The organism is Leucobacter muris (assembly GCF_004028235.1).
GTDB classification, from domain to species: Bacteria; Actinomycetota; Actinomycetes; order Actinomycetales; family Microbacteriaceae; genus Leucobacter; species Leucobacter muris.
In genome coordinates this window covers 2,767,003-2,822,987 of sequence record NZ_CP035037.1, presented here as the reverse complement: position 1 = coordinate 2,822,987, position 55,985 = coordinate 2,767,003, and the positions used below count along the sequence as shown (strand labels likewise).

Annotated in this window: 60 protein-coding genes and 1 tRNA gene (1 of these 61 running past the window's edge); 26 read left to right on the top strand and 35 right to left on the bottom strand. The window is 65.2% G+C overall.

Annotated features, from left to right (window positions below):
* Nucleotides 1-11: 11 nt before the first annotated feature.
* The 4 genes from Leucomu_RS13160 to Leucomu_RS13145 form a co-directional block, all read right to left on the bottom strand.
* Complete coding sequence (locus Leucomu_RS13160; RefSeq protein WP_128387216.1) at nt 12-317, bottom strand: hypothetical protein; 306 nt, start codon at nt 315-317, stop codon at nt 12-14.
* Between the two features lie 3 nt (nt 318-320).
* The gene (locus Leucomu_RS13155) at nt 321-1,283 is read right to left on the bottom strand and encodes a phage major capsid protein (RefSeq protein WP_128387215.1); all 963 of its coding nucleotides are present in this window, start codon (nt 1,281-1,283) and stop codon (nt 321-323) included.
* A 65-nt stretch (nt 1,284-1,348) separates the two neighbouring features.
* Complete coding sequence (locus Leucomu_RS13150) at nt 1,349-1,933, bottom strand: hypothetical protein (RefSeq protein WP_128387214.1); 585 nt, start codon at nt 1,931-1,933, stop codon at nt 1,349-1,351.
* 215 nt (nt 1,934-2,148) lie between these two features.
* On the bottom strand, nt 2,149-3,459 hold the full coding sequence (locus Leucomu_RS13145; protein ID WP_128387213.1) for a phage portal protein: 1,311 nt from the start codon (nt 3,457-3,459) through the stop codon (nt 2,149-2,151).
* Nucleotides 3,460-3,536: 77 nt separating this feature from the next.
* Between Leucomu_RS13145 and Leucomu_RS13140 the strand changes: the two genes are divergently transcribed.
* From Leucomu_RS13140 to Leucomu_RS13110, 7 genes are all read left to right on the top strand, one after another.
* Nucleotides 3,537-4,759 (top strand): IS3 family transposase gene (locus Leucomu_RS13140; RefSeq protein ID WP_128387751.1). Its coding sequence is split into 2 segments (ribosomal slippage): nt 3,537-3,822 and nt 3,822-4,759, totalling 1,224 coding nucleotides; the frame shifts between segments, so codons are not numbered across the junction.
* A 127-nt stretch (nt 4,760-4,886) separates the two neighbouring features.
* Nucleotides 4,887-6,398 (top strand): SpaH/EbpB family LPXTG-anchored major pilin, encoded by a 1,512-nt coding sequence (locus Leucomu_RS13135; protein WP_164884538.1) that lies wholly within the window; start codon nt 4,887-4,889, stop codon nt 6,396-6,398.
* Nucleotides 6,399-6,571: 173 nt separating this feature from the next.
* Entirely contained in the window at nt 6,572-10,048 is a 3,477-nt protein-coding gene (locus tag Leucomu_RS13130) for a DUF7507 domain-containing protein (protein WP_128387212.1), read from the top strand.
* Nucleotides 10,049-10,203: 155 nt separating this feature from the next.
* A protein-coding gene (locus Leucomu_RS13125; protein ID WP_128387751.1) for an IS3 family transposase occupies nt 10,204-11,426 on the top strand; the annotation gives its coding sequence in 2 pieces (ribosomal slippage) (nt 10,204-10,489 and nt 10,489-11,426; 1,224 coding nt in all).
* A gap of 127 nt (nt 11,427-11,553) precedes the next feature.
* Nucleotides 11,554-13,065, top strand: coding sequence for a SpaH/EbpB family LPXTG-anchored major pilin (locus Leucomu_RS13120; protein ID WP_164884538.1), 1,512 nt, complete (start codon nt 11,554-11,556; stop codon nt 13,063-13,065).
* 173 nt (nt 13,066-13,238) lie between these two features.
* Nucleotides 13,239-16,715, top strand: a complete 3,477-nt coding sequence (locus Leucomu_RS13115) for a DUF7507 domain-containing protein (RefSeq protein ID WP_128387212.1) — start codon at nt 13,239-13,241, stop codon at nt 16,713-16,715.
* A gap of 155 nt (nt 16,716-16,870) precedes the next feature.
* A protein-coding gene (locus tag Leucomu_RS13110) for an IS3 family transposase (protein ID WP_128387751.1) occupies nt 16,871-18,093 on the top strand; the annotation gives its coding sequence in 2 pieces (ribosomal slippage) (nt 16,871-17,156 and nt 17,156-18,093; 1,224 coding nt in all).
* Here Leucomu_RS13110 and Leucomu_RS13105 read toward each other — a convergent pair.
* From Leucomu_RS13105 to Leucomu_RS12980, 25 genes are all read right to left on the bottom strand, one after another.
* Nucleotides 18,079-19,632 (bottom strand): hypothetical protein, encoded by a 1,554-nt coding sequence (locus Leucomu_RS13105; protein ID WP_128387496.1) that lies wholly within the window; start codon nt 19,630-19,632, stop codon nt 18,079-18,081. The genes Leucomu_RS13110 and Leucomu_RS13105 overlap by 15 nt on opposite strands.
* Nucleotides 19,562-20,020: a flagellar biosynthesis protein FlhF gene (locus Leucomu_RS13100; protein ID WP_128387495.1), complete on the bottom strand. Its 459-nt coding sequence runs from the start codon at nt 20,018-20,020 to the stop codon at nt 19,562-19,564. The genes Leucomu_RS13105 and Leucomu_RS13100 overlap by 71 nt, the downstream gene beginning before the upstream one ends.
* An 82-nt stretch (nt 20,021-20,102) precedes the next feature.
* A complete protein-coding gene (locus tag Leucomu_RS13095) occupies nt 20,103-21,356 on the bottom strand; it encodes an IS256 family transposase (protein WP_228407350.1) in 1,254 nt (417 codons plus the stop codon).
* 178 nt (nt 21,357-21,534) lie between these two features.
* Nucleotides 21,535-21,801 (bottom strand): hypothetical protein, encoded by a 267-nt coding sequence (locus Leucomu_RS13090; RefSeq protein ID WP_128387494.1) that lies wholly within the window; start codon nt 21,799-21,801, stop codon nt 21,535-21,537.
* A 17-nt stretch (nt 21,802-21,818) separates the two neighbouring features.
* Entirely contained in the window at nt 21,819-22,046 is a 228-nt protein-coding gene (locus Leucomu_RS13085; RefSeq protein WP_128387493.1) for a hypothetical protein, read from the bottom strand.
* Nucleotides 22,047-22,323: 277 nt separating this feature from the next.
* Nucleotides 22,324-22,623 (bottom strand): HNH endonuclease, encoded by a 300-nt coding sequence (locus tag Leucomu_RS13080; protein WP_164884571.1) that lies wholly within the window; start codon nt 22,621-22,623, stop codon nt 22,324-22,326.
* Nucleotides 22,624-22,704: 81 nt separating this feature from the next.
* Nucleotides 22,705-23,217 (bottom strand): hypothetical protein, encoded by a 513-nt coding sequence (locus Leucomu_RS13075; RefSeq protein WP_128387491.1) that lies wholly within the window; start codon nt 23,215-23,217, stop codon nt 22,705-22,707.
* Nucleotides 23,218-23,598: 381 nt separating this feature from the next.
* Nucleotides 23,599-24,237 carry a hypothetical protein gene (locus Leucomu_RS13065; protein WP_128387489.1) on the bottom strand — a complete coding sequence of 213 codons (639 nt, stop codon included), beginning with the start codon at nt 24,235-24,237 and terminating at the stop codon, nt 23,599-23,601.
* On the bottom strand, nt 24,234-24,878 hold the full coding sequence (locus tag Leucomu_RS13060) for a hypothetical protein (RefSeq protein WP_128387488.1): 645 nt from the start codon (nt 24,876-24,878) through the stop codon (nt 24,234-24,236). The genes Leucomu_RS13065 and Leucomu_RS13060 overlap by 4 nt, the downstream gene beginning before the upstream one ends.
* 40 nt (nt 24,879-24,918) lie before the next feature.
* Nucleotides 24,919-25,347: a site-specific DNA-methyltransferase gene (locus Leucomu_RS13055; protein ID WP_128387487.1), complete on the bottom strand. Its 429-nt coding sequence runs from the start codon at nt 25,345-25,347 to the stop codon at nt 24,919-24,921.
* Nucleotides 25,348-25,516: 169 nt separating this feature from the next.
* Nucleotides 25,517-25,762: a hypothetical protein gene (locus Leucomu_RS13050; RefSeq protein ID WP_128387486.1), complete on the bottom strand. Its 246-nt coding sequence runs from the start codon at nt 25,760-25,762 to the stop codon at nt 25,517-25,519.
* A 17-nt stretch (nt 25,763-25,779) separates the two neighbouring features.
* Nucleotides 25,780-27,159, bottom strand: a complete 1,380-nt coding sequence (locus Leucomu_RS13045; protein ID WP_128387485.1) for a replicative DNA helicase — start codon at nt 27,157-27,159, stop codon at nt 25,780-25,782.
* Nucleotides 27,156-27,515 carry a hypothetical protein gene (locus Leucomu_RS13040; protein ID WP_128387484.1) on the bottom strand — a complete coding sequence of 120 codons (360 nt, stop codon included), beginning with the start codon at nt 27,513-27,515 and terminating at the stop codon, nt 27,156-27,158. Before Leucomu_RS13040 ends, Leucomu_RS13045 begins: the two co-directional genes overlap by 4 nt.
* Nucleotides 27,512-28,342, bottom strand: coding sequence for a hypothetical protein (locus tag Leucomu_RS15280; RefSeq protein WP_194294558.1), 831 nt, complete (start codon nt 28,340-28,342; stop codon nt 27,512-27,514). The genes Leucomu_RS13040 and Leucomu_RS15280 overlap by 4 nt, the downstream gene beginning before the upstream one ends.
* On the bottom strand, nt 28,339-28,764 hold the full coding sequence (locus Leucomu_RS13030; protein WP_128387483.1) for a hypothetical protein: 426 nt from the start codon (nt 28,762-28,764) through the stop codon (nt 28,339-28,341). Before Leucomu_RS13030 ends, Leucomu_RS15280 begins: the two co-directional genes overlap by 4 nt.
* Nucleotides 28,761-28,949, bottom strand: a complete 189-nt coding sequence (locus Leucomu_RS13025) for a hypothetical protein (RefSeq protein WP_128387482.1) — start codon at nt 28,947-28,949, stop codon at nt 28,761-28,763. The genes Leucomu_RS13030 and Leucomu_RS13025 overlap by 4 nt, the downstream gene beginning before the upstream one ends.
* Nucleotides 28,946-29,392 carry a hypothetical protein gene (locus Leucomu_RS13020; protein ID WP_128387481.1) on the bottom strand — a complete coding sequence of 149 codons (447 nt, stop codon included), beginning with the start codon at nt 29,390-29,392 and terminating at the stop codon, nt 28,946-28,948. Before Leucomu_RS13020 ends, Leucomu_RS13025 begins: the two co-directional genes overlap by 4 nt.
* Nucleotides 29,389-30,261, bottom strand: coding sequence for a phage recombination protein Bet (gene bet / locus Leucomu_RS13015; protein WP_128387480.1), 873 nt, complete (start codon nt 30,259-30,261; stop codon nt 29,389-29,391). Before bet ends, Leucomu_RS13020 begins: the two co-directional genes overlap by 4 nt.
* Nucleotides 30,258-31,328, bottom strand: coding sequence for a YqaJ viral recombinase family protein (locus tag Leucomu_RS13010; RefSeq protein WP_128387479.1), 1,071 nt, complete (start codon nt 31,326-31,328; stop codon nt 30,258-30,260). The genes bet and Leucomu_RS13010 overlap by 4 nt, the downstream gene beginning before the upstream one ends.
* Entirely contained in the window at nt 31,325-31,657 is a 333-nt protein-coding gene (locus tag Leucomu_RS13005) for a hypothetical protein (protein WP_128387478.1), read from the bottom strand. Before Leucomu_RS13005 ends, Leucomu_RS13010 begins: the two co-directional genes overlap by 4 nt.
* Nucleotides 31,658-31,686: 29 nt before the next feature.
* Nucleotides 31,687-32,331, bottom strand: a complete 645-nt coding sequence (locus Leucomu_RS13000) for a hypothetical protein (protein WP_128387477.1) — start codon at nt 32,329-32,331, stop codon at nt 31,687-31,689.
* Nucleotides 32,328-32,696, bottom strand: coding sequence for a RusA family crossover junction endodeoxyribonuclease (locus tag Leucomu_RS12995; protein ID WP_228407386.1), 369 nt, complete (start codon nt 32,694-32,696; stop codon nt 32,328-32,330). Before Leucomu_RS12995 ends, Leucomu_RS13000 begins: the two co-directional genes overlap by 4 nt.
* A 232-nt stretch (nt 32,697-32,928) precedes the next feature.
* The gene (locus Leucomu_RS12990) at nt 32,929-33,228 is read right to left on the bottom strand and encodes a hypothetical protein (protein ID WP_128387475.1); all 300 of its coding nucleotides are present in this window, start codon (nt 33,226-33,228) and stop codon (nt 32,929-32,931) included.
* A gap of 87 nt (nt 33,229-33,315) precedes the next feature.
* Nucleotides 33,316-33,555 (bottom strand): hypothetical protein, encoded by a 240-nt coding sequence (locus Leucomu_RS12985; RefSeq protein ID WP_128387474.1) that lies wholly within the window; start codon nt 33,553-33,555, stop codon nt 33,316-33,318.
* Nucleotides 33,552-33,773 carry a helix-turn-helix domain-containing protein gene (locus Leucomu_RS12980; protein WP_128387473.1) on the bottom strand — a complete coding sequence of 74 codons (222 nt, stop codon included), beginning with the start codon at nt 33,771-33,773 and terminating at the stop codon, nt 33,552-33,554. Before Leucomu_RS12980 ends, Leucomu_RS12985 begins: the two co-directional genes overlap by 4 nt.
* Before the next feature lie 173 nt (nt 33,774-33,946).
* Between Leucomu_RS12980 and Leucomu_RS12975 the strand changes: the two genes are divergently transcribed.
* The 3 genes from Leucomu_RS12975 to Leucomu_RS12965 all read left to right on the top strand — a co-directional run bounded on the left by Leucomu_RS12975 (nt 33,947) and on the right by Leucomu_RS12965 (nt 36,288).
* The gene (locus Leucomu_RS12975; protein ID WP_164884569.1) at nt 33,947-34,558 is read left to right on the top strand and encodes a helix-turn-helix domain-containing protein; all 612 of its coding nucleotides are present in this window, start codon (nt 33,947-33,949) and stop codon (nt 34,556-34,558) included.
* A gap of 7 nt (nt 34,559-34,565) precedes the next feature.
* Nucleotides 34,566-35,012 (top strand): ImmA/IrrE family metallo-endopeptidase, encoded by a 447-nt coding sequence (locus tag Leucomu_RS12970; RefSeq protein ID WP_228407114.1) that lies wholly within the window; start codon nt 34,566-34,568, stop codon nt 35,010-35,012.
* A gap of 133 nt (nt 35,013-35,145) precedes the next feature.
* Complete coding sequence (locus Leucomu_RS12965) at nt 35,146-36,288, top strand: site-specific integrase (protein WP_164884568.1); 1,143 nt, start codon at nt 35,146-35,148, stop codon at nt 36,286-36,288.
* A 224-nt stretch (nt 36,289-36,512) separates the two neighbouring features.
* On the opposite strand, the gene Leucomu_RS12960 is transcribed toward Leucomu_RS12965, so the two are convergent.
* Nucleotides 36,513-36,860, bottom strand: coding sequence for a hypothetical protein (locus Leucomu_RS12960; RefSeq protein ID WP_128387470.1), 348 nt, complete (start codon nt 36,858-36,860; stop codon nt 36,513-36,515).
* A 219-nt stretch (nt 36,861-37,079) separates the two neighbouring features.
* Between Leucomu_RS12960 and Leucomu_RS12955 the strand changes: the two genes are divergently transcribed.
* The 3 genes from Leucomu_RS12955 (at nt 37,080) to Leucomu_RS12945 (ending at nt 39,880) form a co-directional block, all read left to right on the top strand.
* Nucleotides 37,080-37,289, top strand: coding sequence for a hypothetical protein (locus tag Leucomu_RS12955; RefSeq protein WP_017883808.1), 210 nt, complete (start codon nt 37,080-37,082; stop codon nt 37,287-37,289).
* A complete protein-coding gene (locus Leucomu_RS12950; RefSeq protein WP_128387469.1) occupies nt 37,286-38,476 on the top strand; it encodes a baeRF2 domain-containing protein in 1,191 nt (396 codons plus the stop codon). Before Leucomu_RS12955 ends, Leucomu_RS12950 begins: the two co-directional genes overlap by 4 nt.
* 495 nt (nt 38,477-38,971) lie before the next feature.
* On the top strand, nt 38,972-39,880 hold the full coding sequence (locus tag Leucomu_RS12945; RefSeq protein ID WP_267128427.1) for a glutamate--cysteine ligase: 909 nt from the start codon (nt 38,972-38,974) through the stop codon (nt 39,878-39,880).
* A gap of 29 nt (nt 39,881-39,909) precedes the next feature.
* On the opposite strand, the gene Leucomu_RS12940 is transcribed toward Leucomu_RS12945, so the two are convergent.
* Both Leucomu_RS12940 and Leucomu_RS12935 read right to left on the bottom strand, forming a co-directional pair.
* The gene (locus Leucomu_RS12940) at nt 39,910-41,343 is read right to left on the bottom strand and encodes an aldehyde dehydrogenase family protein (RefSeq protein ID WP_128387467.1); all 1,434 of its coding nucleotides are present in this window, start codon (nt 41,341-41,343) and stop codon (nt 39,910-39,912) included.
* Between the two features lie 450 nt (nt 41,344-41,793).
* The gene (locus Leucomu_RS12935; RefSeq protein WP_017883803.1) at nt 41,794-43,269 is read right to left on the bottom strand and encodes an APC family permease; all 1,476 of its coding nucleotides are present in this window, start codon (nt 43,267-43,269) and stop codon (nt 41,794-41,796) included.
* 365 nt (nt 43,270-43,634) lie between these two features.
* Between Leucomu_RS12935 and Leucomu_RS12930 the strand changes: the two genes are divergently transcribed.
* Nucleotides 43,635-44,402: an agmatinase family protein gene (locus Leucomu_RS12930; protein WP_267128426.1), complete on the top strand. Its 768-nt coding sequence runs from the start codon at nt 43,635-43,637 to the stop codon at nt 44,400-44,402.
* Nucleotides 44,403-44,499: 97 nt separating this feature from the next.
* On the opposite strand, the gene Leucomu_RS12925 is transcribed toward Leucomu_RS12930, so the two are convergent.
* Both Leucomu_RS12925 and Leucomu_RS12920 read right to left on the bottom strand, forming a co-directional pair.
* Nucleotides 44,500-45,012 (bottom strand): Lrp/AsnC family transcriptional regulator, encoded by a 513-nt coding sequence (locus Leucomu_RS12925; RefSeq protein WP_128387465.1) that lies wholly within the window; start codon nt 45,010-45,012, stop codon nt 44,500-44,502.
* A gap of 139 nt (nt 45,013-45,151) precedes the next feature.
* On the bottom strand, nt 45,152-45,928 hold the full coding sequence (locus Leucomu_RS12920; RefSeq protein ID WP_017883800.1) for an IclR family transcriptional regulator: 777 nt from the start codon (nt 45,926-45,928) through the stop codon (nt 45,152-45,154).
* Between the two features lie 126 nt (nt 45,929-46,054).
* Between Leucomu_RS12920 and Leucomu_RS12915 the strand changes: the two genes are divergently transcribed.
* Genes Leucomu_RS12915 through Leucomu_RS12870 form a run of 10 tightly spaced genes read left to right on the top strand, consistent with a single transcriptional unit; the run spans nt 46,055 to nt 54,928 of the window.
* Complete coding sequence (locus tag Leucomu_RS12915; RefSeq protein ID WP_017883799.1) at nt 46,055-46,828, top strand: alpha/beta fold hydrolase; 774 nt, start codon at nt 46,055-46,057, stop codon at nt 46,826-46,828.
* Nucleotides 46,825-48,783 (top strand): flavin-containing monooxygenase, encoded by a 1,959-nt coding sequence (locus Leucomu_RS12910; protein WP_017883798.1) that lies wholly within the window; start codon nt 46,825-46,827, stop codon nt 48,781-48,783. Before Leucomu_RS12915 ends, Leucomu_RS12910 begins: the two co-directional genes overlap by 4 nt.
* 3 nt (nt 48,784-48,786) lie before the next feature.
* Nucleotides 48,787-48,990, top strand: a complete 204-nt coding sequence (locus tag Leucomu_RS12905) for a tautomerase family protein (RefSeq protein WP_017883797.1) — start codon at nt 48,787-48,789, stop codon at nt 48,988-48,990.
* Nucleotides 48,987-49,823 (top strand): ABC transporter ATP-binding protein, encoded by an 837-nt coding sequence (locus Leucomu_RS12900; protein ID WP_128387464.1) that lies wholly within the window; start codon nt 48,987-48,989, stop codon nt 49,821-49,823. Before Leucomu_RS12905 ends, Leucomu_RS12900 begins: the two co-directional genes overlap by 4 nt.
* Nucleotides 49,816-50,634 (top strand): SDR family NAD(P)-dependent oxidoreductase, encoded by an 819-nt coding sequence (locus Leucomu_RS12895; protein WP_164884567.1) that lies wholly within the window; start codon nt 49,816-49,818, stop codon nt 50,632-50,634. Before Leucomu_RS12900 ends, Leucomu_RS12895 begins: the two co-directional genes overlap by 8 nt.
* Nucleotides 50,635-50,672: 38 nt before the next feature.
* Nucleotides 50,673-51,674 carry an ABC transporter substrate-binding protein gene (locus Leucomu_RS12890; RefSeq protein ID WP_128387462.1) on the top strand — a complete coding sequence of 334 codons (1,002 nt, stop codon included), beginning with the start codon at nt 50,673-50,675 and terminating at the stop codon, nt 51,672-51,674.
* The gene (locus Leucomu_RS12885) at nt 51,671-52,504 is read left to right on the top strand and encodes an ABC transporter permease (RefSeq protein ID WP_017883793.1); all 834 of its coding nucleotides are present in this window, start codon (nt 51,671-51,673) and stop codon (nt 52,502-52,504) included. The genes Leucomu_RS12890 and Leucomu_RS12885 overlap by 4 nt, the downstream gene beginning before the upstream one ends.
* Entirely contained in the window at nt 52,504-53,352 is an 849-nt protein-coding gene (locus Leucomu_RS12880; protein ID WP_228407113.1) for an ABC transporter permease, read from the top strand. The genes Leucomu_RS12885 and Leucomu_RS12880 overlap by 1 nt, the downstream gene beginning before the upstream one ends.
* Entirely contained in the window at nt 53,349-54,035 is a 687-nt protein-coding gene (locus tag Leucomu_RS12875; protein ID WP_164884566.1) for an SDR family NAD(P)-dependent oxidoreductase, read from the top strand. Before Leucomu_RS12880 ends, Leucomu_RS12875 begins: the two co-directional genes overlap by 4 nt.
* A 44-nt stretch (nt 54,036-54,079) precedes the next feature.
* The gene (locus Leucomu_RS12870; RefSeq protein ID WP_128387460.1) at nt 54,080-54,928 is read left to right on the top strand and encodes an alpha/beta fold hydrolase; all 849 of its coding nucleotides are present in this window, start codon (nt 54,080-54,082) and stop codon (nt 54,926-54,928) included.
* A gap of 156 nt (nt 54,929-55,084) precedes the next feature.
* On the opposite strand, the gene Leucomu_RS12865 is transcribed toward Leucomu_RS12870, so the two are convergent.
* Nucleotides 55,085-55,161, bottom strand: a tRNA-Arg gene (locus Leucomu_RS12865).
* A gap of 232 nt (nt 55,162-55,393) precedes the next feature.
* Here Leucomu_RS12865 and Leucomu_RS12860 point away from each other — a divergent pair.
* Both Leucomu_RS12860 and Leucomu_RS12855 read left to right on the top strand, forming a co-directional pair.
* Entirely contained in the window at nt 55,394-55,933 is a 540-nt protein-coding gene (locus tag Leucomu_RS12860) for an adenine phosphoribosyltransferase (RefSeq protein ID WP_128387879.1), read from the top strand.
* A gap of 41 nt (nt 55,934-55,974) precedes the next feature.
* Nucleotides 55,975-55,985, top strand: the start of a protein-coding gene (locus tag Leucomu_RS12855; protein ID WP_128387459.1) for a hypothetical protein. Its footprint extends 3,160 nt past the window's final position; 11 of the gene's 3,171 nt are visible here — the first part of the coding sequence; its start codon is at nt 55,975-55,977; the stop codon falls past the right edge of the window.

The following is a 55,985-nucleotide window of genomic DNA, read 5'->3' as shown; positions in this document are numbered from 1 at the left end:
CCTCCCGCCTGCTACTCGTCCTCAGCGATGGTCGGCTCCGAGACGTCGGCCGAACCGGACACCTCGTCACCGTTCCCGCTGGTCTCGTGCGCCTCGATCGCGGCGAGGATGTCGTCCTTCTTGGCCGCCGACCCGAGGTCGATGCCGTGGTCGGCGGCGTACGCCTTGAGCGCGTCAACCTTCCACGACTTCGACGGTTCGGTCGGATCCGCGGCGTCGACCGAACCGGACACCTTCTCCCAGCCGAGCGCGATGTAGCCCTCAGCCAGGTTCTCGGGCACATCCACGATGCGACCCTGTGCGTGCTTGAGCTTCATGGGTCAGCCCTCCCCACCGGCCGCAGCCGGGGTCACGGCGCCCGCCGGCTGCGCGGAGGTGCCATTGGCGGTGATGGTGTTGCCGAGCGCGTAGGCGTAGCGCGCCTTGAAGCGCAGCGCCACCATGTCGCGCTCGGCGAGGTTGATCTGGTTCGCCCCGGTACCGAGGGTGGCCTGATCAAGGAACTTCACGGTGATGTCCTGGCGCTGACCGATCTTCACACGCGACTTGTCGGCGACGAGCGCAGTCGCCTGCGCCGGATCCCAGGCCCCGTTCTTCACGAACGCGGCATCGAGGCCCGCGATCGAGTCGGAGAACGAGCCCGCGTCTCCCATCGTGCGGGAGAGGATCGCGGTGCCGTCCGAGGCGCGGAGGTTCGCGAGTCGGAACCGGAGGCCCGACGAGGAGAAGATCGTCGTCGGATCGGCGCCCGAGTCCGCGACCGCGCCGGCCGCCTGGAAGATCGACCCCGCGAGGTCGTCGGCGCCCGGCGTGTTCGAGATCTGGAACACGTTGCCGCCCGCGATCGCCGCCGCGAGCAGCGCCGGATCGGTCCAGGTCGTCGGCTTCTGCGTACCGAAGAGAACCGCCTGGTCCAGCTTCTTACCGATCGCCTGACCGCCCAGCTTCGAGAGCTCCTCGAGACCGTCCTCGGTCATGTCCTCCAGCACATCCTCATGCACCGGGATGATGACCGCGATCTCTTCGACCACGAACCGCTTGTTGCCCCAGGTCGCCTCGCTGGTCGGCTTCACACCCTCGGACGCGGTAGCCGACTCCGACACCCAGTAGGCGTCGGGCAGGGTCGTGAGCACGGGCGCGTTCGTGATCTTCGTGCCCAGCGGCACGGTACCGAACGCCTGGATCGCCGCGGAGCCCTCCGAGCTCGCCGCGGCGTCGAGGAACACGTTCGAGTATTCCTCCTGGATGAGAGTCGCAACGTCGTTGCGAGAGATGTCAGCCATGAATGGCCCCTTTCAATGCGAAAGGCCGCCCGAGAGGACGGCCTGAATGGTGTTGATGATGTGGGTCAGGAGGACTTCCTGGATGCCCCGAGCTGACGCAGCGCAGCCGCAGCGCGACCCTTCGCGGGGCCCGACTCCTGCCGCTCACCCTGCTTCGGACGCGGGCGCGTCGCGGGACGAGCGCTCCCCGCCTTCACGAGGTACGGCTTGTCGGTCGCGAGCTTCTCGACCGCGGCCTTGATCGCCTCGGTGTCGGGCTCGTCGTCCTTCACGGGCAGCTTCTCCGCGTCGATGACAGCGAGCGCATCCGACGGGTCGTTGAACCCCAGCGCCGACGCGATCGCCTTCACCTCCGAGGAGACGAGCTTCGAGAGGTATCGCTGTGCGACCGCGCTCTCGGTGTCGGCCTTCGTCTGGTCGAGCGCCTTCTGGTGCTCGTCTTTCTGCGAATCGAGGTACGCGTCGTGGTCGGCTGCCTTCTTCTTGAGGGCGTCGTAGTCGGCGTACTTCGACCGTTCGCGTGCGAGACGCGATTCGACGATGCGGTCGAGTTCTTCCTGCGATGCCGGGGGCGTGTATTCCGGCTTGCCGCCGCCTGTCGGCTCGTCGCCGGCCGGGTTCTCATTCGCAGGCTGGTTCTCGGTGGACATGATGGGTGGTTCTCCTTCGCCGGCATGTTCGAGCAGGTGCCGTATCCTGCATCCCCACGAGCGTGGGTAGGTTCATTCGGGGAGCCGCAGCGCGACCGGGGTCGCCCCGGTGAACTGCAGCCCAGTGAGACCGACACGGCGTGCTGCATCCTCCGGTGCGACACCGGCACGGATGAGCGAGCCGAGGGCGTCAGCCTGGTCCTTGGTGGCGCCGCTCAGCTCAGCGCCTGGCTGGCTGGCTGGCTGGACGAGGATGCCGCAATCCTGAGCATCTTCTTGTCCTTGGCGCTCCCGGCGGACTCAAGAGCGTCCTGCCTCGACCAACCCGGCAGCATCTGGAACAGCCGCCCCAGATCTGCGCCGACGACGTCGAGCTTCGAGATCGCATCCGACACCTGCGCCAGCGACCACGACTGCACATTCGCCCAGGACACCTGATCGGTCAGAGCGCTCGCCGCAGCCGACTCGCCAAGAATCCGTGCCCCGGTTCGCAGCGCGAGCTCGTACCCTTCGCCGAGCGCGTCGCGCCGGTCACCGATGTTCCGGTGATAGCCCGACTCCGCAGCCGCGATGCCCTCAGCGCTCATGTTCACCACGGCGCCCAGCAGGTAGTGCGGAGGCACCTGCAGCACAGCCGCGAGATGCTTCACATGCGCTTCGAGCGCGGCGACCATCTTCGTAGGGTCTGCCGCCTCGAACGTGCCGAACCGGACCGTCTCACCGGCCTCACCAGGAGCGTGGATCAGAGAGTCGATCGCGACCCGCACTTCGCCGAGCGTCCCACCGGCACCCCACTTCTGAGGGAACGCGCCGTATCTCTGGATCATCTGCAGCGCGAAGGTCGCGTCGACGATGCGCTTGTAGATCGGGATCCCCGGCTCCACGCTCGACTGCGGTTCGCCCTCCGACGCGAGCGAGTTCGAGATCCGAACCACTGGTGCGAAGTCGAGACCATGCGGGGTAGGGCGGAGATTCTGCGGCGTCGACGGCGACCCGTCGAACCGGTAGCTGCCTTCGCTGTCGAAGGCATACCACTGCGAGTTCCAGAACGTCGGACCCTGCTTCGTAGCACCCACGCGGTAGAGCACGAACTCGGGGAAATCGTCCCACGGGTCTGCGTACACGGCGAAGGTGTTGTGCGCCGACATCGGGCGCATCACGACACCCTGATCACCATCAGCGGGCAGCAGCATCAGGAAGCTCTTGCCGAGCCCCACCGCTTCCTTCGTGGACACGCCCTGCCGGCCATCCATCCCGTTGGCCCGCCACACGCGATTCCAGATGTCCTCGTTCGCGTAGCCGTTGATTCGGCAGCCCTGCGCGATCGCGTCGCGCGAGAACCCAAGCCACGGACCGCCTGACTTGTCCAGCAGATCCTTGTACTCCGCGTCCGCGCCGTCCGGCATCCACGTCCTGAGCACCTTCCCGTCGATGTGCCGCTGCAGGTTTCGAAGGCGCATCCACTCCTGGCGTGCATCCTTCATCACCGCGGCGCAACGCTCACCGAGCTCAGTCTCATCGAGCATCAGGCATACCCCCTCACCACTGCTGGCTTGAATTGGCCTGGTTTGAGTTCCGATCTTTATACAAGGATGGAACTACGATGCCAAGCAAATATGACCCTGAACTTCGCCAGCGCGCACTTCGGATGCTCGCCGAAGCCCGTCCCGAGCACGAGTCGCTGACCGCGGCCTGCCGACACGTCGGTGGGCTCCTCGGAGTGAGCCCGGAGACGCTGCGCGTGTGGCAGCGCCGCTACGACATCGATACCGGCGCGAAGCCTGGCACCTCGATCGATATGGCCCAGGAGAACCGGCGGTTACGCCGCGAGGTGAGCGAGCTCCGTAAGGCCAACGAGGTACTCAAAGCCGCGAGCGTGTTTTTCGCGAAGGAACTCGACCGGCCACGAACGAAATGATCAGATTCATCGACGAGTACCGTGATCGTTTCGGGGTCGAGTTCCTCTGTCGTACGCTGCGTGCGGCAGTTCGTGGGTTCCTCACCTCCCGCGGATACCGGGCCGCGAAAGCCCGGTCGGCCTCAGCCAGGCAGCTGCGCGACGAGTTGCTCCTCCCTGAGATCCGGCGGCTCCACGCGAAGCACTATGGCGTGTACGGGCGCCGGAAGATGCATGCCCTGCTGAAGCGTGAGGGGTGGAAGATCGGCCGCGACCAGACCGAGCGTCTGATGCGGCTCGCCGGCGTGCGCGGGGTACGGAAATCAAAGCGCGTGTTCACCACACGCCCTAACAAAACGGCGGCACTGCCTGCCGATCTCGTCAACCGGAGATTCGCCGCTGACGGGCCGCGCAAGCTCTGGGTGTGCGACGTGACCTACGTCGCCACCTGGTCTGGGTTCGCCTATGTCGCGTTCGTCACTGACGTGTACTCGCGCAGAATCGTGGGCTGGAATGTCGCTGCGACGCTGAAATCTGAGGTTCTGCCGATGCAGGCACTCGATATGGCTGCGTGGCAATCGGGCGGCAGGCTCGATGGCCTGATCCATCACGCCGATCACGGGTCGAATTACACCGCCATGGTCTATACGGATCGCATTGCGGAACTCGGAGCAGTGCCCTCGACCGGGACGGTCGGCGACAGTTTTGACAATGCCATGGCTGAGGCGGTCAACAACCTCTACAAGACCGAACTGATCCGACAGCAGGGCCCCTGGCGGACGGTTGAGCAGGTCGAACTCGCGACCCTCGAATACGTGTGGTGGTGGAACCATGAGCGCCTTCACGGGGAGCTCGATATGCGTACCCCGATCGAGGTCGAGCAGGCCTACTATACTGAGGCCGAGGAACTTCTGTCACCGACAGGTTGACAGGAAAACCGGTCGGAACTCAAACCAGGCCAATTCAGTAATATTTATGAACGCTGTAGTTCGGTTGGTGGCGTGTTATGGCGTCAGGGGCTTTGGGTCTCCTGCGGCTACGAAAGGAGACGTTCGGGTGGCTGAACGGAAAACGATGCGGCGCGTTGCCGCGATGGTCGGGGCTGTCGGTATGACGGCCATGGTGGGCGCGAGTTCTGCCGCGTTTGCTGCGCCGCAGAACTACGGTAACATCGGCTTTGGCCGGGAAGGCTCGTTGACGGTGCATAAGTACCTGCATCAGGTCAACGGCTCTGACGGTGATATTAGTGAGGCTCCTGCTGCGGGTGATTTCACGGATCCCGTTGAGGGTGTGGTGTTCACGGTGTACCCGCTGCTGAAGGATGGGCAGCCAGTTGACCTGTCTGTGCCGGCGAATTGGGACGCCTTGGGAGACCTTACGCCCGGTGATGGGTGCACGGCACCTGCCGGGTACACGCTTGGTGCCGGGCAGGCGATGCCGACTGCTGATGCGAATGGTGCAGCGAACGTTGCCCTTCCGATCGGCGTGTACCAGGTGTGCGAGACGTCGGCTCCCGCACAGATCATCGATTCCGCGTCTCCGTTCATCGTGACTATTCCGATGCCGCACGAGAACGGCTGGGTGTACGACGTGCACGCCTACCCGAAGAACGGTGAAGGAACGATCGAGAAGACGATCGAGGAGCAGCAGGACACTGGTCTCGGGTCGGTTGTGAAGTTCCCTGTGACGGTTCCGATCCCGACCACTGGTGAGGATTGGACCGGGTTCGCGATTCGCGACACCCTGGATAGTCGTCTTACGCCGGTAGCGCCGGCGGATATGACTGTCACGGTGGACGGTAGCCCGCTTGATGCGAGCTACTACACGCTCACTGTTGATGGTCAGCAGATCACGATGAACTTCACCGCTGCGGGGCTCGCTTGGCTGAATCAGAGCCCGAACGCTCAGGCTGGGAAGAAAATCCAGGTCGTGTTCGCGGGTACGGTGACGACGCTTGGGAACGGTACGATCACCAACGAGGCTGAACTGCGGCCGAACAACCCGGGCTTTGACCCGAGCACGAACCCTCCGGTTCTGTCGAATGAGGTCGAAACGCACTGGGGCAGCCTTGAGGTGCAGAAGCGTGCCGCTGGCACCTCGGGTAACGAGGGCCGCCTGAATGGTGCGGTGTTCGAGGTGTACAACGCTGTTGACCCGTACGCTGCCGACTGCTCGGCAGCGGAAGCTGCCGGCGACCCGGTTGTTGCCAATGGTGAGACGCAGTTCACTTCCGCGGGGACTGGTATTATCTCGATTCCTGGCCTGTTCGTGAGCGATAGCGTGAACCCGGTCATTGATGCGCAGCAGCGCTGCTATGTCCTCAAGGAAGTAGCGGCTCCTGCAGGCTACGTGCTGCCGGCTGACCCGTTCACTGCGGTGACGGTGAAGATTGGTGAGACGACGGTCTCGGACAATGTTGACATCGTGAACACGCAGCAGGGTGTGCCCGAGCTGCCGCTGACGGGTGCCGCGGGTCAGGTCATGCTCATCGCAGCTGGTGTTGCCGCGGTGGCTGTTGCTGCGGGGTTCGTACTAATGAACCGACGTCGACAGAACCAGGACGCCTAAGTTGCAGGGTGTTGTGGTGTGGGCCATGCGAAGGCTCCATGGTCCACGCCACAACACCTTCAGTTCCGGAGCATGGCGACAGTTCCCAACCATCCCTCACCGTGAAGCGCCCGTTAGGGATTACAGGAGGTAAGCGTGCATAGTAATAGTTCTCGAGCTTCGAAAGAATTACCTTGAAAGATAACTTCATAACTCGGATGAATGTCCGCCACAGAGCGAAGAGACTGTGCGCTGCGGTACTGGCCTGCACCGCAGTAGTCAGCTTTGCCGGGCTTCAGAAGACCGATGCTACTCACGCCGTCACCCCCGTCTATGGGCTCGAAGGAAGCTGGGCTGCAGGTACTCCGAATCCGCTGCAGCGTGGTACTGAACTCACCGCTGTCTGGCGTTACAACGTTAATGATGCAGACCCTGCACCTGAGAACCATTCGCAGGAGAACGTGGTTGTAACTTTCACGGCGCAAAACGCTGTATTTACTGAGTTACCGTTCGAGTGTCTTACGGACGGGGTAGACCCGTCGTCTGAGATTCAAGGCGATGGGGCCAGGCTCGTGTGCAATCTCGGCACTCGGAATCTCGGTACCGCCGAGCTATTCCTCACGGGCGTCGAGGCGAGAGGTGTGGCCGGTGCTCAAGTGGGCCTCTCAGCGAACGTAGGCGAGCTGGGCGTAAATGAGGTGTCGACCTCGCTGCCGGAGCTGGACATCGTGGCCCCGTTCCGGATGGACATGAAATTCGATGGAGGAAATCCCTTGAATTCACGTGATGGGGACCAGAATGTTCTTAAGTTCCCATGGTCTCTCAGGCACGCTCCGGGTTCGAATGCGGGTCCCGGTACCGTGAGTTACGACCTCACGTTCACTGCGACCGGTGGCGAATCCGTCATGCCATCCGTCGATGGCTGCACGACTCTGGGTTATAAGATTCCGGGGCACCCGTACTCGGGAAAAGGTTTTGATGCAGCCCAGACCGCGCCATTCCCGGCAACGTGTACGTTGGTTCAGCTGGGTTCGAATCAGATGCGTCTGACGCTGACCGGGATCGACTATTCGAAGATGCTTGACCCAACCACGGACTCGAATGGTGTTGCGTTGCCAGCTGAGTGGGACGTGGTCGCTTCCGGTTTGATTTCTGTGCGGTTCACGTATGTAGCTGGCACGGCCATCTCTTTCACGTCAACCGCGCCGACATACACGTCGACCGCGCTTGAAACTAGTTCAGACGACCCGGCGAACAATCAGAATAGGCGGGCGTCGGTTCGCGGAACCTGGTCCGGAGGATGGGATCTCAGGAACATGGCTCCCCCCGTGCAGGGGCGTCTATGGAAGGACACTTACCGCAGCATGGCCGGACAGCCCGTTCTCGCGCAGTCCGGTGTTCGACCCCCCTCCGGTAGCGAGACGCGGACGCAGGTCTGCACGATCCTTGATACAAAGTATGTGACGTTCAATAGCTCTGCGGCGGGTCCGATCTCAGGCGGAGTCGTGACCCCGTATCCGGGGGTTACATATGAGTACTTCACGGGGACGGGCACTGGGGGGATCCTAAACCCCTCGAACTCTGCCTACGATCCGAACAGTTTCCAGTGCGATGGTTCCACGGGGACAGAGTGGCAGGCGACGCTTCCGTCTGATTTGTCGAAGGTGAAGGCGGTCCGCGCCACTTTCCCAGCCTCGGCGAACATTCGTGACGCTGTTGCGTACCTTCGTACGTACTCGACGGTGAAGCCGAACGTTGCTGTCGGGCAAGACATTTGGACCTGGACCAGCTACCGGACGGGATCCAACGCCTGGGTTAACTCCCATCGCACGTCGAACGCGAGTGATGTGCCGGTGCAGGGCACCGTTACTCCTGGTTCGCGGTATGCCTACGCGGGTAGCGGTCGCGATGTTCTGCGGATTGTGACGGGCCGCCCGCTAGTGAAGAAGACGGTTGACCAGTCAATAACGATGCCCGGTGCGACGGTGAACTTCACGATCACGTATCGGGTTAAAGCGCCGGGTGACATAGTGGTGGATAATCTCGATCTGAGGGACGTGCTGCCGGCGGGACTGACATACGTCCCGGGCAGCGCGAGTGTCGCCCCGACGTCAGTGAGCGGGCAGATCTTGTCGTGGAGCATCGGTAGCGTTTCTACGAATACGGATTACACGATTCTGCTGAGCGCGACGGTGGACTCGAATGCGGATCCAGGAGAAGTGTTCAGTACCCGTGTCAAAGCGGTGTTGGCTGGTGCAACTGACGAGGACACGGCATCGACGCGAGTGCGCGACGGGGGTTACACTTTCCTCACGAAAACGGCAGACGCCCAGCAGGTCCCTCATGTGAGTGGTGCCGCGCAGGACGGCTGGACTGTGCGCCTCACCTCTGCGGATTCTGTGGCACAGAGTTTCACCGACACAATCGATGTTCTTCCGTACAACGGTGATGGGCGGGGGACAAGCTTCTCCGGCACCTATCAGCTGTCCGGACCGGTGACTGCAGTTTCTGGCTCGACCGTCTATTACACAACGGCGGATCCGGCGACGTTGGTCGACGATCCGGCGGACCCGACAAACGGTGCAGCGGGTGATCCTTCGGGGAACACGGTGGGTTGGTCGACGACGTTCACGCCCGACGCGACTGGTGTGCGAGTCATTGGCCCTTCTCTGCCTGCGGCGGCATCTCAGGAATTCAAGATTGACATCACCACGACCGGTGCCACTTTCGAAGACATCTACGTGAATCGTGCCGAATCCCGTGCAGCGCGTACGCAACTTAAGATGCGGACTTCGAGCTGGTTCCAGATCGCGGCTGTGAACTCGATCTCGATCAAGAAGTACGTGCAAGATTCCGACGGCGGCTGGCATGACGCGCAGAACGTGGACGACTATCCGACACGATACGCGGGTGACACCGTCCCCTACCGGCTGGTCGTAACCAACACCGGTGACGAGACGCTGACCGATGTGCAAATCACGGATGACCGGGTCGCTCTCGCCTCACTGGACCCGCTGCCGGACGGCCTCGAAGCTGGGGCGATCATCCCCGAACTGCTCCCGGGAGAAGACAACGCGGTCACGATCGACTACTCGATCAAGCTGGGAGACGAGGCCGCAGGCGGGACCCTGGTCAATAACGCGTGTGCGGTTCCTACTGATACAGAGGTCGATGAGCCCTGCGATCCCGCGGGCATCATTGTAGAGACCTCGACGCTCGCGTGGTATTTATCGAACTCAGGAGACGAGGGCAGGTATCTCGCCGGTTCGGAGTGGTCGTTGGTGCGCGTCGATAAGAACGGCGAGCCGATCGGTGCGGCTGTCGAAGTCACGGATTGCGTCGCAGAGACCGGTGCTAATTGCAGTGGTTCTGACGTGAACCCGGAACTAGGAAAAATCAGGATTTCCGGGCTCACTGCGGGCGACTATGTTCTGACACAGACGCGTGCCCCCGCAGGGTATGTTCTTGATGACACCCCGCGTGAGATCACCGTGCGTGGTTATACCGCGTTCCAAAAGTCTTTCAGGAATACGCAGTCGGATGTTCCGCAGTTGCCGCTCACTGGTGGGATGGGAACGTTTGCGATATTCCTCGGGGCCGGCAGTGCTGGTCTTCTGGTCGCGTTCGCGCTGTGGATGCAGCGGCGTCGCTCTCGGGAAGCTATGAGCTAAGAAGACCGGCGGACCTCTGATGGAGGGGGGCGAGTTTCAAAAACGAAACAGGCCCCACCCCCTCTGCCGTGCTTAGCGGAGGGGGTAGGGCCTGGGAAATAAGAATTGAATTGGCCTGGTTTGAGTTCCGATCTTTATACAAGGATGGAACTACGATGCCAAGCAAATATGACCCTGAACTTCGCCAGCGCGCACTTCGGATGCTCGCCGAAGCCCGTCCCGAGCACGAGTCGCTGACCGCGGCCTGCCGACACGTCGGTGGGCTCCTCGGAGTGAGCCCGGAGACGCTGCGCGTGTGGCAGCGCCGCTACGACATCGATACCGGCGCGAAGCCTGGCACCTCGATCGATATGGCCCAGGAGAACCGGCGGTTACGCCGCGAGGTGAGCGAGCTCCGTAAGGCCAACGAGGTACTCAAAGCCGCGAGCGTGTTTTTCGCGAAGGAACTCGACCGGCCACGAACGAAATGATCAGATTCATCGACGAGTACCGTGATCGTTTCGGGGTCGAGTTCCTCTGTCGTACGCTGCGTGCGGCAGTTCGTGGGTTCCTCACCTCCCGCGGATACCGGGCCGCGAAAGCCCGGTCGGCCTCAGCCAGGCAGCTGCGCGACGAGTTGCTCCTCCCTGAGATCCGGCGGCTCCACGCGAAGCACTATGGCGTGTACGGGCGCCGGAAGATGCATGCCCTGCTGAAGCGTGAGGGGTGGAAGATCGGCCGCGACCAGACCGAGCGTCTGATGCGGCTCGCCGGCGTGCGCGGGGTACGGAAATCAAAGCGCGTGTTCACCACACGCCCTAACAAAACGGCGGCACTGCCTGCCGATCTCGTCAACCGGAGATTCGCCGCTGACGGGCCGCGCAAGCTCTGGGTGTGCGACGTGACCTACGTCGCCACCTGGTCTGGGTTCGCCTATGTCGCGTTCGTCACTGACGTGTACTCGCGCAGAATCGTGGGCTGGAATGTCGCTGCGACGCTGAAATCTGAGGTTCTGCCGATGCAGGCACTCGATATGGCTGCGTGGCAATCGGGCGGCAGGCTCGATGGCCTGATCCATCACGCCGATCACGGGTCGAATTACACCGCCATGGTCTATACGGATCGCATTGCGGAACTCGGAGCAGTGCCCTCGACCGGGACGGTCGGCGACAGTTTTGACAATGCCATGGCTGAGGCGGTCAACAACCTCTACAAGACCGAACTGATCCGACAGCAGGGCCCCTGGCGGACGGTTGAGCAGGTCGAACTCGCGACCCTCGAATACGTGTGGTGGTGGAACCATGAGCGCCTTCACGGGGAGCTCGATATGCGTACCCCGATCGAGGTCGAGCAGGCCTACTATACTGAGGCCGAGGAACTTCTGTCACCGACAGGTTGACAGGAAAACCGGTCGGAACTCAAACCAGGCCAATTCAGTAATATTTATGAACGCTGTAGTTCGGTTGGTGGCGTGTTATGGCGTCAGGGGCTTTGGGTCTCCTGCGGCTACGAAAGGAGACGTTCGGGTGGCTGAACGGAAAACGATGCGGCGCGTTGCCGCGATGGTCGGGGCTGTCGGTATGACGGCCATGGTGGGCGCGAGTTCTGCCGCGTTTGCTGCGCCGCAGAACTACGGTAACATCGGCTTTGGCCGGGAAGGCTCGTTGACGGTGCATAAGTACCTGCATCAGGTCAACGGCTCTGACGGTGATATTAGTGAGGCTCCTGCTGCGGGTGATTTCACGGATCCCGTTGAGGGTGTGGTGTTCACGGTGTACCCGCTGCTGAAGGATGGGCAGCCAGTTGACCTGTCTGTGCCGGCGAATTGGGACGCCTTGGGAGACCTTACGCCCGGTGATGGGTGCACGGCACCTGCCGGGTACACGCTTGGTGCCGGGCAGGCGATGCCGACTGCTGATGCGAATGGTGCAGCGAACGTTGCCCTTCCGATCGGCGTGTACCAGGTGTGCGAGACGTCGGCTCCCGCACAGATCATCGATTCCGCGTCTCCGTTCATCGTGACTATTCCGATGCCGCACGAGAACGGCTGGGTGTACGACGTGCACGCCTACCCGAAGAACGGTGAAGGAACGATCGAGAAGACGATCGAGGAGCAGCAGGACACTGGTCTCGGGTCGGTTGTGAAGTTCCCTGTGACGGTTCCGATCCCGACCACTGGTGAGGATTGGACCGGGTTCGCGATTCGCGACACCCTGGATAGTCGTCTTACGCCGGTAGCGCCGGCGGATATGACTGTCACGGTGGACGGTAGCCCGCTTGATGCGAGCTACTACACGCTCACTGTTGATGGTCAGCAGATCACGATGAACTTCACCGCTGCGGGGCTCGCTTGGCTGAATCAGAGCCCGAACGCTCAGGCTGGGAAGAAAATCCAGGTCGTGTTCGCGGGTACGGTGACGACGCTTGGGAACGGTACGATCACCAACGAGGCTGAACTGCGGCCGAACAACCCGGGCTTTGACCCGAGCACGAACCCTCCGGTTCTGTCGAATGAGGTCGAAACGCACTGGGGCAGCCTTGAGGTGCAGAAGCGTGCCGCTGGCACCTCGGGTAACGAGGGCCGCCTGAATGGTGCGGTGTTCGAGGTGTACAACGCTGTTGACCCGTACGCTGCCGACTGCTCGGCAGCGGAAGCTGCCGGCGACCCGGTTGTTGCCAATGGTGAGACGCAGTTCACTTCCGCGGGGACTGGTATTATCTCGATTCCTGGCCTGTTCGTGAGCGATAGCGTGAACCCGGTCATTGATGCGCAGCAGCGCTGCTATGTCCTCAAGGAAGTAGCGGCTCCTGCAGGCTACGTGCTGCCGGCTGACCCGTTCACTGCGGTGACGGTGAAGATTGGTGAGACGACGGTCTCGGACAATGTTGACATCGTGAACACGCAGCAGGGTGTGCCCGAGCTGCCGCTGACGGGTGCCGCGGGTCAGGTCATGCTCATCGCAGCTGGTGTTGCCGCGGTGGCTGTTGCTGCGGGGTTCGTACTAATGAACCGACGTCGACAGAACCAGGACGCCTAAGTTGCAGGGTGTTGTGGTGTGGGCCATGCGAAGGCTCCATGGTCCACGCCACAACACCTTCAGTTCCGGAGCATGGCGACAGTTCCCAACCATCCCTCACCGTGAAGCGCCCGTTAGGGATTACAGGAGGTAAGCGTGCATAGTAATAGTTCTCGAGCTTCGAAAGAATTACCTTGAAAGATAACTTCATAACTCGGATGAATGTCCGCCACAGAGCGAAGAGACTGTGCGCTGCGGTACTGGCCTGCACCGCAGTAGTCAGCTTTGCCGGGCTTCAGAAGACCGATGCTACTCACGCCGTCACCCCCGTCTATGGGCTCGAAGGAAGCTGGGCTGCAGGTACTCCGAATCCGCTGCAGCGTGGTACTGAACTCACCGCTGTCTGGCGTTACAACGTTAATGATGCAGACCCTGCACCTGAGAACCATTCGCAGGAGAACGTGGTTGTAACTTTCACGGCGCAAAACGCTGTATTTACTGAGTTACCGTTCGAGTGTCTTACGGACGGGGTAGACCCGTCGTCTGAGATTCAAGGCGATGGGGCCAGGCTCGTGTGCAATCTCGGCACTCGGAATCTCGGTACCGCCGAGCTATTCCTCACGGGCGTCGAGGCGAGAGGTGTGGCCGGTGCTCAAGTGGGCCTCTCAGCGAACGTAGGCGAGCTGGGCGTAAATGAGGTGTCGACCTCGCTGCCGGAGCTGGACATCGTGGCCCCGTTCCGGATGGACATGAAATTCGATGGAGGAAATCCCTTGAATTCACGTGATGGGGACCAGAATGTTCTTAAGTTCCCATGGTCTCTCAGGCACGCTCCGGGTTCGAATGCGGGTCCCGGTACCGTGAGTTACGACCTCACGTTCACTGCGACCGGTGGCGAATCCGTCATGCCATCCGTCGATGGCTGCACGACTCTGGGTTATAAGATTCCGGGGCACCCGTACTCGGGAAAAGGTTTTGATGCAGCCCAGACCGCGCCATTCCCGGCAACGTGTACGTTGGTTCAGCTGGGTTCGAATCAGATGCGTCTGACGCTGACCGGGATCGACTATTCGAAGATGCTTGACCCAACCACGGACTCGAATGGTGTTGCGTTGCCAGCTGAGTGGGACGTGGTCGCTTCCGGTTTGATTTCTGTGCGGTTCACGTATGTAGCTGGCACGGCCATCTCTTTCACGTCAACCGCGCCGACATACACGTCGACCGCGCTTGAAACTAGTTCAGACGACCCGGCGAACAATCAGAATAGGCGGGCGTCGGTTCGCGGAACCTGGTCCGGAGGATGGGATCTCAGGAACATGGCTCCCCCCGTGCAGGGGCGTCTATGGAAGGACACTTACCGCAGCATGGCCGGACAGCCCGTTCTCGCGCAGTCCGGTGTTCGACCCCCCTCCGGTAGCGAGACGCGGACGCAGGTCTGCACGATCCTTGATACAAAGTATGTGACGTTCAATAGCTCTGCGGCGGGTCCGATCTCAGGCGGAGTCGTGACCCCGTATCCGGGGGTTACATATGAGTACTTCACGGGGACGGGCACTGGGGGGATCCTAAACCCCTCGAACTCTGCCTACGATCCGAACAGTTTCCAGTGCGATGGTTCCACGGGGACAGAGTGGCAGGCGACGCTTCCGTCTGATTTGTCGAAGGTGAAGGCGGTCCGCGCCACTTTCCCAGCCTCGGCGAACATTCGTGACGCTGTTGCGTACCTTCGTACGTACTCGACGGTGAAGCCGAACGTTGCTGTCGGGCAAGACATTTGGACCTGGACCAGCTACCGGACGGGATCCAACGCCTGGGTTAACTCCCATCGCACGTCGAACGCGAGTGATGTGCCGGTGCAGGGCACCGTTACTCCTGGTTCGCGGTATGCCTACGCGGGTAGCGGTCGCGATGTTCTGCGGATTGTGACGGGCCGCCCGCTAGTGAAGAAGACGGTTGACCAGTCAATAACGATGCCCGGTGCGACGGTGAACTTCACGATCACGTATCGGGTTAAAGCGCCGGGTGACATAGTGGTGGATAATCTCGATCTGAGGGACGTGCTGCCGGCGGGACTGACATACGTCCCGGGCAGCGCGAGTGTCGCCCCGACGTCAGTGAGCGGGCAGATCTTGTCGTGGAGCATCGGTAGCGTTTCTACGAATACGGATTACACGATTCTGCTGAGCGCGACGGTGGACTCGAATGCGGATCCAGGAGAAGTGTTCAGTACCCGTGTCAAAGCGGTGTTGGCTGGTGCAACTGACGAGGACACGGCATCGACGCGAGTGCGCGACGGGGGTTACACTTTCCTCACGAAAACGGCAGACGCCCAGCAGGTCCCTCATGTGAGTGGTGCCGCGCAGGACGGCTGGACTGTGCGCCTCACCTCTGCGGATTCTGTGGCACAGAGTTTCACCGACACAATCGATGTTCTTCCGTACAACGGTGATGGGCGGGGGACAAGCTTCTCCGGCACCTATCAGCTGTCCGGACCGGTGACTGCAGTTTCTGGCTCGACCGTCTATTACACAACGGCGGATCCGGCGACGTTGGTCGACGATCCGGCGGACCCGACAAACGGTGCAGCGGGTGATCCTTCGGGGAACACGGTGGGTTGGTCGACGACGTTCACGCCCGACGCGACTGGTGTGCGAGTCATTGGCCCTTCTCTGCCTGCGGCGGCATCTCAGGAATTCAAGATTGACATCACCACGACCGGTGCCACTTTCGAAGACATCTACGTGAATCGTGCCGAATCCCGTGCAGCGCGTACGCAACTTAAGATGCGGACTTCGAGCTGGTTCCAGATCGCGGCTGTGAACTCGATCTCGATCAAGAAGTACGTGCAAGATTCCGACGGCGGCTGGCATGACGCGCAGAACGTGGACGACTATCCGACACGATACGCGGGTGACACCGTCCCCTACCGGCTGGTCGTAACCAACACCGGTGACGAGACGCTGACCGATGTGCAAATCACGGATGACCGGGTCGCTCTCGCCTCACTGGACCCGCTGCCGGACGGCCTCGAAGCTGGGGCGATCATCCCCGAACTGCTCCCGGGAGAAGACAACGCGGTCACGATCGACTACTCGATCAAGCTGGGAGACGAGGCCGCAGGCGGGACCCTGGTCAATAACGCGTGTGCGGTTCCTACTGATACAGAGGTCGATGAGCCCTGCGATCCCGCGGGCATCATTGTAGAGACCTCGACGCTCGCGTGGTATTTATCGAACTCAGGAGACGAGGGCAGGTATCTCGCCGGTTCGGAGTGGTCGTTGGTGCGCGTCGATAAGAACGGCGAGCCGATCGGTGCGGCTGTCGAAGTCACGGATTGCGTCGCAGAGACCGGTGCTAATTGCAGTGGTTCTGACGTGAACCCGGAACTAGGAAAAATCAGGATTTCCGGGCTCACTGCGGGCGACTATGTTCTGACACAGACGCGTGCCCCCGCAGGGTATGTTCTTGATGACACCCCGCGTGAGATCACCGTGCGTGGTTATACCGCGTTCCAAAAGTCTTTCAGGAATACGCAGTCGGATGTTCCGCAGTTGCCGCTCACTGGTGGGATGGGAACGTTTGCGATATTCCTCGGGGCCGGCAGTGCTGGTCTTCTGGTCGCGTTCGCGCTGTGGATGCAGCGGCGTCGCTCTCGGGAAGCTATGAGCTAAGAAGACCGGCGGACCTCTGATGGAGGGGGGCGAGTTTCAAAAACGAAACAGGCCCCACCCCCTCTGCCGTGCTTAGCGGAGGGGGTAGGGCCTGGGAAATAAGAATTGAATTGGCCTGGTTTGAGTTCCGATCTTTATACAAGGATGGAACTACGATGCCAAGCAAATATGACCCTGAACTTCGCCAGCGCGCACTTCGGATGCTCGCCGAAGCCCGTCCCGAGCACGAGTCGCTGACCGCGGCCTGCCGACACGTCGGTGGGCTCCTCGGAGTGAGCCCGGAGACGCTGCGCGTGTGGCAGCGCCGCTACGACATCGATACCGGCGCGAAGCCTGGCACCTCGATCGATATGGCCCAGGAGAACCGGCGGTTACGCCGCGAGGTGAGCGAGCTCCGTAAGGCCAACGAGGTACTCAAAGCCGCGAGCGTGTTTTTCGCGAAGGAACTCGACCGGCCACGAACGAAATGATCAGATTCATCGACGAGTACCGTGATCGTTTCGGGGTCGAGTTCCTCTGTCGTACGCTGCGTGCGGCAGTTCGTGGGTTCCTCACCTCCCGCGGATACCGGGCCGCGAAAGCCCGGTCGGCCTCAGCCAGGCAGCTGCGCGACGAGTTGCTCCTCCCTGAGATCCGGCGGCTCCACGCGAAGCACTATGGCGTGTACGGGCGCCGGAAGATGCATGCCCTGCTGAAGCGTGAGGGGTGGAAGATCGGCCGCGACCAGACCGAGCGTCTGATGCGGCTCGCCGGCGTGCGCGGGGTACGGAAATCAAAGCGCGTGTTCACCACACGCCCTAACAAAACGGCGGCACTGCCTGCCGATCTCGTCAACCGGAGATTCGCCGCTGACGGGCCGCGCAAGCTCTGGGTGTGCGACGTGACCTACGTCGCCACCTGGTCTGGGTTCGCCTATGTCGCGTTCGTCACTGACGTGTACTCGCGCAGAATCGTGGGCTGGAATGTCGCTGCGACGCTGAAATCTGAGGTTCTGCCGATGCAGGCACTCGATATGGCTGCGTGGCAATCGGGCGGCAGGCTCGATGGCCTGATCCATCACGCCGATCACGGGTCGAATTACACCGCCATGGTCTATACGGATCGCATTGCGGAACTCGGAGCAGTGCCCTCGACCGGGACGGTCGGCGACAGTTTTGACAATGCCATGGCTGAGGCGGTCAACAACCTCTACAAGACCGAACTGATCCGACAGCAGGGCCCCTGGCGGACGGTTGAGCAGGTCGAACTCGCGACCCTCGAATACGTGTGGTGGTGGAACCATGAGCGCCTTCACGGGGAGCTCGATATGCGTACCCCGATCGAGGTCGAGCAGGCCTACTATACTGAGGCCGAGGAACTTCTGTCACCGACAGGTTGACAGGAAAACCGGTCGGAACTCAAACCAGGCCAATTCAGGCTCCCGCTTCGGGGAAGCTTCGGACTTGATCACGCCCCACACCGCCCAAGTCACGGACTGGGCGTGCGAGATCGGCTTCGTCGGGTCAGACGGCTCCCATGTGAAGCCGGCGCGGCCGATCGCTCGAGTCGTCGCGAGCTCGAGCGACTTCGTCACCTCGGCCTGATCCCGGTGCAGCACGAGGCCGTCGTTCGACATCTCGATGAAGATCGAGTGCGCGGCGGCGAGCTCGTCAATGCTCATCGGCAGGTACTTCACGCCGACACGGTCGAGATCCGCAAGGATCATCGCCGCGTTCTTCGGGTCGACCACCACGAGAGCGTTCCCAAGCTCAGCCTTGAGTGCTTTCACGTCGTCGGCGACCCAGCGCACCTTGCGGTCGGTCTTGTGGTGCTCGACCGCGATGTGCTCGTCGTCGACGCGGATCGCTTTCGAGATCGTCGCGTACCCGCCACCACGGCCGACGGCGATCGCGATCACGCCCCCGTCGCCCTTCACCGGGTGGTCGCCCGCGACGCGCTTCCACACCGCGATGTCGAGCTCGGAGAGCTGCTCCGCTTCCTCTTCGCGTCGGTTCGGCCAGATCGAGAACCGCAGCCGCTTCACCGATTCCGGGTCGAGACGCGAAATCTCATCCTCGATGGTCGCCCGAGTCAGGCCCGGCCGGTAGCCCAGGCCGGGATTCCCGGCCCGCCACACCTCAGGATCTCGAATGTCGATCTTCGCCGCGACGTCTGGGTCGTGCGACCCCTTCGGGTTGAACTCCGCCCACCCGGTGCGCGGGTCAGTTCCTGCCCGGCCACGGTCGCGCACTCCTTCGAAGTACTCCGAGTTGTTCAGTTCGTCAGGGACGGTGCCGGTGAAGAGTGCCTGCGTGTTGTCCACCGCTGACATGGTCGGCAGCAGCGCATCCATAGCGGGCTGCGGGGTCTCCTGCGCCTCGTCCACGACAAGGACATCGACGGTGAAGCCGACGCCCGCGTTTCGCGACCTGGCCATGAAGATGAGCCGGTTGCCGTTCGCGAGCTCGAAGCCGCGCCACTGGTTGTTGTCCTTGATGCCACGCTCACCGCCCAGCAGCTCGCCCATGAGCAGCGGCGACGAGGTGATGACCCGCTTCAGGCGCCGGAAGGCCTCGATGGCGGTCTTCACCTCGTGCGCGGAGTGCAGGATCGTCTTCGGCTCCCCGTCAGCCTTCGGCCACAGAAACAGGTGCGCGAGCTCGAACGGCAAGATGATGTTGCCCTTGCCGTTCTGCCGGCTCACGAGCACACCGAACTCCGTGCACACCCACCGATCTGAGGCATCGATCGAGAGAATCGCGTCGAGCGTGAGCTCCTGCCACGGATCCTCCCGCAAGCCGGCGACCGCAGCGAGGTCGAGGGCCTCGCCCACCCGGGATCCGGCCCGGTCTGGGACACGGAGGAGGCTAGGCTCCTGCAGCCCGAGCAGCTTCTCGCTGCTCCCGCTCTGCCCTGGCAGCAGCAAGCTGGTCTTCAAGGGTGACCCCCTTCGTCGACTGGCCATTGCCCTGAATCTCGGAAATCTCCCGCAGGATCTCCCGCTGCTCCCGCAACGCGAGGTACGCGCGCGTCGGATCGGTCGTCGTCAACGCGGCAACCACCGAACGCGACTGCTCGAGCATCTCCCGCAACGTCTCCAGCCGGGAAACGTGCCCCTCAGGCGTCGTCGGCACCGGCTCAACAACAACCGGTGCCTTCTCGGCTTCGCGAGCGACCTGCTTCTCCCGCCGAACCTCAGCCGAGTTAGAACGCTCACGCGAATTCGCGCGCTTCGCATCCCTACACGCATCACACACCGGCGACTTCTCCCGCAGATGCCGCCGATACGCCGCGTACGTCCCACACGGGGCCTTCGGACGCGCCATATCGCACCCCCTTAACTCAATTCGCACCCCTCGCGAATTCGCAGGGTCTGTCCGATAAACGGTGTGTGGGATCCGGCGGTTTTCATTCGTGAGTGGTTTTCTCGAACCGTCCGGCGAAGGTGATCGCGAACGCGTTCAGCGCGGGCTTCCACCTCATCACCCAGCGTGCCCTTCCGCCGCCAGTCGGGTCAAGCGACCGCGTCACGAGGTAGAGACATTTCAGCGCGGCGGCCTCGTTGGGAAAGTGCCCCCGAGCTCTCACGGCGCGCCGATAGCGAGCGTTGATTGACTCGATCGCGTTGGTCGTGCAGATCACCCGCCGGATCTCGACGTCATACTCAAGGAACGGCACGAACTCCGCCCAGCTGTTCTTCCAGAGCTGCACGATCGCCGGATACCGTCCGCCCCACTCGGCGGCGAACTCCTCGAACCGATCCTTCGCCGCCTGCTCCGACGGGGCCGTGTAGACGGGTTTGAGGGAACGGACGATCGCGTCGCGGTGTTGCCGCCCGGCGTAGCGGAAGCTGTTGCGGATCAGATGGACGATGCACTGCTGGACGACCGTTTGCTCCCAAGTGGTGTTGATCGCCTCCGGGAGACCCTTCAGCCCGTCGCAGACCGCGATGAGCACGTCCTCGACACCCCGGTTCTTCAGCTCGGTGAACACCTGCAGCCAGAACCTCGCACCCTCCTGACCGTCACCGGCCCAGATGCCGAGGATGTCGCGTTCCCCGTTCACGGTGACGCCCATCACGACATAGAACGGGGTGTTCCTCACCTGCCCGTCACGGACCTTCACCACGATCGCGTCGACGAAGATCACCGGGTAGAGCGCATCCAACGGCCTGCTCGACCATTCGGCGAGTTCCCCGGCGACCTTCTCGGTGATCCGGCTGATCGTGTCCTTGGAGACCTTCGCCCCATAGACCTCGTCGAAATGCGCAGCGATCTCACCGGTCGTCAACCCCCGAGCGGAAAGGGACAGAACGATCTGATCGATGCCGTCCAGTCGGCGTTTCCGCTTGGGGACGATCACCGGCTCGAACGACCCGTCTCGATCTCGCGGGACTTCGATCTCGACGGGGCCGATCTCTGTCAGCACCGTCTTGACCCGCGTCCCGTTACGCATGTTCTCGCCGATTGGGGTCCCGCCGTGCTCGTGGCCGAGGTGCTCGGTCAACTCGGCATTCAGCGCGGTCTCGAGGACGTTCTTCGTGAGCTGGCTGAGCAGGCCGCCCGGCCCCGTCAGGCTCACGCCCTGCTCCTTCGCCTGCGCGAGCAAGCGTTCTGCGAGTTCTTTCTGATCGATGATCTCCCCGGTCACGGGATCAATCATCTCGTCGTCAACAACGACAGTGGTCGTGTCAGCCACGGCCATCTCCTTTCGGATCAGGCCGGACCCTCACACACCATTATTCAGACAGTCCCAAGACGCACGGGGGGATACCTGCCTCGGCCGAGCGGGAGAGTGGCAGCGGAGGGGTGGTCCTGGATTTTTCAGGGGGGGGAGGGGGTCAGGCGTGTGGGCAGTCGAGGACGCACTGCGCGGCACTGCGCCCTTCGGGGCAGGCGTGCGGGTCGTGCGTGATGCTCTTGAGTTCGTCGCGGAGCTCTGCGGCTGCGCGCTCAAGTGCTTCTGCGATGACGATGCGCCCGGCTTTGGTGTAGGAAGCGACGAGTTCGCCGGTGATGGGGATCTCGATGGTTCCGATCTCGAACGGTGTCCCGTTGAAGATGGATGCGTGGAGCTTGATAGGGATCGTGCCGAGGGTGCTGGCCATGGTGGGTTCCTTCTGGTTCAGGCGACGCGGTCGCGGTCGACGGTGACCGCGCACGGTGCAGCTTCTGCGAGCATCTCGTCATAGGCAGGGTGGTCGGTGGCTGCGGTGGTGGCGTAGACGGGGCCGGTGCGGCCTCGTGCGGCCCAGGTCGTGCTGGGCGTGACGGTGACGTGATGGCGCCAGCCGCGCTGCTTCGCGTACTCGGCGGCGTCGTGCATGGAGACTGCGAGGATGATCGGGTTCACTTGCCCTCCTCGTACTCGCTGCGTCGGCGCCCGCGCCATGGGTGACCCTTCGGGATGGTGAAGCGTGCTCGCCGAGTGAGAAGTGTGCAGTGTCCGCTGCTGTAGTCCCTGACGGGGTCCCCGTCAGCGTCGGGCACAGGTACGTGGGCGATGATCTGGTGGCCGTTGATCTGCCTGATCGGCTTGTCGAGCAGTGCCGCATTGGACCATGCTCGGGGCCCGGTCGTGATGATGGGGCCAAGGACCCGCGCTGCAAGTTCTCTGAAGTCGGGGTCTTTCACGTTGCCTCCCAGATCTCGACTTGGGCGGCGTCGCCCTTGTCTCGGTTGCACTTCCGATGGAACGGGTGCAGGTCTTGCTTCACGAGGTGCCCACCGTTCGCGAGCGCGTCCGGGTGGTCGGCGGTGAACGACATCGGATCCGTGTAGGGGAGGGTCGTGTCGATGGGTTGTCCGCAGCCGTAGTCGCTGCCCCATCCACAGGGGAGGTTGTCTCGGGCGGTGCGGCGCTTGAGCGCGGCCTGCTTGCGGCGGTACGCGCGGTGGCCGTGGCCGTTGCGGATCTGCTGGGTACCCACTGACTCCTCCTGGGGCATGCAGAAGCCCCGGGGCCGATGTGGCTAACCGGGGCTCTGGCAGGTGGATCTACTGGTTGATGCTCAACCGAACACGTTGACGTCGACGCCGTCAGCCCCCCGGATGACGACCGTTTCGAGGTCGGGGACATTCTGTGCGGTAAGGCTGAGGATGTTCTGGCCCATCTCCTGGGCAGTCGGCTTGTCGATCGTCTCTTGGACATAGACGCGGATAGTGCCGTCGTACATGTCTTCCCACTCGGTAATCGCGTAGATCGGCTTGGTGACTCCATCCGCGGCGGCGAGCTCGATCAGATCTGATGCTCCCCACGCGTTGAGATACTCCTGATGAGTGCGGGCCGCCAGGTCACTTGCGGGAGCGGCATCCTCGACCGGTGCTTCAGTAACTGGCGCTGGCTCAGGGGTGGCCATTTCGCGTGGCGCAGCCACCGGCGATTCCTCTTTCGCTTCGGTGCGGTCGGGACCTCCGGTGATCGCCTGCACTCCTCCGCTTATGATCCCGACAGCGAGGAATGCTCCGATCGCGATTGCCCACCATGTGCGGTACCAGGGCTTCTTGGTAGCGGGTTCATTCATGGCTCTCACGATAGCCGACGGTGTGCGCGGGCTTTGGGCGCCCTTGCCCGACGCACACCGCGGGTCGGAAGGAATGAGAAAGGGCCGGTGCCGCGAGATGCTGTCTCGCGTCCGGCCCACTTGCTCAACACTCAAGGTAGGGGGTGACACTAGTCCCTCGTCAAGAACTCGTGTCCGTCGGCGTGTCGCCCGTGATTCTGCGCATCCTCCACTGGTGCGCTGGCCAGGCTTTCAGTGCTCTTCGGTAGTAAGCGAAGAGCACCTCGCGGTGGACTCGCTTGCGGCCGTCAGGGTCGAGGCGCATGGGCATGCCGTGCCGGTTGTGCCAGCGTTGGAGTGCGCGCACGGACCGGTTGACCTCTCGCGCGGCTTCCCGGTAGGTCAGCCATCCGTCCATAGGTGGGGGTAGTCCTTCCAAGGCCAGGCGTCGCGGCAGGCGTCGCAGCGCATCGTAGGTTCGTCCGCGGAGATCTCGAAGGTGGCATGGAGCATGCGCTCGCCGCAGGTAGGGCAAGGCCGGGGACGGTAGGCCCGAAACTTCGGCTCTGCTCGTGGGTAGCGCTTCCGCATCTCCCTGATCGTGCCGACGAGGTGTTCGGGGGAGTCGCCGAGCTTCCCGTCTGCCGCGATCTGTTCCAGGTGGTGGAGCTGCGCTATCAGCCAGGTGCGGATCTCACCCACCCACGCGAACGCCTCGTCAGGGCGACAAGACGGGAGCCCCTGAGGTTCCGTTGCTCCTTGCCAGTATCGGCCGCGTACGGGGCGCGGGGCGGGCGCTCCGGTGTGCTCCGCTACCTCCCGAGCGAACAGGATCAGTTCGGCGTACAGGGCGTCCGCGTCGTCGGCCGGGTCCACGTTGTAGGGGAGACGTGCAGGGTCGCTGCCACCCGACACCCGTACTGCTTCGGTGTCCTGCGCGCGCACCGTGGTTTCGACGATCTCGCGCATGTGCAGGATCTGGAACGGGGCCTGGTCGAGGTGCCAGCGGAACCACTCGGACCAGGTGCGGTCAGTGGTCACGTCAGCTCACCCCGCTTCGCCGCTGAACTGATTCTGGTAGCAGCCTCCAGAAGTAGCGCCCAGGTGCGATCCCGATCGGACTGCGGCAGGCCGTCCCACAGCTCGTCAGTCCAATCCTCACGGCGCAGCACATCGGCCACCTTCTCTGGGTCGAGCACCGGCTGCGCAGCGAAGCGGTGCGAGCAGTCCATCTTGTGGCCCTCGGATCGATGGCACTCGGCGCACCCGCTCGGCCTCTGCGGGGTGCCTGCTACCGTTGCCTGGTGACTGCGCCCCTCGTCTTCTGGACCATCTTCACGGCCGCCGCGATCGTCATCTCCGCCGTGACCGCTATCGTCGCTTACCGTCGGAGTCGACGCGACCGGTGACGGCTCCTGCGGGGCGACACCAACAGCAGCGGTGAGAGCATCGCGCATGTCGCCTCGGATCATGCGACGCACCTCCTCGCCTAGGTCTCGCCACTCCTCCACCGTCTCGCACGAGAATGCGATGGATGCTCGCTCGATCTGTTCCTCGGTGGGGTCGCCCACGAGCAGGCCAGCAGCACGGAGGCGGGCGACGATTCGATGCGACAGCCAGACGCGCTCGGGAAAGGGGTGCAGCACCTCCTCGATGATCCGCTCGGCGGTCATTTTCGACATCACGCCGCCTCCTTCCTTTGACTTGTTGCGTTTCGGATCTTCATGCACTCTCGACAATGACGAGATCCCTTGCCACCAACTCGATAGGTGTTCTCGGGCGTGTATTCGTGGCCCCGCGAGCAATGTGTCTTCCGACCCATCCCATGCGTCCCGTGGCGAGCGCGTCATGCATGCGCCAGTCGATGAACGCGAGCAGGTGCCCACCAGGGCGGAGCACGCGGCGCGCCTCCCACCCGAACTCGCGCATCGTCCACACGAACCCACGCGTGCTCATGCCGTCGCCCGCGATCCAGGCGTCGTCTTCCATGCTGTGGATCATGCTCTTGCGGAGCGATCGCGCAGCCTCGCGGCGGCCACCGCTCGAGAACGGCGGATCCGTGACGATCGTGTCGACCGATCCGTCAGGGAGCCTCCTCATCTCCGCGAGCGCTTCGCCAAGGATCATGTTCCCCGTCGCCCTGGCGCTCATGCTGCACCGCCTCGGTGCTCGTCCGCCGACTTCTCGACGCGCTGATCCGCGCGGAACGCGGCGTGGCAGTCCTCGCACGTCGACCCTGACTGGACGATCGGCGCGGAGGAGCGCCCGCAGTAGGTCGCGCCAGGGCTGAGGCCGGGCATGCAGGTGCGCTCGTTGCTCTTCACAGCACGACCTCCCCGCCCTCAGCGACGACCATGCCGTGCACCATGCGCAGACCACGCTCGGCCATGTCCTCCGCGATCGCCCGATCCGCGGCCTCGGCTGCCTCGACAAGTTCGAGTGCGAGGTCGCGGGCCTGCTCCGACGAGTAGGTGGTGCGCTTCTTCTCCTGCCGGAGTTCGACCTGGCATTCGTCGGTGACCTGCACCTCTGCGATGTCGATGACGATGCTTTCTCTGATAGCCATTTCCTTCATTCCTTTCTTCAGAACATGCCGAGCGGCTTGGAGGTGACGCGCGCGAAGCGGCCCTCCCAGCGCAGATCTCGGCGCCCAACACGGCCGTGGCGGTTCTTCGCCACGTACATCTGCAGCACGTCACCCGGCTCATCGTCGGCCTCGAGCTTGCGCTGCAGCATCAGCACGACGTCGGCGTGATGCCCGATCGCATCCGACTTCGACAGGTCTGCGAGCGTCGGCGGGCGCTGGGCCGGCTGGTTGCCTTTGCCCTTCGTCTGCACGCTCTCTCGGTTGAGCTGCGACAGCACGATCACCGGGCACCGGAGCTCGCGGGCGAGGATCTTGAGCTGGCGCGCGATCTCGCCGACCATCTCGTGCACTGGCATCCGCTTGTCGTGCGAGGAGATGAGCTGCAGGTAGTCGACGACCACCCCGGCTATCCCGCCTTTCCGAGCGACGCCGCGCGCGAATCCCTTCACCTGCTGCACCGTCACTCCCGAACGGTCGTCGACATAGATCGGCAGACGCTGCACGGCGGACTTCGCAAGAACGAGCTGCGCCTTGTCGCTCTGGGAAAGGTCGTGCCGTGTCATAGACGACATGGGGATCTGGCCTCGTTGAGCTGCCAGGCGCTCTCGGAGTTGATCTCTGCTCATCTCCAGCGCTGAGAAGGCAACCGGTCCGTGGTCCGCGAGTGACGCGGCGATCTGCAGCCCTACATTCGACTTGCCGCCCCCTGGCCGTGCACCGACGACATACAGAGCCCCCGCTTTGAGCCCTCCTAAGAGGTCATTGATCTCGTGCCATGGGGTCGGCACGTACGTCGGGGGAGTGTCGAGTGACGCGACCCACTCGTCCCAACCTTCTCCGATCGTCTGGGCAGCGACAGTGCGCTCTCCGAGAATCCCCTCGAGCTCGACGCGGATCTGCTCGATGGTGTCGTTCGGGTCGCCCTCGCCGAGGTAGCCGGCGCGGGCGACCTTCTCGCCGAACTGGATCATGCGGCGATGCGCTGCCTTCTCCCTGACGATCTCCGCGTAGAACCCCGCATTGGAGGCGGTGGGGACGATGCTCGTCAGCTCGTGCAGGTAGAGCACGCCACCGGGGACGCCGGGGAGTTTCCCGGTGCGCTGCAGTTCGTCGCCGACGGTGATCGCATCCACGGGATGCCCGCCGGCGTGCAGGGCCGCGACTGCGTCGAAGATCGTCTCGTGCTTCGGCTCGAAGAAGTCCGTCCCGCGCAGCACGTCTGCGACCTCTGCGGCGGCTCGGGCGGAGATCATCGCGGCGCCGAGCACCGACTGCTCAGCGACCACGTCGCGCGGCTCGCCACGTTCGTCCGTCGGTGGGAGCGCCAGCTGCGCACCACCCCACGGGTCCTCGGTCTGCGGGTCGTAGTCGCTCATGCTTCCACCCCCAGCCACCTCGACCGCAGATGCGCGACCCACTCGTGGTCGTCGCGCCGTTCCGCGAACTCCTCCGCTGGGACCCCAGCAGCAGCACAGAGCATCTGCTCAGCCGCGGTGAGTGCCGGCGGTTCCCATGCGCGCTCCTGCTTCAGCCCGGTGATGCCCTCGACGATGTGCACCGGCATCAGCCACTCGTGCGACGACCGCAGATGCTCCCTGACCGCCTCAGCAGCGTCGGCGAAGTCGAACTCGCCGATGACCGCGAACCACGCTTCGACATGCTCGGCCTCCACGCGACGGTTGTCGAACGCGGACACGATCGCGAGCAGCTTCGCCACCTCTGATTTCTTCACGCCCCAACCTCCTTGCGTTCTTCGTTCTCGTACTGCTCCGCGAGCGACAGGTTCGCGACGACCGCGGCCCCGCGACGGCCTCGGGTGGCCTGCGCGCGCAACGTTTCGTACTTCTCCCGCAGCTTCGAAGCCGACAGGATGTTGCCCCGCCAGAACTCGTCTGACTGGCACCACCGGATCGCGTTCGCGATCTGCTCCTCGGAGCGCCCATCCCGGTCTATGAGGAGACGCATCGCGTCCCGATTCGTCTTGTTCCGACTCGGGAGCTTCTTCACGCCGTTCTTCGTGAGCTCGGAGTCGAGGAGATCGAGGAGCCGTTCGACGTCGGGTCTGTCCTCAGACACGACACTCTTATTGGGTACGGGTACGGGTACGGGTACGGGTACGGGTACGGGTACGGGTACGGGTACGGGTACGGGTACGGGGGCAGCGTTTCGGCCCTGGTTCGTAACCTGGTCGGTAACGTCCTCCGTAACCGGGTTACCGGGCTGGTTACTCTTTTGGTTACGCTCGCGCCACTTCCGCAGTTTTTCAGCGTTCTTGGCTCGTCGCTCCTCGGCATCAGCTCGTGAAGGCTGGCGTTCGTCCCACTGGTGGAACTGAAACCCGCCCTCGACCTCGTCCCAGAGGTCCGCAGCGACGAGAGCATCTGCTTCGTCTCGAGTGCCGAGCATCGACACCGCGGCGGCCGACACGAAACCATCGGTGAGTTGCTGCGCGCACCATGCTCCGGCGCGCACCCACAGACCCATCGCGGCGTTGCCTGCCTCAAGCACCTTCGGGTGCGTGGCCAGGCTGTCGTCGACCTTGAACCACATCTCGATCACCTCCTCACTGGGGCAACTGCCCCGACTTGCTCGCGCCATTCGTCCCACTCCTCGCCATAGACCTCGCGCATCATCTCCGCCGCCTCATCGGCATGGATCGGCAGCGCCGCCCCACCATCGGTGAGTCGCGCCCACCCGATCGAGTGCGCGTAGAACACGGGCACCGCGGACGGATCCTGCACCCAGCGCCGCACCTTCCACCCGTAGATCAGCGCGAACGTCTGCAGGTCGTGCTCGGCCCGCCAGTTGCACTCGAAGCAGAGCGTGAGCGAGTCCGTGATCGATGGGGGAGTCTTCGATCCGCCCATGCCGACCGCGCGGCGGTGCTGGTGGGTGAGCCGGTCCGTGCGCCCGCACGCCGCGCAACGATCGAGGTCGCGCTCGTACATGTCCTGACGGGTGGCCTTCGTCGGGGCGGTCATGCGAACACCGCCGACTTCGTCGCCCGGAACTCGTGCACACCTGTCCACGTCATCCGGTTCATCGCGTGCGGCGCTTCGAGCGTGAGCATCCCCTTCCGGGTCCGCCCCTCCACTCGCCACGGCTGCGGCTCGTCATCGACGCGGACGATGTCACCGACGTGGATCTCTTCGAGCTTCACCATCACGCCCTCCTCGGGTTCGAGGCGAGCTGGTAGGTGGCGAGCACGAGCTTCGACTGCGTCTGGAGACTGCTCTTGCGGGAGTCGACGAGGTCGGCGAGCCCTTTCGCATACCGGTACGCGATCTGCGCCGCGGCTTCCTCCGCCCGTTCCTGCTCGGTCGCGAGATCCACCGCCGCGGTTCGCTCGGCCGCGTTCTTCCCCTCGGCGCCTGCCTGTGCTTTCGACTTCGCCCGCAGCAGCACCTCGGCGGCGTCCCCGCGCACCCGGTCGGCTTCCTTCACGATCCACAGCGCCTTGTTCGCGACGGAGTCGACGCGCTCGAGCTGAAAGATGATCTCGTCCGGTGTGCGGATGGTGCCCGGGGCGGGCGGCTCGATCGCGATCTCCTGCCGCATCTTCGCCACCCACCCCTCGACCTCCGCGGCGGTGTGCGGCTTGGCGTTCACGCCTCACCCCTGGCTAGAATCTCGGCCTTCGCTCCGCGCAGCACCTGGTCGAGGTTCATGCCCTCCGCGACCGGGGCGCCGAGCAGGCCCTGCTCCTTCGCCTCCCCGTGCAGCGTGCGCAGCATGTCCACGCCCTGCTCCGCGCTCTCCGCGTCGAGGCACTGCTGGATCTTTGCCGCCCACTCCGCCGCGTTGTAGGCGGACTGCTCCGCGACGATCTCAGCCTCGATCGGTTCCTCGTCGACCGGCGCCGGCTGCACGCTCTTCGGCGCGGGTCGGGGCGCCTGCGGCGCGCCCTGCTTGGGTGCGTCGGCCTGGTCCATCTCCTCGGCCGAGTAGAGGCCCGACAGATCCTGCGGGAACGCTTTCCGAAGCGCCAGCATCTCCGCGCACTTCCCGAGCATCAGGGCCGGCATTTTCTTCCAGATCGGCGACCCCGCGTTGTAGGCGTCGAACGTCGCCACCGCATAGAGCGGCTCCACGAACCCCTCACGGTGGATCCCGACGCGCGCCGCACGGGGAGGCTCCTTGTCCAGCCACACGTCGAGCCACTCGCGGCCGTCAGCCGTCCACTGGGTGGGCGTCTGGCCGCGGTATTCGCGGGAGCGTTCCGCGACGAGGCGGGCGCCGTCGATCGAGATCTGCGTCGTCCATTTCCCGCCGCGCTCGATGCAGTAGATCTGTCGCGCGATGGGATCGAGCTGCGTGCGCTGGCAGTGCGACAGGAACGCTTCGACCACCGGGCGGGGCGCCAGTCGACGGTTCGCGGCGGGACCCGACACGAGGCCGGCGGCTTCGACGAGCGCGGCCTCCTGCGGCGTCCACGCGTTCGGATCTCCCGTGGTGGGGAGTGCGAGTGCGGTGCTCATACCTTCTGCTCCTTCGTCTGCTTGCCGGGCGTGATCGTTGCCCGCGCCGGCTTGCCCTTCTTCACGGCTCGCACCGTCTTCGTGTGCTGGTTCGCCAACTCGTCGAACGCGGCCTGCAGCTTCGTCACGCGGGCCTTCGCCCGGGCGAGCTGCTGCGCCTCCTTCGGGTGCGCCGCCTCCGCCGCTTCGAGGTCGACCACCTCGTCGTCGAACTCCTCATCCGGGGTGCCCGGCGTGATCGTCACCCGAGCGAGCGGAGACTCCTGCGAGATGCCCCGCGCGATCACGGCCGCGTAGGACTCCTTCTTGAGCGCCGTCCACGCCTTCTCCTCGTTGATCGCGCGGAGATAGTTCAGCGCGTGGGTATCAACCTCCTCATCGATCACGGGCCCGCCCTCCTCGCGCTGCCGATCGAGCTCCGCGAGGAACTCATCGGCGAGCTTCACGAGCTCAGCGATCAGGACGTCGTCGCGATCGATCCAGTAGCGATGCTCCGGGCCGGCGAAGAACGAGCCGTCAGGGTTCTCGAGTCGCTCTTCGACGACGAACCGGCAACGGGCGGCGCCGATCACGAACATCACCCACTGCACCTGGAACAGGTAGCCCTTCGCGTCGAAACGCTCCGAGCCCGGCGGGAGGTCATAGCCCGCGGTCTTGATCTCCGAGACATGCAGCTCGTCGTCGAACGTCACCGACAGCCCGTCAGGCGAGGCGAGGTAGCGCGAGTTCGCCGGGTGATGGAACACTCGCGACTCCGGTGCGAACCCCTCGCCCGCGAGCCGTGCCGCGATGACCGGCTCACGCTCCTTGCCCCACCCGATGACGGGCACGTGGGACAGATCCGCGACTTCGTCGACCCGGCCGAGCTTCCGATCGATAAGATCCTGCTGCGAGGTGTACGAGGAGCGGCCGATCTTCCGCAGGTAGAGGTCACGGACCTCTGTGGCGGTGATGCCCTGTCGGCGTTCGGCGAGCCAGGCCTCGCGGTCCTGGTCCGAGGCGCCGGCGCGTGGCTCGAGGTCGAGCAGCACGGGCACCGGATCGAGATCGGTGAATGCGAGGCTCACTCGGACTCACCGCCCCAGGGGATCGTGGGCAGCTCGGCGCCGTCCGCAGCATCCTCCAGCGGCAGCGGCTCGTTCCCCGTCCGCTTCACGTAGGCGTCCGTGAGGAGCTTGCGAGCCGCCTGAGCCTCCGCGCCGGTCAGCGGTTCGACTTGCTTCATGCGCACCGTCGCGGTCCGCATCCCGTCGTTCAGATCCTCGACGAGGGTGTGACCACTGATCACGACCACCGCCACGACGTCGTCGTGCTGCGCGCTCTTGAAGTGATCCTCGAGAGCTTGCAGGCCGTCGAGTTCCTCGTCGGGACGCTTCGACGTGTACTTGAGCACCATGGTGTTTCCTTCCGTTGGCCCCAGCCCGGTCAGGCGGGGGAGTCCTTGAGTTGCCGTGCTTTGAGGTCGAACCGGCGATGGCACGGCGTGCACCGGGGCTCGTAGTGGTCGAGCGAAAGGGAGTAGGCGCACAGTGAGTCGCCGAGGTACTCCTGCAGTTCTTCGGGATCGGAGTTGTCGTAGGACCACTCGTTCGCAGGGCCTCCGCAATCGACGCACTTGTAAGCCGCCGCCTTCCCGCGTTGCCGGAGCAGCCGCTTGTGGATGCCCGCATGCGTGATCTCGGCACCCTTGATCGGGCGTCCACTCGGCGCCATAGCGCGCGGGTCACCGTGCGTCCTGGCCCTCGCGTAGTGCTTGGAGCAGAGACCCTTCGCGAGCGCTACAGTCGTGCACTCATCGAGCGAGCACGACCTCTTCCTGCGAGGCTTCGTCACGAGCGGGTCGCCGTGCTTTCGCCACCTCCCGTAATGCAGGGTGCACATGCGTCGCGTGGCAGCATCCCGTTCGCAGGTTGCGACCATGCAGGGGCCAGTTGCTCCGAGCGGGTCGGTTGGTTTCAGGCAGATCTTGGGATCGCCGTGCTGCTTCCAGCGGTGGTAATGCTTCACGCACATGGCGCGGGAGAGCGCCGCGGTTGTGCACCCCTCGACGGTGCAGATCTTCGGGCTCACGATGCGCTCGCTTCGAAGATCCGAATCTCGGTTCGAGCATCGTCACCGGCCCCGTAGAAGCGCTTGATCCGGAGATCTTCGATCTGCTCATCATCGGCATACGCTGCGCCGTTCAAGGCGTCGGTAGCCAGCTTGCCCAAGTTGTCGGCATCCACTCCGCGCCGAGTCGCCCGGTAGAACCGCGCCTCGACCAGCAGCCGGCCGGTGAGCGGTTCAGCGCCCGGGTATGCCGCCCGGAACGCTGCGAGCACGCGCGCCTCCGCCTCCCGGGTGCGCTTGGGAGTGAACGAGCGCCCGCTCTTCGTAGCTCTCGGGCGTTCCTTCGGGAGCGGCTCCCCGCCGATCCGAAGCGCGAACCGCGGCACCCAGGTCACTGCTTCACTGCCTGGTCGATCCGGTGCGAGAGGCGGACGAGCCACCCCCACCACCCAGCAGGAGTACGCCCGCGACGACCCACACCGGCACCGCGGCGACCGCCACCCATCCGGGCGGGATTAGGCCGGCCACCGTGGCGAGCAGCGATGTGATCGCGAGCCCGCACAGGACCCGCCACACCAGGAGCGACGGGGAGCACCTTCGTGTCCGTGTGGCGCGCATTCACTGCTCGCCCCACTTCTGCTCCTCAGCGTGCGCGATCCGCCGCGTCTCTTCACAGTTCGGGCACTCGCACCCCATTCGGATCCGCTCGAGAATCGCCCGCCCCTCGGGGGAGTTCACCGGGATCGCGGTTAGGGGGCCGCGCCGGATCTCGTTCTCGATCGCGTCGTTCGCGAGCTCGAGCATCTTCACGAGCGCACGCTCACTCTGACGCCGGCGCCGCTCGACCCGGAGCGTGTGCACGAGGTAGGTGCCGCAGACCGCGACGAGCGCGATCCCGACGATGAACAAGGGGTCCATGATGGGGGTTCCTTCCGAAAATGGGTGTGAGAGACCGCGCCACCCAGCAGCGGCGTCGGATTGATGAAGCTGGAGAGGAGTGGGCTTCTACGCGCGCGGCTCAGATGCCGTCGAGCGGATCCACTCGGTGATGTCGGACTGTTCGTAGATGACCGTCTTCAGCGATGGCTTGAAGAAGCGAGGCTTGAGGTTCTTCTTGCGCCGCTCCGCGAGGATCTCCTCGGTCATGCCGGGGATCTGCTCGCACACGTCCGCGGGCGAGAGCCAGACCGGGGCGGACGCCTGGGCCTTACTGCCCGCCCGCAGCGGGACAACTTCGGCGCTCACGGGACCACCGCCAGGTCGGTCAAGGTGAGGAGATCGTCCAGGCTGCAGAGGGGGAAGGCGAGCTTCAGCCCGGCGATGAACTCGTTCGACGGCACCGACTTTCCCGTCGAGACCCGGTACAGCGTCGATGGGTCGACCTCCAGGCGGCGGGCGAGTTCGGCCTCCGAGGTGATCCCGTTCGCCCGCCTCAGCTCGTCGAGCTTCTGCCGGTTGAGCATGAACACCTTGCGTGTTGCGTGTGTGCTTGTGGATTGCATGGCAGCAACAATAGGCGTGGGCGTGCAGCTTCGCAACACGATTGCATGGCCGAAGATGCAGGAATGGCGCAATCGCGCCGATCTGCAACGCAAACCTATTGCACGCGTGCATGATCTGAGATACGATCGCTTCTGTGGAAACGAAGGCATGGACGCGCTATCTCGAAGCAGTCACGCACCCAGACAACGATCGAACTGTGGCGGAGAAGCTTGGCATCAGTCCGTCGACGATCTCGCGATGGGCGAGCGGCGCCGTGGATCCCAAACCGCGGCAGGTAGTCGCACTGGCCCGCGCATACGACAAAAACCCCCTGACGGCCTTGATCGCCGCTGGCTACCTCGATGAGTCTGATCTGGGGGACGAACTCACGATCACCGTCGCCCAAGACCTCGAAGAGGTGAGCACCGAGCAACTGGTCGGGGCGCTGCAAGAGCGGCTTGAGGTGATCGACCAGTATCTGTCCTGGATCGAGGAGATTGGGGGAGGCCGCAGCTCGAACGCGGGCCTCAGCGTGGATGTGCTCCGGTACATCCGTCCAGGCGTCGCGCCATCTGAGGCTCGTGGCGACGTTTACGTCAACGCCCTCGGGGACAGACTCCAGGGCGTGGAGGCAAATGGGCAACGGCTATACAGGCCGGCGGACAATGTCGGTGGTGCGCGCGAGACTTCTGAACCCAGACAGAGCGACTACGACCTGGTGTCTCATCCCTACACGGAGGAGACGGGCGAGCTGATGGACGAATAGGAGGCCCATGCAACGACTCATCGAGTACGCGTCTGAGATCGGGGTGACGTACGAGTTCGTGAAGGACCTCAGCCCGGTCCACCCTGGCAGGTACTCCGACTCGAAGCGGCACATCGAAGTGCTGGACGGGATGACGAATGTGAAAACGGTATGCGCGTTTGCGCACGAACTTGGTCACGCGACGATGCGGCACACGTCCTCGATTTTCAGCTACATCAACGCGCGGCAGGAGCGAGCGGCCGACGAATGGGCGGCGCACTTCCTCATCGACGTTGACGAGTACCGGCACGCGGAAGCGAAATACGGAACACGAACCGACTGGATCGGACAGGAGCTCGGAGTGCTCGATCGCCTTGTCGTCGCGTTCGAGCGAAGCCTCCACCGGATCGGAGACACGATCTATGTGAACCCCAAGATGGGGTCCGGTCAGTGCAACGCCAGATACTCGGCCTAAATGCAGAAGGCCCCCGAACCGCGGATCCGTCGCCAAACAGAAACCCGCGGCCCGGGGGCCCGAACACGATCCACCAGAAAGGTGAACCGATGCGAACAAAGATAGTCGAGCGCGCCCGAAAGCGGGCCCGCTGATGGCCACGATCAAGCCCTACGACACCGCGGCCGGGAAGCGGTACCGCGTGCGCTACAGGAAGCCCGACGGCGCCCAGACGGACAAGCGAGGCTTCAAGACGAAGAAGGAAGCGGAGCTCTTCCTCGCGTCAACTACGATCTCGAAGGCCACAGGGGACTATGTCGACCCGCAGGCGGGGAAGATCACGATCGGGCAACTCGGCCCAACGTGGCTGGCGGGTAAGAAGTCCGTGGTGAAGGTGTCGCAGTACGCGTCACTCGAGTCGAGCTGGCGCACGCACGTGCAGCCCGAGTGGGCCGACCGCGCCGTCGCGAGCATCAAGAAGTCAGAGGTGCAGACCTGGATTGCTGACCTGCGAGGCCGCCGCTCGGCGACGGTCGTGCTACGGGCCCACGGGATCCTCGCCGGCATCCTCGACAGTGCAATGCACGACGGGCGGATCTCGAAGAATCAGGCCCGCGCCGTGCAGCTCCCGAGGAAAGGCCGGGCCGGAAAGACCTACCTGACGCACGACCAACTGCAGCGTCTCGCGGCAGCCTCCAAGTATCCCACGCTCATGCTCGTGCTCGGCTACACCGGTCTCCGCTGGGGCGAGGTGAGCGCGCTCAGGGTGAAGCACGTGAACCAAGTGCGGCGGCGGTTCTCGATCGAGGAGAATGCTGTGCTCGTCGGCTCTGTCATCCATCCGGGCACCCCGAAGACGCACGAGCACCGCACGGTCCCGTACCCGCGCGTGCTCGCCCGGCGAATCAGGGAGCTCTGCGAAGGACGCGACCCGAACGAGCTCCTGTTCGGCGACGGCACCCACTACATGCGGCTCCCGCACCCCTCGCACTCGTGGTTGAACGAGGCGGCGCGGAAAGCGCGAGAGCAGCGGGAGCGAGAGGTCGCAGCTGCGAAGGCGGCGGGCCGGAAGCTGGTGCTCACGCCGGTGCCGACGGTCTCCGTGCACGAGCTCCGTCATACCGCGGCGTCCCTCGCAGTGTCGTCGGGGGCGAACCCGAAGGCCGTGCAGCGGATGCTCGGGCATGCGTCTGCGGCGATGACGCTCGATACGTACGCGGATCTCTTCGAGGACGACCTGGACGGGGTCGCGGATCGGCTCTCGGCGGCCGCGGAGAAGGCTGGTTTGGCGGCGTGATCCTTGCCCACATTTTGCCCACACTCGACCGTATTTCACACCCCCTGATACCCCCTCATGCCCCCTCATGATCCGCATGATTCCGCGGGAGGCGCCGCCCCGCCTAGGCGTGAGGCGGTTTCAAATCCCCCCGTCTCCGCCATGTGCCGAACAGCACGGAAGCCCCCGCCTCGGCGGGGGCTTCCGTTTTCCCCTCTCCCCCCGGAGTCGGGTGGCGCACCCGGTCAGTCGGGGGTGTCGAGGGAGATGTGATCCTCGTCCCGTCGTTCGGGTCCGCCGGTGTATGCGCCCGAGTCGGCCTCCTCGGCCGTCTCGAACGCGTCGGCGCCCTCGTCGGCGTCGAGCTCGGGGTCCTGATCCGCGTTCCCGCTCTGCACGGCCGCACGATCGTCAGGCTCGTGCTTGTCGGCGGCCCGCGGCGGATCCGCGGCGTCCGGCCCGACCTTGCCCGCCTGGTCGGCGGTGGGTACGGACCGATCCACCGAATCCGGCGCGGTCGCGGTCGGCTGCTCGGGATCCTGCCCCCGGCGCTCCTCCGGCGACGGCACGTTCTCTCGCTCATCCTGCTGCATGCGGGGCACCGCCTTTCGAATCGTGGGGTGCCCGATGCTACCCGCGTCTCGTCCGGCGCGGGCGGGGCTTGTTCCGCGATCCCGGCTCTGCTAAGCGGCGGTGCGGTCGCCTCTAGCGCCCGCCGCCGGACGCGTCAACCCGCTCCCATCGGGCGGGCCGCCGATCTATCGTGGCCCGAAACGATCCAGTGCGACGACAGCGACCGGGAGGAGAGCACGATGAACGCGGAGCGCGGCAACACGAAGCACGGCCCCCAGCAGGACGAGCAGCTCGAGCAGGAGACGCGAGGGATGGTGCAGGGCCACGGCGGCAGCCCGCACGTCGAACCGTTCCGCGAGAGCGAACCCCTGCCCGACGACACCGACGCGCCCGAGGTGGAGCGCGCCTTCCGAGGAGACCGCCGCGACGGGGAGGAGGGCGACGTATGACCGCCAACGCTGATCTCGCCGAACTGCTCGCCGAGCCGGGGCCGTGGACGTTCGCCTACGTCGACGGGCCGGGCGCCGAGCCCCAGGTGGTCGAGGAGTCGCGCAGGGATTCCGTGCGCGACCGGCTGCTCGAACTGGGAGCCCCCGAGCAGGATGCACGAGCGGTGCTGCGCGCCCTGGAGCAGGCGACCGGCGTGCCGAGCCCATCCGCCCGGTACCTGCTCGTGCGCGGCGGCGAGGTGGCGCTCGACGCGAGCTTCGCGCAGCCCCGCCGCGGGCCGGAACGGCTCGGGCACGGCCCGGTGCCCGAGATCCTGCCGCTGCTGCGGCATCGGGCGTCGTCGATCCGGTACCTCGTCGTGGAGGCCGGGCGCGAGGGCGCGGATGTGCGCGCCGAGTCGGCCGACCGATCCGCACCGCAGCACGTCGTCGAGGTGGAGGGCCGCGACGACAGCCTGCCGAAGGTGCAGGCTGGCGGGTGGTCGCACGCCCGGTATCAGCGCCACTCCGAGGAGATCTGGAAGCACAACCAGTCCGAGGTCGCAGAGGTGGTCGACCGCCTCGTGCGGGAGGAACGTCCGGTCGTGGTGGTGCTCGCGGGCGACCTGCGGGCGCGGCAGTTGCTGCGGGAGCGCCTCGCGCCGGCGAGCCGGGAGCTCGTGGTGGAGGTCGAAGCGCACACCCGCGCGGCGGGGTCCGATGAGCGGGTGCTCGACGACGCGATCGCCGATGCGCTGACGGAGCGCACGCACCGCGCCGTCGAGGAGGCGCTCGACCGCGCCTCCGCCGAGAACGGGAGCCGGGGCGCGAGGGGCATGGGCGCCGTCGTGGAGGCGCTGCAGCAGGCGCGCGTGGAGACGCTGCTCATCGACGGACGCTCGATCGACGCCGAGCAGACGGACGTCGAGAGCGGCGAGGACGGCGAGGGCCGTCGGGGCACGGAACGGCTCGAAGCGCTCGACTCCCCGCCGTGGGTCGCACTCGGCGGCGCGTCGGTGCCCGGCGAAGCGGCGAGCCTCGGATCGCGGCCCGCCGACGAGGCGCTCGCCCGAGCGGCGATCCTCACGGGTGCGCAGCTGCACGTGCTCGAGGAGGACTACGCGGCCGCGGACGAGCCGCGACCGGACCGCGCGCCCCGGCAGCCGGTGGCCGTGCTGAGGTGGACCGAGAGCCCTGCAGGCCCCTGAGGGAGCCCGGGCCAAAAGTCAAGGGGCTTACCGGGCGCTGCCCCACCCTCGAAGCTGGATGCGATTCCCGACGACGTGTCGGCGGCGCAGCCGACGGGCCGGAGCGGCTCGGGATCGGCTGGCCGCCGGTACGGATGACCGGCTCGAGAGCGGTGGACGGGAGGATCAGCATGGTCGCGAGGAACGCCGAATCCGCGCCCCGCACGGTCGGGGTCGAGGAGGAGCTGCTGCTGGTGGACCGCCACTCGGGTCAGCCGATCGCCGCCGTCGAAGCGGTGATCGATGCCGCAGAGGTGCTGCCCGGGGGCGAGCGCCGTGATCCCGGGCCCGGCGACGGGGAGCGCGGCCCGGGGGAGCGCCGCTCAGCGGCCCTCGGGGGCGGCACCGCCCCTCCCGGGTTCGACCGGGAGGTGAAGCGGGAGCAGATCGAGATCGTCTCGCCCCCCCTGCGCCACCCTCGACGAGCTCGCGCGGTCGATCCTCGACGGGCGACGGTTGGCGGATCAGGCGGCGCGCCGCGTGGGCGCCCGCGCGGTCGCGATGGGCACGAGCGCGCTGCCCGTCGATTCCCACCTGACGCCGAGCCCCCGCTACGCCGCGATCGGCAAGCGCTTCGGTCTCACGATGCGGGAGCAGCTGACCTGCGGCTTCCACGTGCACGTGGCCGTGTCGAGCGACGCCGAGGGCGTCGCGGTGCTCGACCGCATCAGGCCCTGGCTGCCCGTGCTGCTGGCGCTGAGCAGCAACTCGCCGTTCTGGATGGGCGAGGAGACCGGGTACGCGAGCTACCGCTACCAGGTGTGGGGCCGCTGGCCGTCGGCCGGCGCCTACGACGTCTTCGGATCGCCCGGCGAGTACCACCGGATCGTCGAGTCGCTCATCGGCAGCGGCGTCGTGCTCGACTCCGGCATGGTGTACTTCGACGCCCGGCTGAGCGATCACTACCCGACGGTCGAGGTGCGGGTGGCCGACGTCTGCATGGACGCGGGCCACGCCGTGGTGATCGCCGCCCTGGTGCGCGCGCTCGTCGAGACCGCGTCGCGGGACTGGCGGCGCGGTGCGGCGCCCTCACCGGCGGAGACCGGTCTGCTGCGGGTCGCCATGTGGTCGGCGAGCCGGTTCGGGATCGGCGGCAGCGGTCTCGTCGATCCGATCCTCGGGGCGCCCCGCAGCCCCCGTGCGGCGGTCGCGACCCTGCTCTCCCACGTCGCCTCCGCGCTCGACCACGCGGGCGATCGCGAGCTTGTGGAGAGCGGCCTCGAGCGCATCCTCGCTGAGGGCACGGGTGCCGACCGCCAGCGACGGGTGCTGCGCCTCTCGGGCGGCCTGCGCGCCGTCGTGATGGACGCGGCCGAACTCACCAACCGGGGCTCGGCGCCGTCGAGCGCGCCCACGGCGGCGTAGCGATCCGCCGGACCCTCACCGCCGGATCCTCAGCGACGCACGGCCGCACCGAGGTGCACCACCTTGACGGTGGTCATCTCGTCGAGCAGCTCGGGGCCGTAGCCGAAGCCGGATCCGCTGCGCCCGCGGGGCTGCGCCGACCCGCCCGGGGCGCCCCCGAACACGGCGTTCACCTTCACCGTTCCCACTGGCAGCGCGTCGATCGCGTGGTGGGCGTGGGCGAGATCGGCGGTCAGCACCGTGGCCGCCAGGCCGTAGTCGTCGTGCGCGGCCGACTCGACCGCCTCGGCGAAGCCGTCGACCGTCATCACCGCGGCGACCGGCCCGAACGTCTCCTCCGAGAAGATCCGCATGCTCGGCGCGCAGTCCGAGAGCACGGTCGCGGGGTAGCGGCTGCCGGCCCCCTGGGGCAGCTCCCCGCCCGTCAGCACCCGCGCGCCCGAGGCGACGGCGTCCGCGACGTGGGCGTGCACCGTCTCGCGCATCCGCTCGTCGACGAGGGGTGCGACGACCCCGCGCTCGGTGCGATCCGATGCCTCCTCCGTGAGCGCCGCCAGGAACTCGTCGGCGATGTCGCGGTGCACGAAGATGCGTTCCACGGCCGTGCAGATCTGCCCGCTGTTTGAGAAGGCGCCGACCGCCGCCTGGGCGGCGGCCCAGCGGGGATCCACGTCGGCGTCGACGATCAGCGCGTCGTTGCCGCCGTTCTCGCGGATGAGGTGCGCGCCCGTGAGAGCGACGATGCGGGCGATGCGCTCACCTGCGAGGGTGGAGCCGACGTGCGCGACGACGTCGACGTCGGGCGAGCCCACGAGCATCTCGCCCTCGCGCGAGCCGCCGATGACCGTCGCGATGACGCCGCTCGGGAAGTGCGGTTCGAGCACCTCCCCGAGCAGCCGGCCGAGATGCGGGCAGCGCTCGCTCGGCTTGTGCACGACGGTGTTGCCGACGCCGAGGGCCGCGCCGATCAGACCGGCGCTCACTGCGACGGGGTCGTTCCAGGGGGTCACGAGCGCCGCGACCCCGCGCGGTTCGGCGCGCATGAGATCCAGAGCCTCATTCGCCCCCAGCAGGCTGCGCCCGCGGTGGAGCGGGGCGAGCTCGGCGTACTGCAGCAGCGTGTCGACGGCCGCCCGCACCCCGCCCGCGGCCTCCTCCCGGTCCCGACCCGTCTCGCGGTGATTGAGGTCGGCGAGATCGCCCTCCCGCTCGCCGAGCGCGTGCGCGGCGCGGCGGAGGGCCGCTCCCCGCTCCGCCGCGGGGGTCGCGCGCCAGGCGGGAAAGGCGCGTCGAGCCCGCGCGACGGCCTCGCGGATCCCGCTCTCCGCGGTCACCGGCACGGTGCCGACCGGGGTGCCGTCGTGGGGATCCGTGATCGCGATGCCCTCGCCCGCGCCCGGGTTCGACCTCGTGCCAGGGTCGGCGTTCGTGTGCGGGTCGGTGTTCGTGCCCTCGGTCGTCATGATGCGCGCTCCTCGTCTCGTGCTCGTGCCGTCTGCGGTCCCCCTCCCCTTACCCGAACGGGGCGGGGTTCACTCGCGGAGCTGTTCGCCGGGCGCGGAGCGTGGCGGGTGGTGCGGGCGGAAGCGGTCTCAGAGAAGGCGCTCGGGCCGGTATCGGGGGAGCGGGATCGTGGCTTCGAGCTCGTCGGAGTCGTCGTGGATGTTCGTGATGGGCGGGGCCGCAGGCGGCTGCGTGCTGTCGGTCATGGCGTGCTCCTTCGTGCAGGGACACTCAGTATCGGCGAGACCGGCGTCGCGCGGGAGGGGCTGGTGCCGCCGTGCGAATGCCGGATATGATCTTCGGTTCGGCGGGCGAGGGACGCGGAGAGCGCGAGGGCGCGAGGGGCGCGGTGCGGGGCCCGGCCCGCCCTCCCGGAGAACGGGAGGACGGGCCGGAGCGGCGAGACGGCCTCAGTCGACGCCCACCACGGTTTCGGGTCGGGTGAGCGCCCGATCATCCATGCCGGGCGAGCGTTTCCGCATGGTGATGTAGATCACCGCGCCGATGCCGGCGATGAGCAGGGTCGCGAGCACCGAGGACCAGTCGGCGAGCCAACCGCCGCCGCTCTCGCGGGGCCACAGCACGTTGATCGTCTCGAACACCAGCCACGCCAGCGCGATCCACGAGACCGGGCCGCCCCAGCGGCCGAGGAACAGCGGCTCGTCGCTCGGGGGCGTCCACCGCTTCGTGGCCCTCGCGATCGCGAACCCGAGCACCGGGAACGTGAATGCGAGGAAGAAGCCGATCACTGTGAATGCGATGAGGATGTTGTACATGCCCTCGCTCTGCAGCGGGATGAAGAGCAGCATCGGGATGATGCCGGCCACGAGCGTAGCGGTGATGGGCAGCGACTGCCGCCCGCGGAGCTTGCCGAGGGAGCTGGCGAAGGGCAGCTTGCCGTCACGTCCGTACACCCAGATCACTCGGGAGACCGCGGTGTGGATGCTCATGAGGCTGGCGAGGAACGCGATGATGAACATCACGAGAATCACCTTGACCGCTTCGCCGGGCAGGTAGTGGGCGAGGATCGCGAGCACCGGGTCGGCCGCGGCCTCGGTGCTCGTGAGGAAATCGGCGCTCGGGATCGCGAGAATGAAGGCCAGGCCGGTGAAGAGCACCGTGACGGCGATGAGGACGATCGACCAGACGATCGCGCGGGGAACCGCCCGGCGCGGCTCGTGCACCTCCTCGGCGATGGTGCTCGCGCTCTCGAAACCGAGTGCCGACCAGCCGGCGAAGACGAGGGCGAGCACGAGCGGGGCCGAGAGCAGGGCGCCGCCCGGCGAGAGATCGAGGCCTTCGAAGAGGATCGCCGGGCTGTTGTGACGCTCGAAGAGGAGCAGGTAGACGCCGATGCCGATCGACGCCACGAGTTCCGCCGCGACGCAGGCGTAGGCGATCGCCTTCACCACCCAGCGCCCGGCGAGGTTCAGCGCGGTCGTCACGGCGAGCATGCCGATCGCCAGCAGCGTGACGAGGGCGACGTTGCCGGCGTCGAGGTCGAAGAGCGCGGCGACGAAGATCGCCGCGCTGTACGAGACCGAGGTCAGTGCGATCAGCAGGGCGCAGATGTAGGTCCAGCCGGCGAACCAGCCGTAGCGCTCCCCGAGCAGGCGACGAGACCACTGGTAGACGCCGCCCGCGTCCGACCAGCGGGAGGCCAGCACGCCGAGCGTGAGGGCGACGAAGGTCTGGCCGACGAACACCACCACCCAGCCCCACCAGAAGCCGGGCCCGACGGCCTGCAGCCCGACGCCGAAGACGCTGTAGATCGCGACGATGGGCGAGATGAAGACGAAGGCCATCGACAGGGCCGAGCCCGTCGTGAACTCTCGCTTCATCGTTCTGCCCGGCTCGGGCGCCGCCAGCGTGCCTGATTGGCTCATGTGAACTCCAATGTTCCTGTTCTCAACATTCCAGCGACTTGAAGGTACCCTTATCTCGGCCTAATGTGCAATACTAGCGACGAATTACGGCGCTGTAATGAAGATCAGGGGCCATAATTCGGACCGCAGTGATCGAATCGGGGTTTTGAGGGAAATATCGTGAGTGCGCACAACCAGATCAGTAATTTCGCGGCCATCTCGAGCGGGGTGATCTCGCTTCTGGGCGCCCCGCACGTGCCCACCGATGAGCTGCGCGACCGGCGCCCCAGGGCGGCGTTCCTCGGCTTCCCCTACGAGGGGGCAACGCCGCGATCGAGCGCCCGGGAAGCTCGAACGGGCCGCGCGGGCTCCGCATCGCCTCGAACATGACGTTCCCCTGGTCGTTCGAGTGGGACGTGGATCTCTTCGAGAGCTACGACCTCGTCGACTGCGGCGACAGCCCGGTCGCAGTCGGCAATCTCGAGCGCACGCACGAGATGGTGCAGGCCGAGATCGCCAAGATCCTGGATGCCGGCGCCATGCCCCTCATCGTCGGCGGCGACCACTCCGTGTGCGTGCCGGGAACCCGCGCGCTGTCGGAGCACCTCGGCAGCGATCGCAAGATGGGGTACGTGCACCTCGACGCCCACCTCGACGCGGGCGAGGACATCGGCGGCGACTATCAGACCAACTGCAGCGGGCTCGTGCGGGCCGCCGACCTCCCGAACGTGAGCCCCGAGAACGTCGTCGCTATCGGCGCGCGCGGCACGATCAACGTGCCCGACTGGTGGGAGGCCGTGAAACGGCGGGAGATCAACGTGGTCACCATGTCCGACGTGCGGCGGGGAGGCTTCGAGAAGACCATCGCCGAGGCGCTCGACCAGGCCTGGGACGGCGTCGACGGCGTCTACGTGTCCTTCGACTGCGACGTGATCGACTCCGCCTACGCCCCGGGCACGACGGGCCCCGAGCCGGGCGGCTTCACCGGTCCCGAGATCATCCGCATCGGTCAGATGATCGGGGAGCGGGGGCCCAGCGCGGTCGACAACGTCGAACTCGCCCCGCTGTACGATCCCAGCAACATCACCGCGCGGCTCGTCTGGGAGGTGCTGAGCCAGATGCTCTTCGCCAACGCGAAGCACAATCTGCGGTAGGGCGAAGCCCCGGGAATGGCGCGGGACGGATCAGCCCGAGGCGATCCGGCCCGCACCCTCCCGGGGTGTCCGGCTCCTGCCGGAGCCGCGATCCCGGCTACCCCTCAGGATGCGCGATGCTGTGCTCGGGCAGGTGCTCCTTGGTCACGTCGGGCACCTCCCACTCGTAGCCGAACTTCGCGATCCTGAGCACGTTGATGGTCTCGGTCGAGGTCACACCCTCGAGTTCGCCGATCTCCTTGAGCAGGAAGTCGGCGAGGTGCTCCCGCGAGCCGAGGAAGGCCTCGGCGAGCAGGTCCCAAGGGCCGGCGACGTGGGCCAGATAGCGCACCTCGGGCATCGCTGCGACCCGAGCCGCGACCTGCTGCAGCTTCGACCGCTCGACGTTGAAGCCGACGTAGATGCAGGTGTCGAGGCCGATGAGATCGGGGTCGATCACGGGCAGCACCTTCAGGCCCTGATCCTGCGTGAGGCGCTGCAGTCGCTTCCGCACGGTGCGCTCGGTCAGGCCGACCCGCTCGGCGATGCGGGTGTTGGGCATGCGGCCGTCCTCGCGGAGACAGGCGAGGATCATGCGATCCTTCTCGTCCATGGATCGCGCTCTGCTCATTTTCGGCCCCTCATCGAGATTCCGGGTCGTGATTCGACCCTTTCGCCCCGAATATAGCGCAAGACGGCTTGTCGTCTCTTGAAGTGGGCGTCGTTCAGGTGCCTCCCTGTCGCGAGGATCGGACGAACCGCCGGAGCCTTTATGCGGCGATCTCCCCGGCCACCTCGTCGATCTCACTCTGTGCCGCACCCACAACCGACATCAGGAGTTCGGCATAGTCGGACACGACGTCTGCGCTCAGACGATACACGGGGCAGCAGATCGAGATCGCCGCGACCGGGCGCCCCCCGACGAGGATCGCCCGCGCGACGCCTCCGACGTCGTAACGGTACCCGCCGAGGTTGAACGCGTAGCCTCGCTCCCGGGCTTCGGCGAGCGTCGTTCGGAGCGCCTGAGGCGTGGCGATGGTTCCCGGAGTGAATCTCGCCAGCGGAGCGGAGAGATAGTTCTCGACATACTCATTCGTCTGGAACGCCAGCTGGATGAGCCCGGGAGAGACCGCATGTGCCGGCGAGCGGCCGCCGACCTTGATCACCGACCTCACGGGGCGGGTCGAGACCAACTGCTCATCGTAGACGACGAGGCGGCGCTCCAGGTGGGTGAGATGGATCGACTCCTGCGTCAAGCGGTGCAACTGGGTCATGTACGGGAAGAGCGTCTCCTTGTAGGAGGCGACTCCCGTGGTTTGCTGCAGCGTGGTGCGGAGCACCGGGCCTAACTGGTACTGCTTTGCCTGGTTTTGTGACAACCATCCACGCGACACCAGTGTCTGGCAGATGCGGTACGCGCTCGCCTTCGACATGTCGAGTTCGCGAGCGATGAGCGTGGTTCCGGCGCTGCCTCGATCGGCAATCAGCTCGATCACAGTGGTGGTCTTGGTGACCAGCTCCAAAGGCTCCGAGCGTTTCTGTGCCATGTTGGCCATCGTATCCGGATGGCGCGTGTTTCACTAGGCGAAAAGCAAGATTACATTGACTGGAATATGTGGTTGTGTTTCTGAGAACGCGAACAGCAACGAAGCTTGAAAGGCGCGCACAGGCACATGAATCACCTGAGAAACGAAGAGATACCGGTCGCCTTCCTGCACAGCCTCGGGGCGGATGCCGGCTCATGGGCGCGTGTCGTCGATCTGCTGCCCGCCGACATGCTGGCCATCACACCGGAGACTCCCGCCCACGGGGAGCAGCCGCGTCCCGGTGAGCACAGCCTCCTCGATTGGGTAGCCTCGCTGCGGCGGCAGATACGAGCCGAGCACCAGGGGCCGGTGCATCTCGTCGGGGTCTCGATGGGAGGTTTCCAGGCCGTCGCATACGCGGCACTGCACCCAGAAGAAGTCCGCTCACTCGTGGTCTCCGACTCGTTCATCTATCTTCCGGAGCAGACGGTCGAGGCGCGACTGAACAGCATCGACGCGTCGGTGGTCGAGGCTGGAATGCGCGGCTATGCCGAGCGCTACGTCGAGACGACCCTGACGCGCGATGTTCCCGAACCGCATCCGGGCCGGCTAGTAGACGCAATCGCCGGTATTCCAGCCGACGACTATGCCGCGGTAGCGGCCGTCTGCTTCGGCGTCGACGCGCGGAAGCTTGCTGCTCGGGTGGTCTGCCCAAGTCTGGTGCTCATCGGAGACCGAGACGAGAAGACGCCTCGAGTCCTCTCTGAAGAGGTAGCGACCGCGCTCGGAGAAAGCCTGATCGTGGAGATCCCCGGATCGGGGCACCTGCCGAACCTGGATGCGCCAGAGGAGTTCGTCCGCGTCATCGTCGACTTCATCCGCAATCCGTCAACCCGCAAGGAGAACCCCCACCGCTCATGAGCACCATCGAAATCAATCCCTCAGTCGCACCGCAGCTGCCGAACTATTCCAAGAGCGAACTACGCGGCTTGGTCGCCGGTGCGGAGCTCCCGCCGCTCCTGGCGACCCTGGCCTTCCTGCTCGGCGATGAACGATTCGTCTCCGAACAGGTGAGACCCCCGCTCACTCCGGCGCAGGCCGAGATCTTCCCGCAGGGCGGGATGTCGCCGGAACAGCAGGAGCAGGCTCGGACACTAGCAGTGGAGGGGGTGGCGCGGTACCTCTCCGGAGAACGCGCCGCAGTCAGCGTGCCGCCCCAGCGCATTCTGGATTTCCTCACCGGTGGAGAAGCGCAGGAGTACGAAGATCTGCTGCTGCACGAGCTCGGCGAGCCCAAGCACGGCACGCCCACCGTTCCGAGGGGGATCGATCTCTCTCGCTATCGGGTGGCCGTGATCGGCGCCGGAATGTCTGGTCTCGCGATGGCGTACAACCTGAAGCGCGCCGGGGTAGACCACGTGGTGTTCGAGAAGAACGCGGGATGCGGAGGCACCTGGCTCGAGAACCGCTACCCGGGGTGCCGGCTCGATACGAACAATTTCGCCTACTCCTTCTCGTTCGCGCAGAGAGCCGACTGGCCCGACCAGTTCTCGAAGCGAGATGACATCTGGCAGTACTTCGACGTCGTGGCCGACGAGTACGAGATCCGAGACAAGATCAGGTTCAATACGTACGTCAGTTCCGCCGTTTTCGACGAGGATCAGGCGAAGTGGCTGGTGACCTCCGCCGGCTCCGACGGGCTCCCTCTCACCGAAGTCTTCGACTTCGTGGTGATGGCGGTCGGCCAGCTCAACACTCCCAAGCTGCCGGACATCCCGGGGATCGAAGACTTCGCCGGCGAGTGGTGCCACTCTGCGACGTGGCCTGAACACCTCGACATCACGGGTAAGCGTGTCGCAGTCGTGGGCACGGGCGCCAGTGCCTACCAGATCGTCCCCTCGATCGTCGACCAGGTGCAGGGGCTCTACGTCGTTCAGCGCACAGCGCCCTGGATGATGCCGACACCCACCTACCAGCAACCGCTCCCCGAGGGCATGCTCACTCTTCTGCAACTGCTTCCGGAGTACGCGAAGTGGCTGCGCTTCTGGCAATTCTGGCTCGCGGCAGAGGGCAGGATGTCCCTCGTCACCGTTGACGCCGAATGGGATCGTGCCTCGAATGCCAGCACCATCTCCATGTCGAACCTGCAGTTCCGCGAACAACTGCTCGAGAGATTCCGCAGCCAGTTCGCGGACCACCCCGAATTGCTGGAGAGAGTGATCCCCACCTACCCGCCGGGTGGTAAGCGCCTTCTGCGCGATGACGGATCATGGGCGCGGGCCCTCACCTCTCCGCACACGGAACTGGTGACCGACGGAGTCGAGCACATCACGCCAGGCGGGCTGATGCTTGTCGGGGGCCGGGAGATCGAGGTGGACGTCATCGTCTACGCCACCGGCTTCGCCGCGAGCGACTTCCTCTCCACCATCGATGTGCGCGGCACGGGCGGCACGTCGATCCGGGAGTTCTGGGATGGCGAGGCCCGCGCATACAAAGGGGTATCGGTGCCGGGCTTCCCCGGCCTCGGGATGCTCTACGGCCCGAACACCAACCTGGTGGTCACCGGTTCAGCGGTCTTCATGTCGGAGTGTGCAGCCGAGTACATCGTGCGGCTCATCATCGAGATGGAGCTCCGCGGCGGTCGGCAGATCGACGTGACCGATGAGGCGTACCGCGAGTACGCGCGGGAGATGGATCGCGAGAACAGGCTGCGCGCCTGGGGCGTCGACGGATTCGACAACTGGTACAAGAACAAGCGGGGCACGGTCACTCAGAACTGGCCGCTCTCGCTGCATCGCTTCTTTGAGGACTCGAGAAGCGTCGAAACGCAGGACTACGTCTCGGTGTCGCCGAGCAAACGAGAAGGAAGCGAGTAGAAGATGCCGTACATTCAAGTTTTCGAGGCCCAGCAGCGAAGCTCTGAGGAGGCGGGACGCATCGTCCGCGCCGTCACCGAAGCCTACGCGCAGTCGGCCGAGATCCCAGCCGCCAAGGTGCAGGTGGTTCTCTCCGCGATCCCGCGCGATCACTGGGGCGTCGGAGGGAAGACGCTCGAGGCGCAGGACGAAGAGGCGAGGTCATGAGCACGCTCGCCGACGCGGTCTCCGAGGAGGTCTCCGTCGTGATGCGGGTGAGTGGTCTCAAGAAGGTCTACGGCCAAGGAGACGAGGCGGTCGAGGCGATCAGCAACATCTCTTTCGAGGTGGCGCGAAACGAGCTGATCTGCGTGGTGGGCCCCTCCGGCTGCGGAAAGACCACGCTGCTGCGGTGCATCTCCGGGTTGATGAGCCCGAGTGAAGGCGAGGTCGAAGTGTTGGGCAAACGGGTGACCGAGCCGCCGGCCGACCTCGGGCTGGTATTCCAGGACTACAGCAGGTCGCTCTTTCCCTGGATGCGGGTAGCTCAGAATGTGGAGTTCACGCTAAAACGGCTGCCGATCGACAAGACCGAGCGTACGCGGCGTGTGAGCGAGGCCCTCGAGGCAGTCGGCCTCAGCGGTTTCGAGCGCAAGTACCCGTGGCAGCTGTCGGGCGGCATGCAGCAGCGGGTGGCTATCGCCCGCGCGCTGGCCTTCCAGCCGAAGGTGCTGCTGATGGACGAACCCTTCGCATCGGTCGATGCTCAGACGCGTAGCGAACTCGAAGATCTGGTGCTCCGGCTGCGCCACACCTACGATGTGACTGTCGTGTTCGTCACGCACGACATCGACGAGAGCGTCTACCTGGCCGATCGCGTCGTCATCCTGTCGTCCCGACCGACCCAGGTGCGTGAGGAGCTCGCGGTCGACCTGCCCCGGCCGCGAGATCAGATCACCACGAAAGAACTTCCGGAGTTCGCGCATCTGAGGGCGCACGTGTTCGAGTCCATCATGACCTCCGTGCGTCCAGGGTCGCCCCTCGGAGCGGATCGTGGTTGACCGGGACGGCAGTGAGGTTCCCGACTATCTCACGCCGGTGAGATCGGATGGCGCTGCGATCGTGTTCGGCGCCGGGAACGGCATCGGCCGACAGGCTGCGCACGCCTTAGCGCAGACGGGCAAGCGGACCATCTGCGTCGATATCGACGACCGGCGGGCGCGACGGGTGGCCGATGAGATCGGCGGGATCGCCTGCAGCGCGGACGCCACGGAGCAGGTCGGAATGGAACGTGTCATCGAGGTCATCGAGACAGAGGGTCTGGTCGTCGACTGCGTGGTCGATGTCATCGGGGTCGCGTACTTCTCGAGGGTCGACGAGATCGATGACGGTTCCTGGGATCGACAGCTTGCGATCGTGGTCGACCACGCCAGACGCATTCTGCGAGACCTGCAGCCGCGGCTTCCGGACGGCGCCACGATCACCTTCGTCAGTTCGGCGGTCGCGCACAGCGGTGGTCAGGGAATGGCGGCGTATGCCGCAGCCAAGGCCGCCCTGCACTCGCTCGTGCAATCGGCGGCCGTCGAGCTCGCCGAACGACGGGTACTGGTGAACGCGGTATCGCCCGGAGTCGTCGCCACACCCAGGATGAACGAACTGCTCGCCGGGAAGCGCGCCGAGGAGTTCGCGCGCGCGATCCCCCTCGGCCGACTCGTGACGCCACAGGAGGTCGCAGCGGCGCTGCTGTTCGTCGCGCTCGGATCCTGCGGATCCCTCACGGGCCAGTCGATCGTCATCGACGGAGGGGTCTCCGCACGATTCCCCTATCCAGATTTCGTCGACCGGGGTCGGCCGCCCCGCAGCGACGGGTAGTCCGTAGGCCAGAGAAAACGAGAGAGAAGAGAACTGCAATGAAGCACTACATCAAGAAGACGATGGCGACGGCGCTCGCCGCCACCGCTTCCATCGCGCTCCTGGCGGGCTGCAGCGGATCCGCCGGCGCCGAGCAGCCGGGTGACGGCGACGGACTCGTTCCCGTCAATGTCGGGGTCTTCGCGGCTGCCGATAACGCTGCACTGTACATGGGGGTCGAACAGGGCTTCTTCGAGGAGCAGGGCCTCGACGTCGATATCCAGGTGCTCGACAGCGGTCCCGCTGTGACGGCCGCCGTCGTCGCGGGGGATATCGACTTCGGCTACTCGAATACACTGTCGCTGGTCATCGCCAGCAGCCGAGGCCTGCCGATCACCGTCGTCTCAGGTGGTGTCGCCGCCGGACAGGACGTGCAGGGCGGGTCGGATGCGAACGCCGCCGTGCTGGTGCCCTCGGACAGCGACATCGTCGGGCTTGAGTCGCTGCCCGGGAAGACCATCGCGGTCAATGCACTGGGCAACATCCTCGAGGTGACGTTGAAGAATGCGCTTGAGACAGAGGGGATCGACACCGAAAGCGTCAACATGGTCGAGATTCCGTTCCCGGAAATGCCCGCGGCGCTCGCCTCGGGACAGGTCGATGCGGCGTTCATGCTGGAACCGTTCGTGACGATGTCGGAGATGCAGGATGACGCCCGCCCCGTGGCTTTCCCCTACGAGCTCGTGACCCCCGGGTTCCAAGCCGGCGTCTATTTCACGACGATGCCCTTCCTGCAGGAGAATGAGGCGACGGTTACCGGGTTCCAGAACGGGCTGAAGGCCGCGGTCGAGTACTCGAAGGAGAATCCGGACGCCGCGCGCGCCGTCGTGCCGACCTTTCTCAGCATTCCTGAGGACATTGTCGCCGAGATGAATCTTCCCACGTTCATCACCGAGGCCGATCCCGAGCACATCGAGCTCTTCGTCGAGCTGGGCCAGCGATACGACCTGGTCGAGGGTGAGGTCGACCTTGAGACGCTGACGGCGGGGCTTTCTCGTTGACTTCCATCACGGTGAGTGCGCCGTCCGCCGGAAGGGGAAGCCATGAGAAGCGTCTTCCCCTTCCGGCGCGGAACCTGCTGCTCGCGCTGCTCGGTATCGGGAGCATCCTCATCGCGGCAGAGCTCTCGTCGCGGCTCGGGCTCGTGGACCCGAGGTTCGTTCCTCCGGTGTCCGAGATCGTGCTTCAGATCGGACAGGAGCTTGGCTCTGCGACGCTGTGGTCGAGTGTGCTCCTGACGATGGGCGGATGGGGGCTCGGGTTGCTGATCGCCCTCGCCATCGGAGTGCCTGTCGGGCTGATCTGCGGGCTCGTCGATCCGATCTACTATGCGCTGCGCCCGATCATCGAGTTCCTGCGCCCGGTTCCCTCGGTCGCGCTGATCCCGCTCGCGATCATCATGTTCGGGGCAGGAATGGAGTCGAAGGTCTTCCTCGCGGCGTTCGCGTCGACTTGGCCGATCCTGGTGCAAACCATCTACGGTATGAGAGATCTCGATCCACTGCAGTTCGATGTGGCGCGATCGGCGCGGGTCGGAACCCGGCGCATGATTCTGAATGTGCTGATCCCGAGCAGTTTCCCCTACGTAGTCACCGGGATCCGCCTCGCATCGGCGATTTCGTTGGCGCTCGTGGTCAGCACGGAGATCATCATTGGAGCTCCGGGGCTCGGTTCTCTGATCAACGTCTCACGCTCGTCGGGCAACGTCCCGGAGATGTACGCGTTGATCTTCGTCACCGGCTGTCTGGGGGTGCTGATCAACATCGTGATGGTGCAGATCGAGAGGCGGCTGCTCAACTGGCACGTCTCGCACAGAAAGGCGGGGAGCTGATGACAACACCCTCAGACGGATCATCGACGGCGATGATCCGGATCCGTTCGCTGAAGCGTTCGAAACAGCGCCGTCCGTCAGGCGAAAACCGCCGGTGGCGTTCTTTGGAGATCGTGGTTCCGGTACTGCTCGTCGCCGTGATCTGGATCGCCAGCCTAGGCTCCGAGACGTTCTTCCTCCCTTCGATGCCGAGGATCATGGAGGCGTTCGCCGATGCCTGGCTGTTCGACCGCGTGCCGACCGATATCGCTCCGAGTCTCGGCCGACTCGCGCTGGGCTTTGCCATCGGGGTGCTGCTGGGAGCGATACTCGGGTATCTGTTCGGACTCTCCGATGCGCTCTATCGCATGTACTCGCCGGTGGTCGAGTTCTGCCGGGGCCTCCCAGCGCCCGCGGTTCTTCCCGTGCTCATGGTGGTGTTCGGGATCGGGGTGCAAACCCAGGTCGCCCTGATCGTGTTCGGAACCATCTGGCCGGTGTTGATCAGCGTGGTCGGAGGTGTGCGGAGCATCGACGCGACGAATATCGATACCGCGCGATCCTTGAGACTCAGTCGCCTCGACCGATTCTTCAGCATTATCGTCCCCGCCTCTGCGCCGCAGCTCTTCGCGGGCATGAAGACGTCGCTCTCCCTGGGCATCATTCTGATGGTGATCAGTGAGATGGTCGGCAGCTCGGACGGTATCGGCTACTTCGTGATCCAGGCCCAGCGGCAGTTCGACATGCCAGCGATGTGGGCTGGCATCATTCTGCTCGGGATGGTCGGCTACGTGCTGAACGCGGTCTTCGATCTGATCGAGAGCCGCGTGCTTTCGTGGTACCACGCCTCGAAGGGGCGGGCATCGTGACCGCCGGGGTGACCATTGTGACGGGCGCATCAGGAGGGATCGGACGCGCGACCATCGAGACGCTGACGACGCGGGGGCACCGTTGCGTCGGCTGGGATCGGGTTCCGGCGCCCGACATGCGTAGCGTCCTGATGGATCTCACGGATCCCGAACAGGTGCGCCAGGCGATTCGGGAGAGCGTCGATGATGCAGGGGTGCGAGCGATCGTGCACTGCGCCGGGGTGGTGCACTTCTCCGGCCTCGCGGGGACCGACCCTGAGGTCTGGCAGCGAGTGATCCAGATCAACCTCGTCGCCACTATCGGCATGTTCCAGCAACTGATTCCAGTCATGAACGACGGCGGGCGCGTGGTGATGTTCGGGTCTGGGACGGTGCCCAAGGGGCCAGCCGAGATGTTCGGGTACACCGCCTCCAAAGCGGGCGTCATGGGCTTCGCGAGAAGCCTTGCCCGAGAGCTCGGGCCAAGGTCGATCACGGTGAACGTCGTGAGCCCGGGCTTCACGGAGACCGGGATGGTGCAGGGATTCCGCCACACGGAAGACGCGAACGTTCGGAGCCGTGCGATCCAGAGGAGTGCTCGTCCGGAGGACGTCGTCGGCCCGGTCGCGTTCTTCCTCTCCGAAGATGCCGCGTTCGTCACGGGCCAGAACCTGTACGTCGACGGCGGATCGGTCATGCCGTGACCTGGGACGGTACATACGCGAATCAAACGAAAGGAACGCACACAATGAGTAAGAGGCCCACTGAGAGCACTGCCGCGCAGTTCCGCACGGTGAGGGCAGGAAGCTTCCGAACCGCCTACATCGAAGCCGGCCGACCGGAGCTCCCGACCGTCGTGCTGCTGCACGAGGGCGCCTATGGGGCGTCTGCGTGGCTGTGCTGGAGGGAGCTGATCGGCGCACTGGCTGAGGACTACCACGTCGTGGCCCCGGACCTGCTCGGGTTCGGCGAGACCGACAAAGCGGTATTCCTCGATCGCTCGCCGTATTCCTTCCGCGTCGATCACATCTCGGATTTCTGCCGCACGCTCGGTATCGGGGACGCGGCTTTCATCGGGGCGTCGTTCGGGGGATCCCTCGCTTTGCGAGCTGTTGCGCAGTCACCCGGGGCATGGCCGGTGAGTCGGGTTCTTACGCTGTCGGGAAGCGGGGGGCCGTACCGGCTCCCATCGGGAATCGAGGCACTCGCCGATTTCGATTCCACGCTCGAGGCGGCCCGCAAGATCACTTCGCTGGTCGTATCAAACGTCGACGATCTGGAAGATCATATCGAGACGCGTCTCGAGCTCAGCCTCATGCCAGGGCACTGGGAGGCGCAGAACGCGCCGAGGCTGCGCGCGCCGAATCGGCAGAGCCCCCCGAGAGAGGACACCTTCCTTGGCGACCTGGGGAGAGTTTCGGTGCCGGTCTGGTTCGTGGAGGGGAAGCGGGATCGTCTCCTGGAAACCGGTTGGTCGGAGCGCCTTCGTGAACTGACGCCAGGATCGAGGAGCCTGCTGGGCGACTTCGCCCACGAGCCGAACATCGATGAGCCCGAGAAACTCCTGCCGATTCTTCGGGACTTCTTGAGCGCGTGAAACGCGGAGGATCCGGCAGGTGATTATCGCCCGGGCAGCTGCAACTTTACTGGCTGCTCGCGAGCGGCGTGAGCGCGCAACTCGGCACAAGCTCGGCACCGGTTGGGCCGGAAAAGAAATCCCGGTCAGGTATGACTCCTGACCGGGATATTCTCGTGGCGCGCCCCGAGGGATTCGAACCCCCGACCTTCTGATCCGTAGTCAGATGCTCTATCCAGCTGAGCTAGGGGCGCACGTTGGTTTCACCAACCAGGAAGACATTACACGACTCCGCTCCGCTCTTCAAATCGGGGCGGGTTCCGCGGCGCACGGGCGTGTCGCCCTCGCGCGCCCTCCGCGACCGCTCGCGGGCCGGGTGGGATGGCGGTGGTCGTGCTGTTCGGATCCCGGGGATCCGCGCGCTCCGCCGCGCCGCCTGCCGGTACTCTGGTTCGCGTGACGGAGACGACGAACGAGCCCCTCGACATGCCCTACTACCCCGAGTCGAGCGCCGAGCTCGAGCGCGCCGAGTCCCTGATCCTCGAGATCCCCGATTACCCGAGCGCCGGCATCCTCTTCCGCGACATCACTCCGCTGCTCGCCGACGGGCCCGCCTTCCGCGCCACCGTCGACGCGCTCATCGCCCCGTTCCGCGGCACCTTCGACGCGATCGCGGGGCTCGAGGCGCGCGGCTTCCTGCTGGCGAGTGCGGCCGCCTACGCGAGCGGCACCGGCCTCATGCCGATTCGCAAGTCCGGCAAGCTGCCCCGCCCCGCAGCCGGGGTGGGCTACTCGCTCGAGTACGGCATCGCCGAGGTCGAGGCGCACGCCGACTTCCCGCGGGGCTCCCGAGTGCTCGTGATCGACGACGTGCTCGCGACGGGCGGCACCCTCGCGGCGGCGCACGAGGTGCTGCGCATGCTCGACTACGAGGTGGCGGGCACCGCGGTGCTCTTCGAGATCGACGACCTCGGCGGGCGCGACGCGGTGGGCGACCCGCGACTGCACACGGTGTTCCGCAGCTGACACGGGCGCCGAGTGTCGGTGGTCGTCGTTAGGGTCGAAGCATGCGAGAGAC

What these genes read in the sequence shown, in the direction of transcription:
- Leucomu_RS12990 (WP_128387475.1), bottom strand. Translation starts at nt 33,228, where the DNA reads ATGGACCCCTTGTTCATCGTCGGGATCGCGCTCGTCGCGGTCTGCGGC.
- Leucomu_RS12980 (WP_128387473.1), bottom strand. Translation starts at nt 33,773, where the DNA reads ATGCTCAACCGGCAGAAGCTCGACGAGCTGAGGCGGGCGAACGGGATC.
- Leucomu_RS12950 (WP_128387469.1), top strand. Translation starts at nt 37,286, where the DNA reads ATGACCGCCAACGCTGATCTCGCCGAACTGCTCGCCGAGCCGGGGCCG.
- Leucomu_RS12965 (WP_164884568.1), top strand. Translation starts at nt 35,146, where the DNA reads ATGGCCACGATCAAGCCCTACGACACCGCGGCCGGGAAGCGGTACCGC.
- Leucomu_RS13160 (WP_128387216.1), bottom strand. Translation starts at nt 317, where the DNA reads ATGAAGCTCAAGCACGCACAGGGTCGCATCGTGGATGTGCCCGAGAAC.
- Leucomu_RS12920 (WP_017883800.1), bottom strand. Translation starts at nt 45,928, where the DNA reads ATGGCACAGAAACGCTCGGAGCCTTTGGAGCTGGTCACCAAGACCACC.
- Leucomu_RS12955 (WP_017883808.1), top strand. Translation starts at nt 37,080, where the DNA reads ATGAACGCGGAGCGCGGCAACACGAAGCACGGCCCCCAGCAGGACGAG.
- bet (WP_128387480.1), bottom strand. Translation starts at nt 30,261, where the DNA reads ATGAGCACCGCACTCGCACTCCCCACCACGGGAGATCCGAACGCGTGG.
- Leucomu_RS12900 (WP_128387464.1), top strand. Translation starts at nt 48,987, where the DNA reads ATGAGCACGCTCGCCGACGCGGTCTCCGAGGAGGTCTCCGTCGTGATG.
- Leucomu_RS13155 (WP_128387215.1), bottom strand. Translation starts at nt 1,283, where the DNA reads ATGGCTGACATCTCTCGCAACGACGTTGCGACTCTCATCCAGGAGGAA.
- Leucomu_RS12915 (WP_017883799.1), top strand. Translation starts at nt 46,055, where the DNA reads ATGAATCACCTGAGAAACGAAGAGATACCGGTCGCCTTCCTGCACAGC.
- Leucomu_RS12910 (WP_017883798.1), top strand. Translation starts at nt 46,825, where the DNA reads ATGAGCACCATCGAAATCAATCCCTCAGTCGCACCGCAGCTGCCGAAC.
- Leucomu_RS13090 (WP_128387494.1), bottom strand. Translation starts at nt 21,801, where the DNA reads ATGGCCAGCACCCTCGGCACGATCCCTATCAAGCTCCACGCATCCATC.
- Leucomu_RS13055 (WP_128387487.1), bottom strand. Translation starts at nt 25,347, where the DNA reads ATGAGCGCCAGGGCGACGGGGAACATGATCCTTGGCGAAGCGCTCGCG.
- Leucomu_RS13030 (WP_128387483.1), bottom strand. Translation starts at nt 28,764, where the DNA reads ATGACCGCCCCGACGAAGGCCACCCGTCAGGACATGTACGAGCGCGAC.
- Leucomu_RS13045 (WP_128387485.1), bottom strand. Translation starts at nt 27,159, where the DNA reads ATGAGCGACTACGACCCGCAGACCGAGGACCCGTGGGGTGGTGCGCAG.
- Leucomu_RS12890 (WP_128387462.1), top strand. Translation starts at nt 50,673, where the DNA reads ATGAAGCACTACATCAAGAAGACGATGGCGACGGCGCTCGCCGCCACC.
- Leucomu_RS12970 (WP_228407114.1), top strand. Translation starts at nt 34,566, where the DNA reads ATGCAACGACTCATCGAGTACGCGTCTGAGATCGGGGTGACGTACGAG.
- Leucomu_RS12870 (WP_128387460.1), top strand. Translation starts at nt 54,080, where the DNA reads ATGAGTAAGAGGCCCACTGAGAGCACTGCCGCGCAGTTCCGCACGGTG.
- Leucomu_RS12960 (WP_128387470.1), bottom strand. Translation starts at nt 36,860, where the DNA reads ATGCAGCAGGATGAGCGAGAGAACGTGCCGTCGCCGGAGGAGCGCCGG.
- Leucomu_RS13145 (WP_128387213.1), bottom strand. Translation starts at nt 3,459, where the DNA reads ATGCTCGATGAGACTGAGCTCGGTGAGCGTTGCGCCGCGGTGATGAAG.
- Leucomu_RS13095 (WP_228407350.1), bottom strand. Translation starts at nt 21,356, where the DNA reads ATGATTGATCCCGTGACCGGGGAGATCATCGATCAGAAAGAACTCGCA.
- Leucomu_RS13075 (WP_128387491.1), bottom strand. Translation starts at nt 23,217, where the DNA reads ATGAATGAACCCGCTACCAAGAAGCCCTGGTACCGCACATGGTGGGCA.
- Leucomu_RS12940 (WP_128387467.1), bottom strand. Translation starts at nt 41,343, where the DNA reads ATGACGACCGAGGGCACGAACACCGACCCGCACACGAACGCCGACCCT.
- Leucomu_RS12935 (WP_017883803.1), bottom strand. Translation starts at nt 43,269, where the DNA reads ATGAGCCAATCAGGCACGCTGGCGGCGCCCGAGCCGGGCAGAACGATG.
- Leucomu_RS13150 (WP_128387214.1), bottom strand. Translation starts at nt 1,933, where the DNA reads ATGTCCACCGAGAACCAGCCTGCGAATGAGAACCCGGCCGGCGACGAG.
- Leucomu_RS13060 (WP_128387488.1), bottom strand. Translation starts at nt 24,878, where the DNA reads ATGTCGAAAATGACCGCCGAGCGGATCATCGAGGAGGTGCTGCACCCC.
- Leucomu_RS13005 (WP_128387478.1), bottom strand. Translation starts at nt 31,657, where the DNA reads ATGGTGCTCAAGTACACGTCGAAGCGTCCCGACGAGGAACTCGACGGC.
- Leucomu_RS12930 (WP_267128426.1), top strand. Translation starts at nt 43,635, where the DNA reads ATGACGTTCCCCTGGTCGTTCGAGTGGGACGTGGATCTCTTCGAGAGC.
- Leucomu_RS13100 (WP_128387495.1), bottom strand. Translation starts at nt 20,020, where the DNA reads ATGGCGCGTCCGAAGGCCCCGTGTGGGACGTACGCGGCGTATCGGCGG.
- Leucomu_RS12905 (WP_017883797.1), top strand. Translation starts at nt 48,787, where the DNA reads ATGCCGTACATTCAAGTTTTCGAGGCCCAGCAGCGAAGCTCTGAGGAG.
- Leucomu_RS12860 (WP_128387879.1), top strand. Translation starts at nt 55,394, where the DNA reads ATGCCCTACTACCCCGAGTCGAGCGCCGAGCTCGAGCGCGCCGAGTCC.
- Leucomu_RS12925 (WP_128387465.1), bottom strand. Translation starts at nt 45,012, where the DNA reads ATGAGCAGAGCGCGATCCATGGACGAGAAGGATCGCATGATCCTCGCC.
- Leucomu_RS13050 (WP_128387486.1), bottom strand. Translation starts at nt 25,762, where the DNA reads ATGGCTATCAGAGAAAGCATCGTCATCGACATCGCAGAGGTGCAGGTC.
- Leucomu_RS12880 (WP_228407113.1), top strand. Translation starts at nt 52,504, where the DNA reads ATGACAACACCCTCAGACGGATCATCGACGGCGATGATCCGGATCCGT.